This is a genomic window from Tenacibaculum aquimarinum (assembly GCF_022478115.1).
In the GTDB taxonomy this organism is placed as follows: domain Bacteria; phylum Bacteroidota; class Bacteroidia; order Flavobacteriales; family Flavobacteriaceae; genus Polaribacter; species Polaribacter aquimarinum_A.
The window spans coordinates 57,672-109,535 of the sequence record NZ_JAKGSC010000007.1; the positions used below are offsets into that span (position 1 = coordinate 57,672).

Consider the following 51,864-nt stretch of genomic DNA (forward strand, 5'->3'; position numbering starts at 1 on the left):
TGAAACTCCACCTGGTTCTCTAGTTTGTTTTCTAATTCTTCTTGAAGCTCTTGCAACTCCCTTTTCTCTTAAATACCAAGTTGTTTTATGAAGACCATTTTCTTTTGGAGTTTTAAACTTTAAAGTTCTGATTTTACGAGCTCCATCAAAAATTTCTAATTTTATAGAATCGAATTTGATAACATTTTTTGAATTCTCTTCTTTGTCTTTCGTCTTTTCTCTTTTCTCTAAACTCTTTTTAGGTTTATTAATGTAGTAAGAAATTTGAGCACCTCGTTTTCTGTTTTCACCTTGATACATTGCATCTGCACCAAATCTGCTTCCTGTAGGTTGTTGATTAGCCGCTTGATAAGCAGTTGGAGGAGCAAATAATGTTAGCTTTTGATTCGTAACATTGTTTTTTGCAATTTCACGTAAAGGTCTTATATCATCTAAAACCCATGCAGCTCTACCAAAAGTTCCAATTACTAAATCTTGTTCACGAGGATGAATAACTAAATCTTTTACGGGAACTGTAGGAAATCCGTTGGTCCATTTTGTCCATTTTTGTCCTGCGTTTATGGAAATATACAATCCATCGTCAGTTCCTAAGAACAATAAATTAGCGTTTTCTGGATCTTCGATAATACATTGCGTAAAACCTTCAACATCATTTTTATCAACAATTCGCTCCCAAGTTTGTCCATAGTTTTTAGTTCTATACGCATAAGGTTCGTAGTTAAAACGTCTATAATCATTGGCAACTAAAAGCGCTTCTCCTTTATTTTTATTGGAAGCTTTTATTTGCGTAATCCAAGAATTTTCTGGTAAGCCTCTTAAATTCTTAGCAACATTTGTCCAACTAGCACCACCATTTTTGGTTATATGAACTTGCCCGTCATCTGTAGCTGCCCACAACACATCTTTTTCTAAAGGAGTTGGTTCAATTACTAAAATTGTACAGTGATTTTCTGCGCCAGTTGCATCCATAGTTAAACCACCACTTTCGGCTTGTTTTAACTTTTCAGGATTGTTGGTAGATAAATCGGGAGAAATAACGTTCCAAGTTAATCCTTTATCTGTTGATTTATGGACAAATTGACTTCCGAAGTATAAGGTTGAATTATCAAAAGGATCAATATTTATGGCTGAATTCCAGTTGAAACGTAATTTTACATTTGGATCTTTATGCGTTGGTTTTACGCCGTAATTATTTCCTGTAATATGATCATATCTTGAAACAGAACCTTGTTGACTCATTGTCCAACCATAACGAGAATCATCTTTATCTGGAACAACATCAAAACCGTCTCCAAAACTAATTTCTTGCCAATAAGAATTTCTAATTCCTTGTGCTTTCCAAACATACGCTGGACCACGCCAAGAACCGTTGTCTTGCATTCCACCATAAACATTATATGGAAACTCATTATCAACATTTATATGATAAAATTGTGCAACAGGAATATTACCAATAAAACGCCAAGTTTTACCACCATCTTTGGTAATGTTTAAACCTCCGTCGTTTCCATCAATCATAAATTTTCCATTTGTTGGATGAATCCACCAAGCATGATGATCGGGATGAATTCCATTGTCTACACCATAAGCAGGCATTAATTGTTTGAATGATTTTCCGCCATCTTGAGACACATTTACGTATGTAAAAACGGTATATAATCTATTCTCATTTGTTGGATCTACATAAATTTCTGAATAATAAAATGGACGATTTCCAATACCAGGTTTATCGTTTATTTTTTTCCATTTAAATCCGCCATCTTCACTTTTGTATAATGCATTCTTTTTTGCTTCCACTAAAGCATAAATTACATCAGGATTATTGGGCGCAATTGCAACACCAATTCTTCCTAATTCTCCTTTTGGAAATCCTTCTTTGTCCGTTACTTTTTTCCAGTTTTCTCCTCCGTCATGTGTAATGTATAAACCACTTCCTTTTCCTCCAGAATTAAAAAACCAAGGATCGCGTTTGTGTTCCCACATGGCAACTATTAATTTATTAGGATTTGAAGGATCCATAATTAAATCGGCAGCACCTGTTTTTATATTGTTGAATAAAATTTGTTTCCAAGATTTTCCGCCATCATTAGTTTTGTAAACACCTCTTTCTTGGTGTTCTCCCCAAGGAGAACCAATTGCGCCAACATAAACGATATCTGGATTTGTTGGATGAATGATTACACGATGAATATGACGTGTTTTTTCCAAGCCCATAGATTTCCAGGTTTTACCAGCGTCCAAAGATTTGTAAATACCAAAACCACCATTTAAACTATTTCTTGGGTTTCCTTCTCCAGTTCCTGCCCAAATTACACTTGGGTTAGATTGTTGAATTGCAACTGCACCGATTGAAGCAGTTAATTCTTTTTCGAAAATTGGTTCCCATTTTATTCCGCCAGAAGTAGATTTCCAAATTCCACCAGAAGCGGTACCAACGTACATTATTTCTGGGTTAGATTCTACAACATCAATAGATGTAACACGACCCGACATTCCGCCAGGACCAATGTTTCTTGGTTTCATGTTTTTTACTAAATCCATTGAAAACTCTTGTGAAAAGAGTAGCGTAGTAGTGCATAAAAAAAGTAGCGTAAATAGTTTTTTCATTGTTTGTATTTTGTTGAATTAAGTTTGATGGCAACAAGATACAAAATAGAAAACGCTCCATATAAATTGAACGTTTTTTTAACAGAAAATCAGATTTATTTTTATGAATACTTCAAATGTTTGACGCTCGCTTCAAGTTCTATATCGGAGAATATTGAATAAGAGTTTAGTTTATTGAAGTAGGATTTTTGCTTGTAAATACGCCTGCGTTAGCGATTGAAGTGGCATCCTTTTTTGTTTTTTTACAAAAAAGATATAACGGAAAGCGCGACCTGAAAGGTAACGCCAAAAAAATATTATTCTTTCTTTTTAGGTTCTCTTTTTGCGTCTTTAAGTGCTTGCATTAACATCCATTCTATTTGTCCGTTTGTGGAACGAAACTCGTCTGCAGCCCATTTTTCAATAGCTTTTATCATGTCTTCATTTACTCGCAACGCGAAAGCTTTCTTCTTTGCCATTTTATTTTTTTACAAAGGTTACAACGGTTTTTATTAGTGTTGTTGATAATGGAAAATCTGCCGAATAATACGATTTTAAATTGTCTTGGTCTTTTTGAATGTCTTTTAAAACGTGATTCATGTTTTTAATTAGTACTAATTTAGAACTTGGATTTGCATTGTGCAAATTTTCGGCATCTTTTACAGGAACTTGCAAATCTTTTGTTCCGTTTAAAATTAATATTGGTAGTGTTATTTTTTTAATTTCGTCTGTTGGGTTTATACTAATCCAAGATCTTAAGAAAGGTAAATTTTGCTTGGAAAACATACCAGCTAACATTGGATTTACTTCTTTAATTGTACCAGTTTCCATCAATTCTTTTAAATGACTTTTTACAGATTGCCCCAAAACAGGATTTTGAGCAGATAATTGTCTTACTAATGTTTTATCGATAGTTTCTCCTGCACCAGCTAACGAAATGTATTTGTCTGTTTTTTCTGAGGCTAACATGGCAATTAATGAACCTTGACTGTGCCCAACTAAAATAATTTCTGAGAATCTGTTATCTTTTTTAAAGTGATTAATAACGGTTTTTGCGTCTAAAACAAAGTCGTTAAATAAGACGCCTTGTTTTAGGAAAACAATATTATTTTTATTGGCAGTTCTTTTATCGTAACTAAAAAAGGCAATTTTATTTGCATTTATACTATCTCTAAATTGTTTTATGTATTGTGGTGTATTTCCGTTTCTGTCAACACCGCCTGAACCGTGAATCCAAATTAATAATGGTGTTTTTTCTTCGGAAAAACTTAAAGTTCCTGGTAATTCTACACCTTCGTTTTTTATGAGAATTTCTTCACTTTTTACCTGTGCAAATGAAGTTGTAAATCCAATTAAAATTACTATTAAATATGTTATTAGTCGTATCATTATGCGATAATTTTATTTTGATATTTTTTTAAAACTAAATTTACTTGGTTTTCTTTTTGTGTACCAATTAATAATTTTTTACCATTTTTTAATTCCAGTTGAATACCAACATCTCCAGAAACATTTATTGCAGTGCCTTTAGATTTATTCCAAAAAGCGCCACCTTTTAATCCCCAACCGCCATATTCTGAAATAGGATCGTAGGTTCTAACATGAGCTTTTTCAATTTCTGACCAAGTTATTTTTCTCATTGAAAAATGAAACGGAAAAAATTGATAGTGAATTCCTTTTTCGTCAATTCTGGTTGTTAGTTTAAAGAAGAAAATAAAAGATACTGAAAGTAATATTCCGGCTATTGTAAACACAAACTCATTGGTTGTCATAGTTGAATTATCTTCCAAATATGTATTTATAATAATTGCCATTGGTACAATAATACTTACCGCTAATAATACAATTAGCCAAGTTTGAATAAAACGTTGTTCTTCTTTAAAAACGTTCATTTTATCTGTTTTTGTTTCTCTCCAAAACAATAGCATTCCAGTTTTGCGGCATTTCTTTTAAAACCCAACCTTCTCTTGCATATTGATTTAATAAGTCTTCAAATTTTTCAATCCTATTTCTCAAACCTAATTTTAAGGTAACTACTTTATATTCTTTCATAATTGAATTGATTTTTTTTAATGATTTAAAGTTCCTGTATTTAAAACAGGTGAAGCCTCTTTATCTCCACATAAAATAATTAGTAAGTTACTAACCATAGCAGCTTTTCGTTCTTCATCTAACTCAACAATTTGTTTTTTGTTTAGTTGTTCTAAAGCCATTTCTACCATATCTACAGCGCCTTGAACAATTTTATGACGTGCAGCAATAATTGCTGTAGCTTGTTGTCTTTTTAACATTGCAGAAGCTATTTCTTGTGCATACGCTAAATAACCTATTCTAGCTTCTAAAACCTCGATACCAGCAATAGAAAGACGTTCTTCTAACTCCTTTTCTAAAGCTTCTGAAACCTCGTTTACACTTGATCTAAGTGTAATATCTTCATCATGACCTTCATCTGCAAAATTATCATACGGATACATGCTTGCTAACTTTCTTACGGCCGCATCTGTTTGTACACGTACAAAGTTTTCGTAATTATCTACATCAAAAGCTGCTTTGTAAGTATCAGTAACACGCCAAACTAAAATTGTAGAAATCATAACCGGATTTCCTAATTTATCGTTTACTTTTAAACGCTCACTATCAAAATTACTTGCTCTTAAAGAAACAGTTTTCTTTTTATACAATGGATTTGCCCAATACAATCCGTTTTGTTTAATAGTTCCAACATATTTACCAAAAAGTAAAACAACTTTAGAGGTGTTTGGATTAACAAGAATAAATCCAAAAAGGCCAATAAAAGCTAGTAATGTTATAATTAAAAATATTGGTTGCTTTTGATTGAAAGTTATAAAAATACTTCCAAAAAATAATGCTAATGTTACTGCTAACATTAAATAACCGTTTGCGGGTTTAATAATTTTCTCTGATTCCATATGTGTAAAATTTAAAGTGATATTAAAATGATATCGTAAAGATATGATATAAATTTTGAGTTTTCCAAATTTTTGATGAAATTATTTTATATTTTAGCCGAATATTATTAATCCTTTGTTTATTATGAAATTCAAATTACTTTTATTAATACCTTTCTTTTTCTTTGGGAAATCAACAACAGAAGAAACTTTTTTCTGGGGACAAAACGGCCACAGAGCTACAGGTAAAATTGCTGAAAATCACCTTAAAAAAAGAGCTAAAAAGAAAATAGACAAGCTACTAAATGGACAAAGTTTGGCATTTGTTTCAACTTATGCAGATGAAATTAAGTCAGATAGAGCGTTTAGCAAGTATTATTCTTGGCACTATATTAATATGGATTTGCATGAAACGTACGCGACTACAGCAAAAAATCCGAAGGGAGATTTAGTTACAGGAATTAATGAATGTATTAAAATCTTAAAAGATAAAAATAGTACAGATGAAGATAAATCGTTCCATTTAAAAATGTTAGTTCATTTTGTGGGAGATTTACACCAACCATTACATATTGGACAAAGAGAAGATAAAGGAGGTAATACGGTACAGGTTCAATGGTTTGGTACAGGAACAAATTTACATGCAGTTTGGGATACAAAAATGATTGAAGAATGGAATATGAGTTATTTAGAATTAGCAGATAATGCTAAAGATTTATCTAAAAAACAAATTAAAGCCATTGAAGCTGGAACTCTAGTAGATTGGGTAGAAGAAGTTCATCAAATTACTAAGGAAGTGTATAATTCTGCTAAAGTAGGTGAGAACTTACGCTACAGATATTCTTACGATCATTTTGGTACTGTTAGAGATCAGTTGCAAAAAGGAGGAATACGTTTAGCAAAGATTTTAAATGAAATTTTCTGTTAAACTAATAAGAGTTAAACATTTACTAATGTTTAGTTAATTCTTTTTTACCAACTTCTTTTATTAGTAATTTTACTTTTATGAAGAATATTGTATACTTTTTAATTGCATCTTTTTTGTTTTTTGGTTGTAAAACAGAACAAAAACCTTCAAATAAAAGTGAAGTTAAGAAAGCTGTAATTGCATCTAATGTAAAAATTAAAAGCTATAATTATGATGGCTTAAAACCACTTTTACATATAAATGACGATAAAGTCTACGTCGTAAATTTTTGGGCAACTTGGTGTGCACCTTGTGTAAAAGAATTGCCTGCTTTTGAAAAAATAAAATCAGATTTTGCAACTAAAAACGTTGAGGTTTTATTAGTAAGTTTAGACTTTCCTAAGCAAGTAGATAAACGCCTAATTCCTTTTATTGAAAAAAATGAAATACAATCTAAAGTTGTATTATTAGATGATACTAATGAGCAACGTTGGATTTCTGAAATAGATAAAGATTGGTCTGGTTCTTTGCCTGCAACCTTAATTTATTCTAAAAATAAACGTAAGTTTTACGAGCAATCTTTCGACTATAAAACTTTAGAAAACGAAGTAAACACCTTTTTAAACTAATAATATGAAAACACTAAAAATTTTATCAGCAATACTTGTAATAGCAATTATTACTGCTTTTACCATAAATAATACTACATCGAAAGGATATAAAGTTGGTGATTATGCCGATGATTTTTCACTTAAAAATATTGATAATAAAATGGTTTCTATGGCAGATTATAAAGATGCCAAAGGTTTTATTGTAATATTTACTTGTAACCAATGTCCATATTCTAAAATGTACGAAAACAGAATTATTGCTTTAGATAATAAGTTTAAAAGTAAAGGATATCCGGTAATTGCTATAAATCCAAATGATCCTGCGGCATCTTTAGGAGATGATTTTGCAAGCATGCAACAAAGAGCAGAGATAAAAGGTTTTACATTTCCTTATTTATTTGATGAAGGACAAAAAGTTTATCCAAAATATGGAGCAACAAAAACACCACATGTGTATTTGTTGAATAAAGATTCAGAAGGCTTAAAAGTAGCTTACATTGGTACAATTGACAATAATGCTCGTAATGAAGAAAAGGTTTCTGTAAGTTATGTAGAAGATGCTGTAAATGCACTTTTAACTGGCGGAGAAATAAAAAACACCAATACAAAGGCAATAGGTTGCTCTATTAAAACGTTATAGGAAACATATTACCCCGATTCGGACAAACCCATAAATGAAGCTTTAGAGCAAATTTTATGGGTTTGTTTTATTTGTCCATAAAATCTTGATATGCTTTTTGAGAAATAGCTTTCCCTAAAGAATCTAATTTTTTAGCAGAAGATCCATTGTTAATTATGTCTTTTTTACTTGTAAAGTCATAAACAAAAACACCATTTTTATCAATTGTTCCAAAACCGTTATTAAAGATATAATGCGCGTACTGCTCATCAGCATTATTAAAAATATTTTTTCCCCAAATAAAATCTTTAGCTTCTTCGGGTTTATTCATTGTTTTTAATAATGAATAAGCAAAATCGGTTTGTGCCGAAATTGTAGAAATTACTGTGTCTTTTTTCTGTAAAGCGCCACCTAACCACAACATCGGAATTTTAAATTTCTTTGGAGAGTTAAAATAGCCTTCGTGTTTTGGCATCCAATGTCCATGATCAGACATAATAACTACCAAAGTGTTGTTCCACCAAGGTTGTTTTTTTGCAAAATCAACAAATTTTCCAATTGCTTCATCGGTGTAAGCATGCGAACTTCTAAACATGTTTTCCTTGGTGTCTTTACCAAATTTAAATTCCCCAGGAAATTCAAAAGGTTCGTGACTTGTAAGTGTTAATGCAATTTTAAAGAATGGCTTTTCTTGTACTTTTGATAAGTCTTTGGCTAAAGTGTCTAAAAAAACATGGTCGTAAGCGCCCCATTTAGAACTCCAATCTTTTTTGTCGAAATGACTTCCATCAACAAAATTAGTAACACCACTATTTCTAAAATAAGTATTCATGTTACCAAAGTTTAAATCGCCACCATAATAAAAACTAGTTTCGTAACCTAATTTCATCATCTTTGAAGTAAGCATTGGTAGTTTTCTAGCTTTACTTGGAATTTTTATAATACTTCTATTTGTTTGTGGATAATAACCACTTAGAATTGCAATAATCCCTTTATCTGTTCTATCTCCGTTACCGTAAAAGTTTGAAAATAAAATTCCTTCTTTAGAAAGTTTGTTTAAGTTTGAAGTAACATCGGGTTCACCGCCAATACTTTCAACAAATTTTCCTGTTAAGCTTTCCCAAATAATTAAAATGATGTTTGGCGAGTCTGTTTTTAATATTTTATCATTAAAAGAAGGTTCTAAAAGTGCATTTCTTCTTTTATTAATAATACTTGTTGCAAGTTCTTTGTCTAGTGTTTTATATGGGTTTTTACCTTTTGTTTTTTTTGAAAGTGAATATGAAAAATTCCAAACAGAGTTTACCGCTGCATGATTAGCAAACATGTTGTCCGAAAAGTAAACATTACTCTGATTTATTGGGATATCTTGTGTTCCACCACGAATAGGTAGTATTAATGCTGCAGTAATTAATAATAAAATAATTGCTTGTATAATTGTTCCTTTATCGAAATTTAAAACTTTTTTGTTGATTAGTTTATTGAATAAATAACAGAAAAAAAGCGATAAAACTAGCCAAAACAAACCTCCAAATACTATTTGACTTGTTGAGGTAGAAGCCCACATTAATTCTGGTGTTTCAATATAATTTAATAACGTAGCATCTATTCTTACTCCCCAAGATTGATAAAGTCCAATGTCAATTATCATCAATAATGAAACAATAAAAATTAATGGAAAAGTTATCGTTTTTATTAAAGTAGAAGCTAGCTTATTTGGGATAAAAGTTGAAAATATTATTAGTAGAAATGGCACTAAACTTACGTAAGCAGTAAAAGAAGCATCTAAACGTAATCCGTAAAAAGAAGCTTTTAAAGCATCAATAATTCCTGCTTCTGATGTTTTTTCAAAATAAAATAATAAGAAACAAGTTCTTGCTATGATAAAGTAAAACATCCATAGTAAAAAATACGATATGTTAAAGGAAAATCTTTTTTTCAAATTGTATAAAAATTAAATTATTCAGTAACTTTTAAACGTGCTTGTGCTGTAATAGAAATGTCAGAATAATTATTGTTTAAATATTTTAAATAACCAGTAATAGCAATCATTGCAGCATTATCGGTTGTGTACTCAAATTTTGGAATATAGGTTGTCCAACCCCAATGTTTTTGAGCTAACTCTAAACGTTTTCTAATTTCTGAATTTGCAGAAACTCCACCAGCAATTGCAATGTGTTTAATGTTGGTTTGTTTAACAGCATTTTTAATTTTATCCATCAATATTTCAACAATTGTATGTTGAATAGAAGCACAGATATCTTTAAGATTTTCGCTAATAAAATCTGGGTTTTCTTTTACTTTTTTCTGAATAAAATAAAGAATACCAGTTTTTAATCCGCTGAAACTAAAATCTAAATCGCCCACTTTTGGTTTGGTAAAAGGAAACGCTTTTGGGTTTCCTAATTGCGCATATTTATCAATTAATGGACCTCCAGGATAAGGCAATCCTAAAATTTTTGCAGATTTATCAAAAGCTTCTCCAACAGCATCATCAATAGTTTCACCTAAAATTTCCATTTCAAAATGATTGGTGATTTTAACAATCTGTGTATGTCCGCCACTTATTGTTAAACAAACAAAAGGAAACGGAGGAATTTTACAGTTTTCTTCTTCAATAAAATGCGCTAAAATATGTGCTTGCATGTGGTTTACATCCAATAAAGGTATGTTTAAACCCAGTGCTAAAGACTTTGCAAAAGAAGTTCCAACCAATAAAGAACCCATTAATCCAGGTCCGCGCGTAAATGCTATTGCTGTTAAATCTTTTTTATCAATTTGTGCTTGTTCAATTGCTTGTTGTACAACAGGAACAATGTTTTGCTGGTGAGCGCGTGAAGCTAATTCCGGTACAACACCGCCATATTTAGCGTGTATTTCTTGGTTAGCAACTACATTGCTTAAAACCTTTCCATTGCAAATTACTGAAGCACTTGTATCATCACAAGAACTTTCTATACCAAGTATGTAAATATTTTTTGTATCCAAGTTTTTTTAGATTGTTGAGCAAAAATATTCATAATACGTTAGATATTCGTTAAAATTGACTTTTCTTTGTAAAGATTGGCAAAATTTTTGCTGTTTCCTTATTACTTTTGTAGAAAATCTTTAAAAAATTGTATCATTAAAAAAGCTGGTAAAAAAATCATTAAATGGTTAGGGTATTTTTTACTCTTTTGGCTATTGGTAATGCTTGTTTTGTCTATTCCTGCGGTACAAACAAGATTAGCCAAATTTGCTACGGATAAAATTAATGAAGATTTTGGTACAAACATCGTTGTAAAAAAGCTCGATTTATCTTTCCTAGGTAGTGTTCAGTTAAAAAATGTTGAAATTAGAGATCATCATAAAGACACCTTAATCTTTGTAGACAAATTAAGTACTTCTATACTAAACGCAAAACGTATTTTAGATAACAAAGTAAATTTAGCAGATGTTTCTTTAAGTGGCGTTCACCTTTATATGAAAACGTATAAAGATGAAATTGATGATAGTATGACTGTTTTTTTAGATAGTTTTGACGATAATCAACCAAAAGACAGTACTTCTACACCATTTATTTTAAGAACAAATAATATATATGTAGACAATCTTACCTATAAATTAATTGATGAAAATAAGAATGTACCTGTACAGTTTTCGGCCACAAATGCTGGAGGTAATTTGCAAGATTTTTTCTTAGAAGGGCCTAATATTTCAACTAAAATTAGAGGTTTGTATTTAGTTGAAAACAGAGGTGTAAAAGTTACAAATTTAACTACTGATTTTACGTATACAACAAAGCAAATGAAGTTTGTAAATACAACTTTACAAACCGATAATGATTCTCATCTAAAAGCTGAAATTGAATTTAATTACGACAGAAAAGATTTTAGATATTTTACAGACAAAGTAAAAATTAAAGCAGATTTTGATAAAAGTAAACTGTCGGCAAAAGATTTACATAAGTTTTATGGAGAAATAAGAGGAAATGAAACACTCTTTTTTACAGGTAAAATAAATGGAACTATAAATAATTTTAGTGCAAATAATGTTAATTTATACTCTAATAGTGGTTTAAAAATTGTTGGAGATATGGCATTTGTAAATGCATTAAATTCTCAGCGAGGTTTTATTTTTGATGGAGATTTAGATAATGTTACTGCCAATTATCAGAAATTAAAAAATTTATTACCAAATGTATTGGGTAAAACGTTGCCTTCAGATTTTGAAAAATTAGGAACTTTTACTTTATCTGGTTTGGTAAGAGTTACGCCAGATCAAATGGATGCCACTCTTGCAGTAGAATCGGAAATTGGTAACATTAATTCAGACCTACAGCTTAGTAATATTGACAATATAGATAATGCTGCTTACAGTGGAGAAGTAGAGTTTAGAAATTTTGATGTTGGTATTTTTGCAAACGATTCAATTTTAGGAAAAATATCTTTAAAAGCAGATGTGCAAGGAGAAGGTTTTACAATTGAAAACATTAACACAACTATAATTGGTACAGTTTCTGAATTAGAATTCAATAATTACACTTACAAAAGTTTAGATGTAAATGGTCAGTTTCAAAACAAAAAATTTGATGGTATTTTAAATACAAATGATCAAAATTTAAAAATGAAATTTGAAGGTTTGGCAGACCTTTCTAAAGAAGTTTATGAGTTCGATTTTAAAGCTGCTATTGATAATCTAGATTTACAAAAAACGAACCTTTTTACAAGAGATAGTATTTCCGTTATAAAAGGAGAAATTGCTATTGATGTAGATGGAAATACGTTAGATGATATTATTGGAAAAGCTACTTTTAAAGACATGGTTTATACCAATCAGAAAAAGGATTACGCCTTTAAAGAATTTAATTTAACATCATCTATAAAAGATAGTATAAAGTCAATAAAAATAGACTCTAAAGATATTGTTGATGGTGAGTTAACAGGAAAATTTACTTTTGACCAATTATTGCCAATGGCGCAAAATGCTTTAGGTAGCGTTTACACAAATTATAATCCTTATCCTGTAAAACCTAATCAATTTATAGATTTCGATTTTAAGATTTACAATCAGATTGTAGATATATTTTTACCGCAAGTTTCTGTGGCAAAAAACACGCATATAAAAGGTAAAATTAAGTCGGACCAAAACTCGTTAAGGTTAACCTTTTCTTCACCCAAAATAGATGCTTATGATGTTGTGGTAGATAAATTGTTGCTAAGAATGGATAATAAAAATCCTTTATACAATACTCATTTAACAGCAGATAATATTAATACAAAATACTATAATGTTAATAAATTGAATTTATTAAATAGAACAGTAAATGATACGTTGTATTTCAAATCTATTTTTAACGGTGGGAAAGAAAATTCAGAGAAATTTAATCTCGATTTTTTCTATACAATTAATCAAAATAGAAAATCTGTAGTTGGTATTCAAAAATCTACATTTAATTATAAAGAATTCGATTGGGTTATAAATCCGCAAGACAATAAAAGCAACAAAGTAACTTTCGATATAAAGAATAATGAATTTACTTTCAGCCCTTTTTCTTTAATTTCTGATGAACAAAAAATCAATTTTGAAGGTGCTTTAAAAGGAGATAACTATAAAGATTTACAAGCCAATTTTACAAAAGTTAAACTAGCAAGTTTTTTACCTCCAATAGATAGTTTAGCTTTAAAAGGAGAATTGAGTGGAGTTTTAGATTTTACACAAAATAACGGTGTTTATAGTCCAAAAGGAAACTTAGCAATCAATAATTTTAGTATTAATGATTTTGAACAAGGAGATTTAGCTTTACAAGTTGAAGGAGAAAATTCTTTAGAAAAATATGCAGTTAATTTATCCTTAGAAAACGAAAACTCTAAAAGTATAGCCGCCACAGGAAAAATTGATTTTTCTAGTAAAAGACCAGAATTAGATTTAAATGTTTTCTTAAAAGAATATCAAATTGCAGCATTTAGTCCTTTAGGAGAAGAAGTTTTGTCTAAATTAAGAGGAAGTGTTTCTGGAGATTTTACCGCAAAAGGATTTTTAGGAAACCCAGATTTTAATGGAGTATTAAATTTTAAAGATGCTGGTTTAACATTTCCATATTTAAATGTAGATTTTGATTTAAAAGGAAATACAAGTGTGCGTTTAAAAGACCAGTCATTTATTTTGTCTAATATACTTTTAGAAGATACAAAACACAAAACACAGGGTACATTAAACGGAAGTATAACGCATCAAAATTTTAAACAATGGTTTTTAAACTTAGATATAGATACAGATAACTTATTAATTTTAGACACACAAGATAAAGAAGAAGTTCAATATTACGGAACAGGTTTTTTAGATGGCGATGCTAAAATTAGAGGTTTAACAAGCAATTTAACTATTGATGTTAATGGAAAGACAAATCCAGGAACCGTTTTTGTAATTCCGTTGAGTGATATTAAAACAATTGATAATTATAAATTGATTCACTTTAAATCTGAAGGAACAAATATTACCGAAGAGTTAAATGTAGATGATATAAAAGGTTTAAACCTAAATATTAATTTAGATGTAACAAAAGATGCTGTTGCACAAGTGGTTATTGATAAAGCATCTGGAAGTGATTTAAAAGGAAGCGGAACAGGTAATTTAGATATTAGAATTAACACTCGTGGTAAGTTTAACATGTTTGGAGATTTTGAAATAGATAATGGAGTCTATAATTTTAAATATGGTGGAATTATAAACAAACCATTTGTGGTTCAAAAAGGCGGTACAATTTCTTGGAATGGAAACCCTTATGAAGCAGAATTAGATTTAACAGCCGTGTTTAGAACAAAAGCAAATCCAGCAAACTTATTAGATAATGTATATTCTAATCGTAAAATTGATATTGATTTATACACAAAAATTACTGGAGGTTTGTTTAGTTCTCAACAAGAATTTGATATCAAAATACCAAGCGCAAACTCTACAATAGCTTCAGAATTAGAGTTTAAATTAAATGAAAACGATGTGGATACAAAGTTAAAACACTTTACTTTTCTATTGGCTTTTGGTACATTTTATAATGAAGAAAATATTGGAAATAGTGCTGCAAATGGTTTAACAGGTACAGCTTCTGAAGTAATTGGAAGTCTTTTGTCTAGTGTGTTAAACAGTAAAGATGGTAAATTTCAAGTAGGTTTAGGTTATACACAAGGAGATAGAAGTAATTTAAATGATATTAATATTGATGATCAGGTAGATGTGTCAGTTTCAACAAGATTAAGTGATAGAGTTATTGTAAACGGAAAAGTGGGTATTCCAGTTGGTGCAAATACGCAAACAAGTGTTGCAGGAGACGTTAATGTAGAAATTTTATTAAATGAAGAAGGCAACTTTAGAGGTAAAGCTTTTAATAGACAAAATGAAATTCAATATTCTGCACTAGAAGAAGAAGGTTATACGCAAGGTATTGGTTTGTCTTACCAAGTTAACTTTAATACGTTGTCTGAGTTGCTTCAAAAAATAGGATTAAAGAAGAAAGATACCATTAAAAAAGTGGTTAAAAAAGATTCTCTTTTAACGCCTCGTAAAAAGTTGATAAACTTTAAGTAAAAAAGAGAAAAAATAATTACTGAATTTTTTTCCAAATTTTAACAAGTATTCCCATACAAATTACGGTTAATAAACTTAAACCTAAGGCAAGTTGTGTTTTTCCGTAAATCCAATTTCCGGTAGCAAATAAAAAACTATAAACCCCAATTGTACCAACAATAAAGCCTAAAATTTTAATGCCAATATTTTTGAATTTATCTTCACCTTCAAAAATTAAAGTATTAAAATTTTCAAGAGTTTCTTTTTTAGTAGGTTTTGTTAAAAGTGTTACTAAAACCCAACCAATTGTTGTAATTACTACACCAATAATTAATTTCCAATAACCTGCTATTTCTATCATTGGAGTTTCCATTTTTCCGTTAATAAAAAAGAAAAGTGCAATTAAAAATGAGATTAACATAGCAGCAATTTCACTATATGGATTTATTCTACTCCAAAACCAACGCAAAATAAATAACAAACCAGTTCCAGCACCAATTTGTAATAATAAGTCAAATACATCTTTTGCAGATTGTAAGTAAAAAGAAAATAAAGCAGCACAAACCATTAGTAGAACTGTAGTCGTTTTACCAACAATAACTTTCTGTTTTTCGGTTGCTTTTTGGTTGATGAATCTTCCGTAGAAATCATTAACTATATAAGAGCTCCCCCAGTTAAGTTGTGTGGAAATTGTACTCATAAAGGCAGCAATTAAAGAGGTTAAAACAATACCTAATAATCCTGCAGGTAAATAGGTCATCATTGCTGCATACGCTACATCATGTCCTTGCATTTCTGCAGATAAATTTGGGAAAGTAGAGTTAATGCTTTCTAAATTAGGGAAAACAACTAGTGAAGCTAAACCAACAATAATCCAAGGCCAAGGACGCAAAGCATAATGAGCAAAATTGAAAAATAAGGTTGCCCAAGTTGCATTTTTTTCATCTTTAGCAGCTAACATTCTTTGTGCAATATAACCACCACCACCAGGTTCTGCGCCTGGATACCAAGTGCTCCACCATTGAACAGCAAATGGAATAATAAATAAAGTAATTAAAGCTTCTTTGTTAGAAAAATCGGGTAGCATTGCCAATTGTCCACTAACATTTTCGTGCGTTAATAATTGTGTTAATCCCCCAATTTCAGGTAAGTTTACAATGTAAATTGTTGCCCAAACTGAACCAATCATTGCAATTATAAATTGAACAAAATCAGTAATTAAAACACCTTTTAAACCTCCTAAAGATGAATAAATAACAACAATTATAGATGAGTATAATAGCATTTCGCCTTGTGAAATTCCTAATAAAATATTGGCAATTTTAGCTCCAGCCAAACAAACTCCAGCCATTGTAATAATATTAAAAATAACACCTAAATATATTGCTCTAAAGCCTCTTAAAAAACTAGCAACTTTACCAGAATACCTAATTTCATAAAACTCTAAATCTGTTGTAATACCTGATTTTCGCCATAATTTAGCATAAAAAAAGACAGTTAACATTCCTGTTAGTAACATTGCCCACCAAACCCAGTTACCTGAAACTCCATTTTTTCTAACCAACTCTGTAACTAATCCAGGAGTGTCTGCAGCAAAAGTTGTTGCAACCATTGAAACTCCTAATAACCACCAAGGCATATTTCTTCCAGATAAAAAGTATTCCGAAGTATTTTTACTTGCTGTTTTAGAAACCCAAAGTCCAATTATTAATGAGAAAAGAAAAAATCCACCGATTATACTATAATCCAGAGTTGTTAAATTCATGATGTTAATTTAGGGAGTTAAAAGTAGGTAATTATTTCTTTAAATCTTCGTTAAATTAGAAAACGATTTCGTAAATATTTAATTTAAAGTGATAAATATTAACTAATTTTGATACTCAAATAATATGGGAAAAATTAAAAAAATAGCAGTAATGACATCTGGTGGAGACTCACCAGGAATGAATGCAGCAATAAGGTCTGTAGTTAGAACTTGTGCTTATTATAGAGCTAATTGTGTTGGTATCTATAGAGGTTATGAAGGTTTAATTGATGGTGACTTTATAGAGTTAACTGCAAGGAGTGTTAATAATATTATTAACAAAGGAGGTACAATTTTAAAATCAGCTAGATCAAAAGAATTTAGAACCAAAGAAGGAAGAGCAAAAGCATACGAGCATCTAAAAGAACAAAATATAGATGCAATGGTTGTAATTGGTGGAGATGGATCTTTTACAGGAGCAGTTGTATTTAATGAAGAATATAAGTTTCCAATAATAGGAATTCCAGGAACTATTGATAATGATATTTTTGGAACAACACACACTTTAGGTTATGATACTGCTTTAAACACAGCAGTTGAAGCTATAGATAAAATTAGAGATACTGCCTCATCACACAATAGATTATTTTTTGTAGAAGTAATGGGAAGAGATGCTGGTTTTATAGCATTAAATGCTGGAGTTGGTGCAGGAGCAGAAGAAATTTTAATTCCTGAAGAAGATTTAGGATTAGATAGAATGTTAGAATCTCTTAAGAAAAGTAGAAGAGCAGGTAAGTCATCTAGTATTGTAGTTGTTGCAGAAGGAGATAAATCTGGAAGAAATGTTTACGATTTGGCTAAGTATGTAGAAGAAAATTTGCCAGAATATGAGGCAAGAGTTTCTGTATTAGGACACATGCAAAGAGGTGGTTCGCCTTCTTGTTTCGATAGAGTTCTTGCAAGTAGATTGGGAGTAAAAGCAGTAGAGTTATTAATAGATGGACAAACCAACTTAATGGTAGGTTTAAAAAATAATGAAGTTATATCAACAGAAATAAGTGAAGCCATTAAAGGCGGTCATACCATAAATATGGAACTATTAAGAGTTTCTGATATTATGACCACATAAATTTAAAAACAATTATAAAATGATAAAAGTAGGAATTAACGGATTTGGAAGAATAGGTAGATTAGCATTTAGATCTGCAGTTAAAAAAAGTAATGTACAAGTAGTTGCAATTAACGATTTGTTAGATGTGGATTATTTAGCTTACTTACTAAAATATGATTCTGTTCATGGACGTTTTGATGGAGAAGTAGAAGTTAAAGACGGTCAATTAATTGTTGATGGTCAGACTATTAGAGTTACTGCTGAAAGAAACCCAGAAAATTTAAAATGGGATGCCGTAGGAGCAGATTATGTAATTGAATCTACAGGATTTTTCTTATCAAAAGAAAAGGCAGGTTTACATATTAAAGGAGGAGCAAAGAAAGTTGTAATTTCTGCACCTTCACCAGATGCACCAATGTACGTAATGGGAGTTAATCAAGATTCAATGACAGCTGAAGAAACTATCATTTCTAACGCTTCTTGTACAACAAACTGTTTAGCACCAATTACAAAAGTAATTAATGATAATTTTGGTGTTGTCGAAGGATTAATGACAACAATACACGCTGCAACTTCTGGACAAGATGCTGTAGATAGCCCAAATAAAAACTGGAGAAGAGGACGTTCTGTTTTAGCTAACATTATACCAACTTCTACCGGAGCGGCTAAAGCAGTTGGAAAAGTGATTCCTGAATTAAACGGAAAACTAACAGGAATGGCAGTTAGAGTACCTACTCCAGACGTTTCTTTAGTAGATTTAACAGTAAGAACAGAAAAGGCTACAAGTTTAGCAGAAATTATTGAAAAGTTTGAAGAAGCTTCTAAAGGTTCTTTAAAAGGAGTTTTAGGTGTAACAAATGAGCAAGTTGTTTCTCAAGATTTTGTATCAGAAGTTAGAACTTCTGTTGTAGATGCTGATGCTTGTTTAGAGCTTAATGCTAACTTTTTTAAGATAATTTCTTGGTATGATAACGAGTTTGGTTATGCAAATAAAATTGTAGATATGTTAGTACACTGTGCTAAACTATAGTTACTTTTTTTTATTAGATATTTTTATCTCATTTAAGAATAATTTTTAACAGTTAATAGGCCTGGTAGTTTTTTAAACTATCAGGCTTTTTTTATAAAGAAGTTTTATATTTGTAAAGTGTAAATTTTAGTATCAAACACACAAAAGTAAAAGGTATTTAAGCTAAAAATAAAAGGAGAGTGATTAAGGTAGCAATAAATGGTTTTGGTAGAATAGGAAGACTAGCATTTCGATCAGCAGTACAAAGAAAAGATTTACAGGTAGTTGCAATTAATGATTTATTAGAAGTAGATTATTTAGCATACTTATTAAAATACGATTCTGTCCATGGTCGTTTTAACGGAACTGTAGAGGTTAAAGAAGGAAATTTGGTAGTAAACGGTAATACAATTAGAATTACCGCAGATAGAAATCCAGAGAATTTAAAATGGAATGAGGTAGATGTGGATTACGTAATTGAATCTACAGGTTTTTTTACAGCAAAAGAGAAAGCAGCGTTACACATTAAAGGTGGAGCAAAAAAAGTAATTATATCTGCACCTTCTGATGATGCAAAAATGTATGTTATGGGTGTTAATAATCACCAATTAACAAAGGAAGAAACTATTATTTCTAATGCATCTTGTACAACAAATTGTTTAGCGCCATTAGTTAAAGTAATTGAAGATAACTTTGGGTTAACTGAAGGTTTAATGACAACGGTTCACGCAGCAACATCAACACAAAATACTGTTGATGGTCCAAATAAGAAATGGCGCAGAGGTCGTTCTGTTGTTAATAATATTATTCCAACTTCTACCGGAGCAGCAAAAGCTGTAATTAAAGTAATGCCTAAAATGGAAGGAAGATTAACAGGTATGGCGGTAAGAGTACCTGTTGCTGATGTTTCTTTGGTAGATTTAACTTTTAAGACAGCTAAAGAAACATCAATGAAAGAAATTTTAGCAACATTTAAAAAAGCTTCAGAAAACGAATTTAAAGGAATTATAGGTTATACTGAAGATGAGGTGGTTTCACAAGATTTTGTTTCAGAAACAAGAACTTCGGTTATAGATGCTAATGCTTCTTTGGAGCTTAACGCTAATTTTTTCAAACTAATTTCTTGGTATGATAATGAATTTGGTTACGCAACTAAAATTGTTGATCTACTAGAATATTCAGCATCATTATAAAAAAATAAATATGGAAATTGCAATAATAGCACACGATGGAATGAAGGCAGAAATGGTTCAGTTTTTAAACGAGCATAAAGCTATTTTAGACCAAAAAAACATCAATTTAATTTCTACAGGAACTACTGGAACAAAAGCAGAAAAAGCAGGTTTTGTTGTTACAAAATTTTTGTCTGGACCGCTTGGAGGAGATGCTCAAATAGCAAGTAGAGTGGTTGAAGGAAAATGTAATATGGTGTTGTTCTTTAGAGATCCAAATGAAAAACATCCTCACGAACCAGATATTACCATGTTGTTGCGTTTGTGTGATGTACATGATGTTCCATTGGCAACTAATCCATCTACAGCAGAACTATTAATAAAAGCTTTATAAACAAAAAACCACACTTTTTAAAAGTGTGGTTTTTTGTTTATAGGAAAGCTGTTGAATTATTTAATAGCAATCATGCTAATTTCTACATTTACAAACTTTGGTAAATTTGCAACTTCTACCGTTTCTCTTGCAGGTGCATTTTCATCATTAAAAAAAGTACCATAAACTGTGTTCACTTTTGAAAAGTTATGCATGTCTGACACAAAAATTGAACTTTTAATAACGTTTTCAAAAGTCATATTTGCAGCTTCTAATACAGCTTTTAAATTATTCATAACTAGCGCTGTTTCGTGTTCAATAGAATCTAATTCTAACTCACTAGTTTTTGGGTTTATAGCTATTTGACCTGAAGTATAAAGCGTATTGCCTACTAAAATGGCTTGATTATATGGCCCAATTGGAGCAGGTGCTTTATTTGTTTTTATTATTGTTTTCATTGTTTGTTATTTTTAAAAGTTAAATAGTTCAAAAATTTTAATTCTTGTTTACTGTTTACTAAAAAAGTACTCTGTCACTTGGTTTATTTTTTTCCCATTTAAGATCACTTAATGCAGATGCTTTAACACCAATAAAGAAATTATAAGAAGAGTTAGGTCCAAATGGTGTCCAGTTAAAGTTAAAACGCCAGCTATCTAAATCTCGTGAAAAAGAAAGTCGAGTATAGGTGAAATCACTATTATCAATGTCGTAACCGGAAGAAAAGCCAACATTCCATTTTGGGGTTAATTCAAAATCACCACTAAACATAATAGAGTTGTTTGTTATTCCGCTAGTTAAACCATTGTTAGCGTAATTCATTGCATACACTAAGTTTAATGTCCATGGCACTTTAGCATTGTATAGCTTGGTTTCTTTTGTACTATTTTCATTGTTGTTCTGTCTGTTTCCTAAATCATTTGGAAATTGATTAGAGCCAGGTAAATTGTTTCCAAAAACATCAGGAGTGTCTTGCGCTCCGTTTCCTTTATTGTTTTGATTGTTGGAATTAGAAGCATTTTTACTTTCGTCTTTCTTTTCAAAGTCTTTGCTAGATAACGAATAATTAGCTGTTAAACCTAATTGAGACATTCTAAAAATATTGTCATTAAACTTATTAATACGTAGCCCTTCATCATTTACCTGATATGGGTCTAGTGTTGCATTTACATTTAATGCAAGTTTATCTTTAAAAAGACGTGTTCCTGCATTAGCAGTTACGGGACTCCAACGTAAACTATCAGCAGCAATATTGTAGCTTGTGCTAAAGTTTAAGTTGTTTAATAATGTTATTTTTTCATCTTCTTCATCACTGTCAGGATCTTTTGGAGCCATTTTAGCTTCTAAAACATTATTTAATTGAATACCAATAGAGTTAGAAACACCGCTTCCTGGAGTTCCGTATATTCCACCTTCAAAAGGAGAATAGGTTAAAAGATCTGTAGGGTCAATACTTTGTTGTACCTGTAAGTTATGTTTTTCAGCAAAATCCGGCCTATAACCCCAAGAAACAGAAGGTCTAAAAGTGTGTCTTATGGCTTTTAGTCTCCCTTTTTTAAAGTTAAATGTACCGTAAATATTTGTTGATAAAGAAACACCTACATTATAGTTGTTAAATCTATTAAAGCCGCTTATTGTGTCATTAACAATAGCGCCATTTTCGCCAGAAGTTGGATCAAAACGTTTATTTATTTTATCAAAATACCATGTTTCAGAATAGTTAATACTTGGCGATAAAGTAAAATATTTAAAAGCTTTTAAGTTTGTACTTGTTCCTGTTGCATGTTTTACTCCTGATTTAGCTTCGTTAAACATTTTTGGTGTAAGAAACTCATCGTCAGTTGTGTTAATTCTGTATTCACCTTGCATACTATACGTGAAACCCATTTTTTGAATAGGATTTTTCTGAATACCATCTTTTCCAGCAAAGGGATAAATTCTATCCATATTTACTTGTAAAGAAGGTAAAGTCATGGTAATAGATTCTGTATTTGTATTTTGAGAATGTGTTGCTGTAACATTCATGTTAAAAGGAGTTCCTACAAAATTTCTATAATAAGAAATGGAAGAACTTAACGTATTTGTTAAAAATTGAGAGTTGTTAAACTCGTTTTGAGATTGTCTATAATAAGTACTACTTCCTAAGTTTACTGAAGCAGAAAAACGTGCATTGGGGTTTGCTTTATTGTCTTGACTATGGCTCCATCTAATATTAAAGTTTGTAGCTTCGCTGTAATCACTTAGACCAAGAATACTTTGTTTTATATTTTCGAAACGAACACTAAAGTTTCCGCTAAACTTGTATCTTTTGTAGTATTGAGAGTCAGTTCTTAAACCCCAACTTCCGTTTGTGTATAAATCCCCAAGAACAGTAAGATCAAAATAATCACTCAAGGCAAAATAATAACCTCCGTTTTGTAAGAAAAAGCCTTGTGAATTACTTTCTCCCCAAGAAGGAATAATAAAACCAGAAGTTCTTTTGTCTGATAGTGGAAAGTAAGCAAAAGGCAGGTAAAACGGTGTAGGTACATCTGCTAAAACCAAATTACTCCCACCAACAATAATTTTTTTTCCAGGAATTAATTTAGCTTTATTTGTAGCAATATAATAATCTGGATTGTCTTTTTTTGAAGTAGTAAAACGTAAATTACGCATGTAAATAGTTGAATCATTTACTCGTTTTGTTTTTTCTCCATAAGTAATAATTTCTCCTTGAACAGTTTTTACTCCATAAACTAAGGCTTTTTTAGTTTTAAAGTTAAATAAAATTGAATCCTGTTCAGATTCTTGATCACCTTGCTTAAAAAATGGACGTTGTTTGTAGCCAGTACTATCTTTAATTCCAGTAGCGTAAACAGTATTGTTTTTATAATCTACAATAATAATACCTGCTTTTAAATCAATATCTGTATAAGTTACATGCGCTTCATTATACAGTGTAAGTGTTTTCTTTTTAGCGTCTTGAAAAGTGTAATCTTTTGCGTCATGTGTTATTAAACCTTCTATAACCCCTTTTGGTTTTATAGAGTCCGTAACAATGGTGTCTTTTTTTGTTAAGTTTAAACTGTCTTTTTTAAAACCAGGAACAGTATCTCTTTTAGAGTTTAAAAGAGTTTCCTCTTTTACAGCTTTAGCATTAATTTTTAAAGGCTTCTTTAAGTCTTGAGCATCAGTGTTTTTTGCTACAAAAAAGCAAAAAAATAAAAGTATGTACGTAAGATTTGTTCGCAATGCTATAAATACTATTTTTGTGGTTTAGTAAATGTATGGCTCAATTATTGAAGCACCAAATTTGAAAAGCCAAAATTAGTTAATTTTTATGGATGCTATTTCCATTAATCTAGAAAAAATAATATCATGAATAAAATTTTAGGAGTATTTATCGTTATTATTTCATTTTTATTGATTTCGCCTACGGCGGAAGCTCAAAAACAATATACAATTGTCTTAGATGCAGGTCATGGAGGAAAAGACCCTGGTAACCTTGGTAACGGTTATAAGGAAAAAGATATTGCTTTAAAAGTTACTTTAAAGGTTGGTGAAATGTTGTCTGATGAAAAAGATATAAAAGTAATATATACTAGAAAAACAGATGTTTATCCTAATTTATGGAAGAGAGGGGAAATTGCTAATAAAGCAAAGGCAGATTTGTTTGTTTCTATACATTGCGATTCGTATCAGCCAAGACCTGAAGCTCATGGAGCGGGTACTTTTGTTTTAGGATTAAGAGGTAATAAGAAGAATTTTGAGATTGCTAAAAGAGAAAATGCATTTATTGTTTCAGAAGAAAACTATAAAGACAGGTATGAAGGATTTGACCCAAATTCTTCAGAGTCTGTAATAGGTTTATCACTTTTACAGGAAGAAAACTTAGATAAGAGTTTGCAAGTTGCAAGTATTATTCAAACAGATTTTACACAAAAAGCCAAAAGAAAAGACAGAAAAGTAAAACAAGATAATTTTCAAGTTTTAAGAGAAACTGTTATGCCTAGTGTTTTAATTGAGTTGGGTTTTTTAACCAATAAAAAAGAAGGAGCTTTTCTGAATTCTAAAAAAGGTCAGATAAAAATGGCGACTTCTATTGCTAAATCGATAAAAGAATATATAAACCAACTTAAACTAAATACCGTTGTAACTGATGTTTTGGTTGAAAACACTTCAGATGTTGAATTTAAAATACAAATAGCATCAGGGAAAAATAAAATTGCTACAAAACCGTATAACTTTAAAGGTTTACAAAATGTAGAAAGAATTAAAATAGGTTCTTTTTACAAGTATTACTATGGAAACACATCTGATTATCAGCAAGTAAAAAAATCTTTATCAAAAGCAAAACAAAAGGGATATAAAGATGCTTTTGTAATTGCTCTTAAAAATGGCGAAAAAGTATCTGTACAAGATGCTATAAGTAACCAATAATTTAGACCTATTCTTCTTAATTCTAGCAAAATTATTAGTAATATTGCTATTAATAAAATGTAGATATGTCTAGAGAACTCAAAACAGGAATTGTTGCGGTTGTTATCATTGGTCTCTTAATTTGGGGATACAACTTCCTTAAGGGGCAAGATTTATTTAAAGGTGATTCTCGTCACTTTTTTGTAGAATATAACAGTATTCAAGGCCTTAATGAAGCTAGTTTGGTTACCATAAACGGTTTGCAAGTTGGTCGTGTTAGTAAAATAAAATTTAATGATAAGCCAGACAAAAGAGGAGGCCTTTTAGTTCGGTTTACTTTAGAAAACGATTTCGTATTTTCAAAACGAAGTATTGTAAGAATATATTCTCCAAGTCCTTTAGGGGGGTCTAATTTAGCTATTTTACCTAATTATGAAGGCGATAATGCAGTTTCTGGAGATACACTTAAAGGAGAAATTGAATCAAGTTTATTCACTTCAATCGGAGAAAGATTAGATCCAATTCAACAAAAATTAGATGAGGTTTTAGAGGGAGCAGATTCTTTATTAGTAGGCTTAAATCAAGTTTTAGATAAAAAATCTCGTAAAAGTTTAAACCGAAGTATTCTAGGTTTAGAATATACCGTTTCTGATGTAAGAAAAACATTAAAAGGCGTAAATACAATTTTAGAGGACAATCAAGACAATTTAGCAGCTACACTTACAAACGCAAAAACTATTACAGATAATTTTTCTCAAGTTTCAAAAGATTTAGCTCAAGCTAATTTAAGTAAAACTATTAAAGAGTTTGAAACAACATTGGCAAATGTAAACGGTTTGTTATCCAATATTGAAAATGGTAACGGTACTTTAGGAAAGCTAATGACAGATGATAAAATGTACAATAACCTTACCAACGCTTCAAAAGAGATGGAAGAGTTATTAAGAGAAATGAAGTTAAATCCTAAAAGATTTGTTCATTTTTCTCTCTTTGGAAAAAAGGCAAAACCTTATAACGAAGAAAATAATAAAGAAAATACTAGTAATAAATAGAACATAATATAATGCAGTACTTACCAAATTTACTTTTCGCAATAGTATTAATAATAGGCCTTGGTTTTTTTGTGATGAATGTTAAAAAACTCATCAGAAATATAAAGCTAGGTAAAGATGTTAATAGATCTGATAATCAATCAGCACGTTGGAAAAACATGGCTAAAATTGCTTTAGGGCAATATAAAATGGTGCGAAGACCGGTTTCTGGAATACTTCATGTTGTTGTTTATTTAGGTTTTATAATTATTAATATTGAAGTTTTAGAAATAATAATAGATGGTTTATTTGGGACGCATAGAGTCTTTTCTGGTGTTTTAGGTGACGGTTTATACGGGTTCTTAATTGGAACTTTCGAAATCTTAGCAGCTTTAGTTTTTGTTGCGGTTGTAGTGTTTTGGTGGAGAAGAAATATTGCTCAAATTAAAAGATTTTTCAATAAAGAAATGAAAGGTTGGCCAAAGAACGATGGAAATATTATTTTGTATTTCGAAATGGTTTTAATGTCATTATTCATTATTATGAATGCTACAGATGTTCCTTTTCAGGAAGCTGGAATAGGAAATCCAATTAGTCAATTTGTGGCTCCTTGGTTTTCTAACTTTTCTCCAGAAGCATTACATACAATAGAAAAAGGAGCTTGGTGGATTCACATAATCGGGATTTTAATTTTCTTAAATTACCTTTATTATTCAAAACACTTACATATATTACTAGCGTTTCCAAATACATTTTATGCAAAATTAAAGCCCAAAGGTCAATTAGATAATTTAGCATCAGTTACTTCTGAAGTAAAAATGATGATGGATCCAGATGCAGATCCCTACGCTGCACCAGCAGAAGGAGCAGAAGATGAAGTGCCTGAGAAATTTGGAGCTTCAGATGTAACCGATTTAAACTGGGTACAATTAATGAATGCTTATACGTGTACAGAATGTGGGCGTTGTACATCATCTTGTCCGGCAAACTTAACAGGTAAAGAATTGTCTCCTCGTAAAATTATGATGGATACAAGAGATCGTTTAGAAGAGGTTGGTAAAAATATCGATGCAAACGGAGGAACGTTTGTAGACGATGGAAAACAATTATTAAACGATTATATTTCTCCAGAGGAACTTTGGGCGTGTACAAGTTGTAATGCTTGTGTGCAAGAATGTCCAGTAAATATAGATCCATTATCAATAATTATGGATATGAGAAGATATTTAGTAATGGAAGAATCTGCTGCGCCTCAGGAATTGAATATGATGATGACCAATGTAGAAAATAACGGGGCGCCTTGGCAATACAGCCAAATGGATAGATTAAACTGGAAAGACGAAGAATAAAATAATTTTGAATTATTAGTTTTTAGTGTTCAGTAATTCAACTTAAAACTAAGAACTTAAAACTAAGAACTCAAAACTTAAAACTTACAAAGATGAACGTACCAACAATGGCAGAAATGATGGCTCAAGGAAAACAACCAGAAGTGTTGTTTTGGGTTGGAGCTGCAGGAAGTTATGATGATAGAGCTAAGAAAATAACACGTGCTTTCGTAAAAATTTTACAACAAGCTAATGTAGATTTTGCAGTTCTTGGAACCGAAGAAAGTTCTACAGGAGATGCTGCAAAAAGAGCCGGAAACGAATTTTTGTTTCAAATGCAAGCAATGATGAATATTGAAGTGCTAAACGGTTACGAAGTAAAAACAATTGTTACTTGCGATCCACATTCATTCAATACATTTAAAAATGAATATCCTTCTTTAGGTGGTAAATATGAAGTTTTTCATCATACACAATTCATAAAAAAACTAATTGACGAAGGTCGTTTAACGGTTGACGATACTAATTTAAAAGGAAAAAGATTAACCTATCACGATCCTTGTTATTTAGGACGCGCAAACGATGTTTATGAATCTCCACGTGATTTAATTCGTCGTTTAGGAGTTAATTTAACAGAAATGAAACGTAGTAAATCTACAGCGTTATGTTGTGGAGCAGGTGGAGCGCAAATGTTTAAAGAGCCAGAAAAAGGTGATAAAGATATTAATGTTTTACGTACAGAAGATGCGTTAGAAACTAAACCACAAATTATAGCAACAGGTTGTCCTTATTGTAATACTATGATGACAGATGGAGTTAAGTTTAAGGAAAAAGAAAGCCAAGTTAAAGTACAAGACATTGCAGAGTTAATTGCAGAAGCAAATAATTTATAAACACTTAAAAGATTATGAATAAAATTTTCACAATTATTGTTTCTTTATTTATTGCATTAAATTGCTATTCTCAAGATGAAAGTGTTGTAGATAAAGTTGCAAAAAAAACATGTGAGTATTTAGAAGGTTTAGATTTAGGTTCGCTTTCAGCTGATGAAAGGAATATGAAATTAGGTCTTTATATTTTTAAGATGTATGATGAATATAAAGCTGACTTTAACAAAGAGGGTATTTATTTAGATTTGACTAAAGGAGCGGATGAAGGAAGAAAGTTTGGTGTTAAAATAGGGACTAGGATGGCTAGTTTTTGCCCTGAAGCTTTAATGATGTTTGCTAATGAAGAAGGAGGGGAATCTGATGAAGAAAAATTCTCTGTAAAAGGGGAATTGATAGAATTATCTGGAATTGAAATTAGTAAACTTTCATTAAAAGATAATAAAGGTAAAACACAAAAATTTATTTGGATAAATAATTTTGAAGGCTCAGATAAATTGATAAATGAAGAATTTATTCAAGGTTTAAAAGTTAAACTTCATTATAGAAATGTTGAAATTTATTCTCCTAAACTAAAAGAATACATCGTAAAAAAACAAATTTCTAAAATTGAGTATTTAGATTAAATGCTAAAAAACTACATAAAAGCCGCACGTTTAAGAACTTTACCATTATCGGTTTCTGGAATTATAGTTGGAGCTTTTTTGGGATTAGAAGCTTTTTATAAAGATCCAAATGCTTATCGAGGCTGTTTTGGAAAATCAACAATTTTAGAAAGTGAAATCTTTTGGTTAGCAATCCTAACAACAATAGGTTTTCAAGTACTCTCAAACTTCGCAAATGATTACGGAGACGGAATAAAAGGAACCGACGATAATAGAGAAGGAGAACAAAGAATGGTTTCTTCTGGAGCAATAACTCCTAAGCAAATGAAAAGTGCAATGTTAGTAACTGCAGTTTTAAGTTTGTTTGTGGCGTTGTTGTTAATTTATGTTTCCTTCGGAAAAGAAAATTTTGGGTATTCAGTATTATTTTTAGGTATTGGAATTGCTTCAATAGTTGCCGCAATAAAATACACAGTTGGTAACTCTGCTTATGGTTATAGCGGATTTGGAGATGTTTTTGTATTCATTTTTTTCGGAATAGTAGCAACTGTAGGAACTTATTTCTTGTACACAAAACAATTAAATTTAGAGGTTTCTCTTCCTGCAATTTCAGTTGGGTTGTTATCAACAGCAGTATTAAACCTCAATAATATGCGCGATAGAATTAACGATGCAAAAGTTGGTAAAAACACATTAGTCGTTAAAATAGGAAGTCAGAAAGCAAAAATATATCATTACGTATTAATCGTTGGAGCATTAATTTCAGCAGTTACTTATACAGTTTTAAACTATAGCTCACCAGTACAATTCATATTTCTAATCGCATTTATTCCGTTGTTTTTAAATATGATAACAGTTGGTAAGAATATTATTCACTCAGAATTAGACGGCGAACTTAAAAAAGTAGCATTAAGCACATTTTTGTTTGCAATTTTATTCGGTTTAGGGCAAGTTTTGTAATTTTACAAATATCAAACACAAAAAATGAAAGTAATAAAAATAATTTTAGGAATAATTATAGCACTAACAGTAGTGTTTTTGGCAACAGGCTTGGTGGTAAAAGAAACCAAGTATACCGCAGAAATTGAGGTTAATAAACCAATTGAAGAGGTGTTTGCATTGTTTGATAATCCAGAAGCGTTAAAAGATTGGATGCCAGAAGTACAATCTATTAAACCGATAGAAGTTAGAGCCGGTAAAATTGGTAGTAGTTATAAAATGTTAATTGAAAGTCAAGGGCAAACCATGGAAATGACAGAGAAAATTATGTCTCATGTTCTTAATGAAAAAATGACATTTCAATTCGATTCTGATCAAATGATTAAAACAGACGACTTTAATTTTATAGCCAATGGTAATAAAACTAAAATCGTGCAACACTGCACTGTAGAGGCAAAAAGCTATATAATGTCTTGCATGTTTCCGTATTTTAAATCAGCTTTACAAACCCAAAGTGTTAGTTATATGAACCGTTTTAAAGAACTTGCAGAAAAGTAAAATTTGGGCGTTCGAGCGGGCTTTCGCTACTCGCTTTTTTAAGTTTTAAAACTTAAAAAGAGCTCAAACAAACCGCTCAATCCCTAACGCGGGCGTACTTGTTAACTAATTTCTAAGCCGCCATCTGTACTATGTGTCTATGTGGTAAAAAATAAAAGATGATAACAGCAACCTACAAAAAATACATTCTCAATTTTAAAAACCCAAGCGGAACATCACGCGGAATTTTAAGAACCAAAGAAACCTGGTTTATCATTTTAAAAAAAGATGGCAAAACAGGTGTTGGAGAAACAGGTCTTTTTAGAGGTTTAAGTATTGATGATATTCCAAATTACGAAGAAAAACTACAATGGATTTGCAAAAACATCAACAAGGGTTTAGAACTCCTATTGGCTGAAACGACTTACTTTCCATCAATTCAATTCGGATTAGAACAAGCCTTTTTATCTTTAGAAAGTAACAGTTCTTTCAATTTATTTCCATCAGAATTTACAAATGGAAAAGCAGCAATTCCAATAAATGGTTTAGTTTGGATGGGAGATAAAGCTTTTATGAAAACCCAAATAAAAGAAAAGCTAAAAACAGGTTTTACCTGCATAAAAATGAAAATAGGTGCAATTGATTTCAATACAGAAATTGAGTTGTTAAAATCCATTAGAAAAGAATTTTCAGCAAAAGAAATTGAATTACGCGTAGATGCAAACGGCGCTTTTAAACCAGCAGAAGCTTTAGGTAAATTACAGCAATTATCTGAGTTGGAGCTTCATTCAATAGAACAACCTATAAAACAAGGTCAATGGCAAGAAATGGCAAGTTTGTGTAGTAAAACGCCATTGCCAATTGCTTTAGATGAAGAGTTAATAGGTGTGTTTTCATCACAAGAAAAAGAAAAATGTATTAGCACAATTAAGCCACAATATATTATCTTGAAACCAAGTTTAGTTGGTGGTTTTGCCGGTAGTAAAGAATGGATTAATATAACTGAAAAACACAGTATTAATAATTGGATAACATCTGCTTTGGAAAGTAATGTAGGTTTAAATGCAATAGCACAATTTACTTATACTTTGCAAAACAAATTGCCACAAGGTTTAGGTACAGGAAGTTTATTTACTAATAATTTTGAAAGCCCGTTAGAAGTTAAAAGCGGAACCTTACAATATAATCCAACTAAAAACTGGAATTTTAATTTAGAGTAATAGTATTCTAAATTCTCAAAATGATTACCTTCAAAAGGTTTTAATAATAATAAACATGAATTTCATACAACAAGCATATAAAGGAGAAAATAGTTGGTTAACCTATGTTGGTACAATTTTATTGGTAATTTTTGGTTGGCAATTAATAGGTATTTTACCTTTATTAGCTGTGGCTGTAATGCATTCTGCGGATATGAATGAGTTTGGTAGAGCTGCAGAAAACAGTTTTATGGGCTTAGGAATTAACAGTTCTCTCTATTTGTTTTTATTGATTTTTACCTTTGCTATGGGTTTGTTATTTCTATTTATAGGTGTAAAATATGTGCATAAGCGCAGTTTTACTTCTTTGGTAACAAGTAGAAATAAAATAGATTGGAAACGTTTTTGGTTCGGATTTATCACTTGGGGAATTTTAGCGGGTTTAATGATTATTGTTGGTTTATTTATAACCCCAGAAAATTATACTTGGAATTTTAAAGCCGTACCTTTTTTGACATTACTAGCCGTCTCATTATTGTTTTTACCGTTTCAAACAAGTTTCGAAGAATTATTGTTTAGAGGTTATTTTATGCAAAGTTTAGGAATTTTGGTTAAGAACAGATGGTTTCCATTAATTTTCACTTCTGTAGTTTTTGGATTAATGCATGGAGCAAACCCGGAAATTGATAAGTTAGGTTATGTTGCTTTTGTTTTTTATATAGGAACAGGGCTTTTATACGGAATAACAACGTTAATGGACGAAGGAACAGAGTTAGCATTAGGTTTACATGCAGTAAATAATATTGTGGCAGCTTTTTTTGTAACTACAGATTGGACGGTTTTTCAAACTGATGCTTTATATATTGATACTTCTGAACCTTCGGTTGGTTGGGAAATGTTTTTTCCTGTTTTTGTTTTATATCCATTGTTGCTGTTTGTCTTTTCAAAAAAATATGGTTGGACAAATTGGAAAGAAAACTTATTTGGTAAAATAGAAAAGCCAAAAGAAAATTTACAAAACGAACAATATAGTTTAATTGAAGATACTTATTAATTTAATCTGTCATTCCTGAGAAAGCAGGAATTCTCTCAATGAATAAAAATAATTTTCATAAAAATTTTAAGTTAAACGGAAAGTCATTTACTTCAATAAATGAGTTGCTCTCTTTTGTAAGGATTAACGCATCAGCTTCATATTCATTTTTATTTAATTGGTTTTCTTCGGATGAAATTCAGGTGCAAACTTCAGGTTCTACAGGTAAACCGAAAGTAATTCAGTTAAAAAAAGAGTTTATGATAAACTCCGCTTTAGCAACGGGTAATTTCTTTCATTTACCAGAAAATACTACTGCTTTATTATGTTTGTCTCCGGATTATATTGCTGGAAAAATGATGTTGGTTAGAGCGCTAACTTTAGGTTGGCAATTGGATCTTGTAGCGCCAACTTCCAAAGTAAAAATTAATAAAGAATATGATTTTTCTGCAATGGTGTCAATACAGGTTGAGAATTCAATAGCAGAAATAAATAAAATTAAAAAATTAATTATTGGTGGAGGAGTTGTTTCAGAAGAATTGAAAAACAAGCTTCAGAAAATTAATACAGCATTTTTTGCAACTTACGGAATGACTGAAACCATTACGCATATTGCGGTAAAAAAATTAAATAATTTCAATAATGTCACTTCAGGCGCAGTGGAGAAGTCTTTCTATCAAACATTACCAAACGTAAATATATATATTGATTCAAGAAACTGCTTAGTAATTCAAGCTCCAAAAGTTTCAGGAGAACTTGTTGTAACAAACGATGTAGTTCAGTTAGTTTCAGAAACTCAATTTGAGTGGCTTGGTCGTTTTGATAATGTAATTAACTCTGGTGGAATAAAATTGCATCCAGAAAAAATAGAGGAGAAGCTTTCAGAAGTTATTAAGCAACGTTTTTTTGTAGCTGGAATTTCAGATTCAACTTTAGGTGAAAAATTAATTCTCGTTGTTGAAGGAGATAGTTCTAGTGTTATTTTGAGCAGAGTGAAGAATCTCTCTAAATATGAAACTCCTAAAGAGATTTATTTTGTAGAAACATTTGTAGAAACGGAAACAAAAAAAATCCAACGCGGTAAAACATTGGATTTAATTGAGTTTAACTAATAGTTTTATCTATTTATATCGTAGAAAATACCTTCGTCAAATAAACTTTGTATTTCATCTTTACCTAAACTATAGGTTTCGGTAGTGTAATTTTTGTCTTTATCAATATCAGAAATTCCACTTATTTTGTCGGTTTCATAATTATTTTGAATTACATAAATAGAGTCTTTACTTAGAGATTCTATTCTTAAAGTTGAGTAATATCCAGATTCCTTATTTTTAAATTCTATTACATCTCCTTTTGCTGGGTTTAAAATATAGTTCTCTACATCTTTATCATGTTCTTTAGCAGAATATATGGCAAATGCAATTAACAACGTAATAATAGCCAAGCCAGACCAATACCAGATTGGTGTTTTAGTATTTCGTTTTACATCTGTAGAGGCATTTCTTAACTTTTCATTCATTCCTTTAAAGTCATTGGTAACTTTGCAGTTTGTGCATTCGGAAAATACTTTTTTCCCCATTGGAAATACTGGAATCCAATATAGATATCCATATTTCCCGTAAACAGATATATTATGATTTGTAATCTCGTTACAATTATCACATTTTATACCACCTTTTCTTTCGCTATTTAGGTGCGATCCTTTTGTTCCGTAGAAAATCATAGAATTAGTTTTTTAGTTGGTTAAATATATAGGAAATGAATGAAAGCGAAAAATCCAACGTAGTAAAACATTGGATTTTATTTTTTTAAATAATCTTATGTAGTTTCTTGATTTATTCTCCTGAATAATGCTCTTGAAAATGAGAAATACTATCAAAAGGTAAAAACATGTATTTATGTTCTTTGTATCCTTCTTGAATTTTTACTTTCACGTAACCATCTTTAACTTCTTTAACTGTTCCGTTTACAGTTCTGTTATTTTTAGTATAAAAAGTGTAAACGTAATTGCTATAATTTATATTATTGATGACTTTTATTTTGTTGAATAAAATTGAGTTTGGATGATTGGTGCTCTTTAGCTTTAATTCTGTTTTTATGGGTTTGCCGATTGGTTTCAGTTCAACTTGACTTAAAACTGGAGAAATAGCAAATAGTACAATTGCGATAAATGTGTAAAAAGATTTTGATTTAAAATTGAAGTTTTTCATAATATCTAATTTTGATTGAGTTTAAAAATATAGATTTATTTATTAATATTAATAAAAACTTGGTTAAATGCTTTGAAAAACAGTGTTTTAACTGTTGTTTTTTAATTGTATTTCCCCTTTTGTAAAAAAAAATAACCCAACGAATTATTCGTTGGGTTATTTAGTATTTATTGTTGTAAAATTTTAGTTAGCCATAGAATGATATACATTTTGCACATCATCATCTTCTTCTAAGCGTTCTAAAAGCTTTTCTACATCTGCTTGTTGTTCTTCTGTAACTGTAGTTGTTGTGGTTGGAATTCTTTCAAACCCAGAAGATAAAATTTCAACTTCATTTTCTTCAAAGAAAGATTGTATTGCACCAAATTGTTCAAAAGGAGCATAGATAATTATACCTTCTTCGTCATCAAAAATTTCTTCAACCTCAAAGTCAATTAATTCTAGTTCTAATTCTTCCATATCAACAGTAATGTCTTCCTTTTTTACGGTGAAGTTACATGTGTGATCAAACATAAAAACTACAGAACCAGAGGTTCCTAAGTTTCCATCACATTTGTTAAATGCAGCTCTTACATTGGCAACGGTTCTATTGTTGTTGTCTGTTGCGGTTTCTAAAAGAATTGCAATTCCGTGTGGTGCATAACCTTCAAACAATACTTCTTTATAGTTTGCGGTATCTTTATCTGTTGCTTTTTTTATGGCGCGTTCTACATTGTCTTTTGGCATGTTTGCTGCTTTTGCATTTTGCATAACAGCTCTTAAGCGCGAGTTTGAGTCTGGGTTTGGTCCGCCTTCTTTAACGGCCATTACAATGTCTTTACCAATTCTAGTAAAAGTTTTTGCCATTGCAGACCAACGTTTCATTTTTCTTGCTTTCCTAAATTCGAATGCTCTTCCCATTTCTAAATATTATTTTAATTTTCTTCTAAATTCTAATTATTTTAAACCTGTAAAACTCCCATATTAAAAGGTTTTTCTATTGGAGCGTTATTAGCTGCTTCAATTCCCATAGAAATCCAATCTCTAGTTCTTAGCGGGTTTATAACACCATCTGTCCAAATTCTTGCTGCGGCATAATAAGGAGAAATCTGATTGTCATAACGAGATTTTATTTTGTCAAATAATTCTGCTTCTTTTTCAGGAGTAATTTCTTCGCCACGTTTTTTAAGCGAAGCAGTTTCAATTTGTAATAAAACTTTTGCAGCAGAATTACCACTCATTACAGCTAACTCAGCACTTGGCCAAGCTGCAATTAATCTTGGGTCATAAGCTTTACCGCACATTGCGTAATTTCCTGCTCCGTAAGAATTACCAATAACGATTGTGAATTTTGGTACCACAGAATTACTAACTGCATTTACCATTTTAGCACCATCTTTTATAATTCCACCATGTTCGGATTTACTTCCAACCATAAACCCTGTAACATCTTGTAAAAATACCAAAGGAATTTTTTTCTGATTACAATTAGCGATAAATCGTGTAGCTTTATCTGCAGAATCATTATAAATTACACCACCAAATTGCATTTCGCCTTTTTGGGTTTTTACTAATTTACGTTGATTAGCAACAATACCAACTGCCCAACCATCAATTCTGGCATAACCTGTTAAAATAGTTTTTCCGTAACCTTCTTTATATTGTTCAAATTCAGAATTATCAACCAAACGTTTGATAATTTCTAACATATCATATTGTGCGTTTCTTTCCTTTGGAAGAATTCCAAAAATTTCATCTTCATTTTCTTTTGGAGGAAAAGATTCCTTTTTGCTAAAACCAGCTTTGTCAGAATCACCAATTTTATCAATAATAAATTTAATTTTATCTAATGCGTCTTTATCGTCTTTTGCTTTATAATCCGTAACTCCAGAAATTTCACAATGTGTAGTTGCTCCACCTAAAGTTTCATTATCAATAGATTCTCCAATTGCGGCTTTTACTAAGTAGCTTCCGGCTAAAAATATACTTGCAGTTTTATCTACAATTAAAGCTTCATCACTCATAATTGGTAAATATGCTCCACCAGCAACACAACTTCCCATAACCGCAGAAATTTGAGTAATTCCCATGCTGCTCATTACTGCGTTATTTCTAAAAATGCGTCCAAAGTGTTCTTTATCTGGGAAAATTTCATCTTGCATTGGTAAATAAACACCTGCAGAGTCTACTAAATATATAATTGGTAATCTATTTTCTATAGATATTTCTTGAGCGCGTAAATTCTTTTTTCCTGTAATCGGAAACCAGGCACCTGCTTTAACAGTTGCGTCATTGGCAACAACAATGCATTGTCTTCCTTTAACGTAACCTATTTTTACAACAACACCTCCAGATGGGCATCCGCCATGTTCTGCATACATTCCTTCTCCAGCAAAAGCACCAATTTCTATAGATTTTTTATCATCATCTAATAAATATTCAACACGTTCACGCGCAGTCATTTTTCCTTTACTGTGGTGTTTATCAATACGTTTTTGGCCTCCGCCAAGTTTTACTTTGGCAAAGCGTTGTCGTAAATCTGATGCTAAAAGCCTATTGTGATCTTCGTTTTTGTTGAAGTTTAAATCCATAGAATAGTTTGTTTTCAGGTGCTAAAATAAGAAATTTTTAACTGTAAGAACTAATAATATTGGCTACTGTAACTGCAATTTTTTTATACTTTTCTTGTTTTTCCAATCTTGTAGGTTCAGCGGTTCTTTCTGAACAATTTTCTACAGCACAAGTTTCGCAAGTTACACCAACTAATTTCTTTTCAAAGGTGTCTTCTCTAAGGAAGTTTAGTTTCTTTTTAAGGTTTGCAGATAATAACATTCCAATGCTTACACTTCTGTTTATGTCTTCTTTAAAAGGATCTTTTGTTGCAGAGGACAACACTAAGTATTCATTCTTCTGATTCACATAAGAAGATATTTGTGCTCCAAATTCAGGTCTTGTTTTAGAAGATTTTTCTAAATCTTGTATAGTTTTTATTGATATCCAGCGTCTGCAATAATGTTCGTTATTTCTGTTTGCGTGAGGTGCTTGTTGTTGGGTAATGTGTAATTCTTTGTTAAGTCTAAATTCGGGTGAGTTTAATTTATGAGTAAAACGTAAGAAAAACAGATTTTTTATATTGTAATATTTTGGTAATATGTTTGTTAATCGTTGGTAGAAAGTTTCATGAGAACAGTTAAAATGTTTAATTATTTTATGCAATTCTAAAGGTTTCCATTCTTCTAAAGAAAAGAATGTAGTTAATTTTTCATTTAATGATTTCCTTGGAATAATTAAGGCGCCAGCAAAATAAGAGGCAATAAAATTATTTAATACTTGATCGAAGTTTTCAAATTTTATCCAAGGAAAAGTGAATAGTCTGTCGTTAATATTTAGGAAGTTGTAGGCTAATTCTTTTGCATAAATAAAAGTTTTTTGGGCTTCAGAAATAGTACTATCTATTAATAGTATTTTCTTTTGTGGAATAAATATATTTCTTAATTCCCCTAAATTTTCATGCTTTCTTAATTCTTCATCATTTATTGTATAGCCGTATTCTTCTGTTAAAATGTCTTCTAAATCAGTAGAAGTTATTCTTTTATTTAGGTTTAAATGATAAGATTCTGCAAATTTTTCTACATCATTTTCTATATCTTCAAAATAATTACTGTGTGCTTCTTGATAAGAACGGAGAGAAGCTAAAAAGAAACTTTCTCTGGTTAGGTTGTAGTTTTGAGCAATCTTAATTATTGTACTTATAAAGGCATTTACCTTTGCAGGAGCGTTGGCTACAATATCAATTAAGTTGTTCTCTTTTATGCCGAATAGGTCTAGTGGAATTTCCTTTAAAATTTTAGATTGTAAAATTTCTCCAATGGGAGCAAGGTTTTTATCTAGTTTTAGCGAAACTAAATTGTCATAAGGAACATCTAGTCTTTCGGAAAGAATTAAGATTTTATCCGTTTTAGGGTATTTTTTTCCTTTTTCAATTTCGTTTAAATACGATTTTGATAAACCAGATAATTTTGATAAACCAAACAGCGATAAATTTTTATCAGTTCTAATTTGTTTAAGTTTTAAGCCAAAAATTAGTCTAATATACTCGTCTTCTATAATCATAATTCAAATATAATACTTATTAGCGAATATATAAATTTTATCTTTTTTTTAAATTTAGCGAACGTTCGCTTGTGGCGTTCAAAAATATTTTATATCATTGTGGTGTAGAAATCAGTAAAACATAAAAAAATGGAACAAGCTACAGCATTAAAAGGGATTAAATTCGTAGGGTTTTCTCAAGAAGAGTATCAAAGTATTTTAACTTTAGAAGCGAATGTTTTTTTGGTTGAATTACATAACAAGTTTAATTCAAGAAGATTAGAGTTGTTAAAAGGAAGAGAAGTCTCGCAAGCTTTTTTTGATGCAGGAAATTTCCCTTCTTTTTTAGAGGAGACAAAAGAGGTTAGAGAATCTGATTGGGTTTGTGCTCCTTTACCTGAAGATTTGTTGGATAGAAGAGTAGAAATTACAGGTCCTGTTGATAGAAAAATGGTTATAAATGCATTGAATTCTGGTGCAAAAACTTTTATGGCAGATTTTGAGGACAGTAATTCTCCAAACATCGAAAATAATTTAGGAGGGCAAATTAATTTGCGAGATGCAATTAATAAGACTATTTCATTTTACAATGAGAAAAAAGATAAAACTTATTCTTTAAATGAAGATACAGCAACGTTATTGGTGCGTCCAAGAGGTTTGCATTTAAATGAAAAACATTTATTAATTGATGGTGAAGAAATGTCAGGTTCTTTAGTAGATTTTGGATTATTCTTTTTTCACAATATTAAAACATTACTAGAACAAGGTTCGGCAACCTACTTTTATCTGCCAAAATTAGAGCATTATTTAGAGGCTCGTTTTTGGAATGATGTTTTTGTGTTTGCGCAAGATTATTTATCAATTCCGCAGAAAACAATAAAAGCTACGGTTTTAGTAGAAACAATTACAGCGAGTTTTCAGTTAGATGAAATTATATATGAATTAAGAAATCATATGGCTGGTTTAAACTGTGGTCGTTGGGATTATATTTTTTCATACATCAAAAAGTTTAGAAATCATAAAGGATTTATGGTTCCAAATAGAGATCAAGTAACCATGAATTCGCCATTTATGAAAGCATATTCTTTATTGGTTATTCAAAAATGTCACAAGAGAAATGTACATGCAATGGGCGGAATGGCGGCTCAGATTCCAATTAAAAATGATGAAGAAGCAAACAATGCGGCTTTTGCAAAAGTATTTAATGATAAGGAGCAGGAAGTTAAAAATGGACATGACGGAACTTGGGTTGCACATCCAGGATTGGTAAAAGTAGCAATGGATGTTTTTAATAAAAATATGCCAACTAAAAATCAAATTCATATTAAAAGAAGTGATGTAAAAGTTTCTGAAAAAGATTTGGTTGAAATGCCAAAAGGAACAATTACTGAAGCTGGAATTAGAAAAAATATTAACGTTGGAATTCTGTATATAGAAAGTTGGTTGCGTGGAAATGGAGCAGCGGCTTTGTATAACTTAATGGAAGATGCAGCAACTGCAGAAATATCAAGAACACAAGTGTGGCTATGGTTGCAGAATCAAATTACAATAGATAGTGGAGAGACTTTTAATTTAAAGAATTATGAAAAAATCAAACATCAGGAGATTGAAAAAATTAAAAATTATGTTGGTCAGGATAGATTCGATAATGGTAAATTCAAAAAAGCAATACAGTTATTTGACGAGCTTGTTTTAACCGAGAAATTTGAAGAATTCTTAACGCTATCAGCATATAGACAGATTTAATATAAAAAAAGTGTCTCGCAACTACGGCAATAGATTGCGAGACGTAATTATCAAAATATAGAAACCTTAATAATCAAAGCAAAATTATGAAAAATTTAGCACAAACAAATTATAGTTCAGCATTAGAAACAGTAAGAAATTTAAAAGCAAAATATGGTAATTCTTGGAATGCAATAAATTCTGAAAGTGCTGCAAGAATGGCAACTCAAAATCGTTTTAAAACTGGTTTAGATATCGCTAAATATACAGCGGCTATCATGAGAAAAGACATGGCAGAATACGATGCAGATTCATCTAATTACACACAATCTTTAGGTTGCTGGCATGGTTTTGTGGCACAGCAAAAAATGATTGCAGTTAAAAAACATCATAAGACTACTAATAAAAGTTACTTGTATTTATCAGGTTGGATGGTTGCTGCATTGCGTTCTGAATTTGGACCATTACCAGATCAATCAATGCACGAGAAAACTGCTGTGCCTAGTTTAATTGCAGAAATTTATGACTTTTTACGTCAAGCAGATGCAATTGAATTAAACGATTTATTCCGAAGAAAAGAAAACGGAGAAGATGTACAAGATCAAATAGATAATTTTGAAACGCATATTGTGCCAATTATTGCAGATATCGATGCAGGTTTTGGTAATGAAGAAGCAACGTATTTGTTAACTAAAAAAATGATTGAAGCTGGTGCGTGTGCAATTCAGATTGAAAATCAGGTTTCAGATGCCAAACAATGTGGTCATCAAGATGGAAAAGTAACGGTTCCACATGAAGATTTTATCGCTAAGTTAAATGCAATTCGTTATGCGTTTTTAGAATTAGGTGTAGAAGATGGAGTTATTGTAGCAAGAACAGATTCGGAAGGAGCAGGATTAACTCAGAAATTACCAGTTAGTCAAGAGCCTGGAGATTTAGCTTCACAATATTTAGCTTTTGTTGAAGCAGAAGAGATTGCAATAGATGAAGCAAGAGAAGACGATGTTTTATTAAAAAGAGATGGCAAATTAGTACGTCCGGTAAGATTGCCAAACGGATTGTATAAATTTAAAGATGGCTCTAATATTGATAGAGTTGTTTTGGATTGTATTACAAGTTTACAAAACGGAGCTGATTTATTATGGATAGAAACGCCAACACCAAACGTAAAGCAAATTGCACATATGGTAAATAGAGTTAAAGAAGTAGTACCAAATGCTAAGTTGGTTTATAATAATTCGCCTTCTTTTAACTGGACGTTAAATTTCCGTAACCAAGCGTATGATGAAATGTTAGCAGATGGAGAAAATATGTCGGAATATGATAGAAATAACTTAATGGACGCAGAGTATGATGGTTCAGAATTATGTCATCTAGCGGATGAGAAAATTAAAACTTTTCAAATAGATGGCGCAAGAGAAGCTGGTATTTTTCATCACTTAATTACGTTACCAACGTATCATACAACTGCTTTGCATATGAACGATTTAACACAAGGATACTTTGGTGAAGAAGGAATGTTGGCCTATGTAAAAGGTGTGCAAAGACAAGAAATTAGAAAAGGAGTTTCTTGTGTAAAACACCAAAGAATGGCAGGTTCAGATTTAGGAGACGATCATAAAACATTCTTCGCAGGAGATAAGGCTTTAAAGGCTGGTGGAGAAAATAATACTTCTAATCAATTTGAAGTAAAAGAAAAACAAGTAGCATAAATTTTAATTCTATTTCGGTAGAATACAATTCCCGCTGTTGTTTTTTTTAGTTGTTTGTTTAAAACGATGCGGGAATTTTTTAAGATAAGTTTACATAAATTTAGCTGTTTGTAAATTTTATTTGAAGCGAAAACACCACTATTTTTAGTGGTGTTTTATTTTTTATCTAAATATTTGTAACAATTCTTATAAAAAATCTACATATATCTATAGAAATGTTGTTATAAATTAAATTTTTTAACGAAATTGCTTGTCTTAAAATTGTTCAATTAAAAAACACTACACAAATATGTCTGATGATTTTGATTTATTAGAAACTAACACAAACGAGAAAACTGAAAAAGTTGATGTAAACTGGGGGAAAGCAATCGATACGATGAAATCCAAACTGTCTCAAGAAGAAGACCCACAAAGACGTCAAAAAATACTGAATGCAACATTAGATGATGTTGTACATATGGCAGAAAAAGACAGAACAACACTTTTAGACGCTATTAAAGACTTAACAGATTACCAAGATGAAGTAGGAATCATTTTTGAGAAATTTTCATCTTTAAATCCTGAAGAACAAAAAATTATTGACGATGCTCAAAAAGCATTAGAAAGAGCAAGAATAGAATTAGAAGACGCAGAGAACAAGCCAGATACTTGGTGGAATAACCTTTGGGGACGAAAATCTAAAATTAAAAAAGAGCAAGCACAGTTTAAAGAAGCAGAAAAAGTACGTGCAGGAGCAGATAATAAAGCAAAAGCTAAGTTTCAGCAACGTATAGAAAGTGCAGATGTGCAAACTTTGTTAAGTGAGCTTTCTTATAAATCTCAAGCAGCGGTAACGCGTTTAAAAAACCGTGAGGTAGAAATTAAAGAAGTAGAAGAAAAGCTAAAAGATGCAATTGTAGAAGCTTCTAAAAATCATACAAAAGCCTTAGAGAAGAAAGCAGAAACAGAAACTAAATTAGAAGAGCAATATGCGTTGTTAAAACAAGCACGTCAAGCTTTAGAAGAAGTTTCAGACAAACAATCTGCAGAATATTCAGAAGCATTGTCTAAAGTTACAACTATTGAGCAAAAAGTAGAAGAATTAGAAGGTCTTAAAAATGCCTACACAACACTTGCTGCTTCTAAAGATAGTTTTGTACACAAACATAATTTAACCATTAAAGTATTAACATCTTTACGTTCAAACTTACAAACGCATAGAGCAAAATTAAAGTCAGATACAGACGAACGTCTTAAATATTACGACGGTTATGTTGTGGCGTTAAAAGCAAGAACAGATCAAGAATTTGCTGCAATTTTAGAACATTTAGGTGTAAAAACGGATGAGCATATTGGAGAAACTTTAGCATCTATGCATACAGCAAGTGCAAAAGCACGTCAAGAAATGATGGACAATATTCCAGTTCACGAGAAAGTTATGCAAGGTGTTTATAGCACGTACGCAGAGGCTTTACAAGAAATTAGAGCAAAAGATTCTAAGATTCAGGCAAACTTCGCAGAGCGTTATGGTATCGATATGAAAGAAATTTTCGAAGACTATTATAAAGCTGACGGAGAAGCACCTTCAGGAGATGGTGAACCAGCAAACGATCCAAAACCAGAAGCTAGCAACGACGATCTTTTGGGTTAAAATAAGTAGGGCGTTACCTTCTTTTGAGAAAAACAAAAGAAGGTCAGGCTTTACATTATATCTTTTTCTGAAAAAGAAAAAGGATGTCATTTCAATCCTTAACGCGAATGAATGTTCGTAATAATTAGAGAAAATAGTGTCTTAAAAATGATTACAACACCATTAGATTCTGCAACTTTAGATTCCAAAGAACAATATGTTTTCTATCATAAAATGGTAGATTTTGCGCTGAAAGAATTACTAGTTAATGTACAAAGACAAGATTTGTGCAATCAGCAAGAACTTACTTTTTTCAAACAATATTCAGACTTATTATTGTATTCAATTGAAGCAATGCGAGTAAAATATATGTATGATGAAGAGGATAATATGAAAGTAGATTTAACCGAATCTGGTTTTCCAAATTATCTTGAATTCAGGTATTTGTATAACGATTTAGAGCTTAAAAAAGAATTTTTATCAAAGCTAAACGATTCATATTCTATAAAAAATGAGTTCTTAGATACACTATTAAGAAAAAAAGAACCTATTAAAAGAAGTCGTTTGTTTCAAGCAGCTTCAATTGTGTATTATTCATCTGTAAATCAGCAATATATTTATAACAGATTTGTTCAAGGAAAAATTTTAAACTCACCAGAAAATAGTCATGGAGAATTAATGACAAGTTGGAGTTTTTATGATGTTTCACATAATAGACCCTTTATCTGTTTTATGTATTTCGATTATGAAGGTAAACGTGTAAATGATTATAAAGACAAAATTTATGAAGTCTTAAAAGAAAGTGCCGATAGAGAAATGTCTTTAGATACAATGGCATATAATATAGACAGAAAATTACCAGATATTCATCCAAAGCATATAAAAAGAATCGATTTAGGTCCGTTACACAACGTATTTGCAAAAGATGAAAACGAAATTACACACGCAATTCTAGAAGGAATTGCAAAGAAAGAAATACCATTAGAAAGTTATGCATTGTCTTTGAAAATTGATGAGGTTTTCTCTGGAGATACGTTTAAAGAAGGCGGATTTTTCTCAAAACAAACCATGCAAAAATGGAATGAAGTCGAGCAAAAAAAATACGTTTTTGCTCCACACAGAATTATACAATTATTGCACAATAAAACACCAGAAATATTGAATAAATTGGTAAAACAGCCAATACAAGTTTCTGATTTAAAAATTGATATTTAGAAAAAAACATGGAACACAACTCAACTTTTCCAATAAAGCAAAATGAACTCAATATGCTTCGTGATGAAGCGAGTGGATATTTAAAATCTGTTCAATGGGAGCAAGGAGCAAGAGCAAAGAATAAAGATAATAATGCCAAAGATGAATCAATTTTACTGTATTTGTCAAGAGCAAATAGCGGAAGTAGTGTAGAAATTACATCAGTTTCTAAAACAATATTAGCGTTAAAAAAGCGGTTATTGCCAGATTCTTTAGCAATTCCCATCAACTTGAACAAAACATTATATGCGGTTCAAGAAGGATTAACATTAGGAATTTGGATTAAAGATAGCTACAATGACGCTTCAGGTTTATCAAGTCTAGCGGAACGTAAATCGGCTTTAGATAATAACGGAAAACGTGAGTTTGAAAGCAAAATGCAAACTGCTACGGCGTTTCAATTATTTGCTACTTCGTATAAGGTTTTACACGATTTAAAACCGTTTTCTTCGGATGATTTATCTGTAATGAAACAAAAGTTTGCTGGTATTCCAGAGGTTTCTTTAATGTCTCCTTTAAAAGGAATTGCGTGTAGTTTGTTTTATTTCGATAAGTATTTATCGCACCCAGATATTATAAAATCAGACAAAGATGTAATTGATTTTACAGTTGTTTATTTTGAAGCTTTAATTGATGAAATTCAGTTACGTAAAAGTAGTTTAGAGTACACAGAAACTATTGTAGATAGAACATACAAATTAGAAAATAGCGAGTTTGCTGTTTCTGGTTGGGATAATGTTTTTCAAGGAACTGCAAAAAGTATTGAGTTTAATAAAATTCAGTTCGAGCAAATTGTAGGTAATAAAGACGCAAAACATTTTGGACGTAGATTAACAGAAAGAATGTTGAGTTACGATTTTGATGCAAAGAAAAATCCGTTTCAAGAATTAGGAGGATTTATGCCTGTTTTTATGGGTTACGGAATTCCAGGAACAGGAAAATCGATGTTAATTGCTGCAATTGCAACACGTTTAAAAGAACATTCAGATAATTTAGATATTCCGTTTTTGTTTCACCCAATGCCAGATACTTTAATTAGTACTTTTCAAGGTGGTTCAGCAGAAAAAATGGTAGAATGGATGAAGCCAATGCAAGATCCAACTAAATTAATTTTTGCACCAATTGATGATGCAGAAAACAATTTACAAGAAAGAACTGCACAAGGAGTTTCTGCAGGTGTAAAAGAAGTTATTGGAGTTTTCTTACGTTATACTGAAGGTGCTTATGCTGTAAATTATGGTAATTCTTCAATCGGATTATTTACCAATTTACCAGAAATGCTAGACAAAGCTGTAATTTCTAGAGTACAAGGAAGGTTTAAAATTGATGGAGCAAGAACTGAGCACGACTTTTTAGACCAAGATTATATTTGGTGGAAAAAGTTTGAAAAAACAATGCCAGCATTTGTAAATATGTTAGGGCCTTCAGACTATAAATATTTAGCAGATCAAGGTTTGACTAAAAATATGGGAGATATTTTAAATAGTATCGAAAAACCAACTGAAGAGCGTGTTTTAGAAGCTTATGACAGAGCTGAAAACGCTAATAAAGCAAATGAGCATATGTTCTTTGCAAGTTTGTATAAAGAAATTCAGAAAATATTTCCTTTTTTCTCTTCAAGAGATGTACGTAATATTCAAAGTGCAATTTCACTGCGTTTGACTGATTTCGATTTAGAACCAGATTGGTTCGAAAATCCAGAAACATATTTCAAAAAAGATTACGAAACAAAGTTTAACATGTTGCAAGAATTAATGAAAGGCAACATGAAAGGGTTAGATTTTTCTGAAATTAGAAGACAAGAAGTGGTACGTTATTTAGATAATGTAGCAACCATTGCAGATACAGATTTCAAGAGAAAAGTAGATGCAAGAGTAAATCAAATGAATATTGATTTAGAAGCTAGAGAACAGTTTGGAAAGTAAGAATTATTAAAGTTGTCATTCATGCCTTCGGAGAAATGACAAAAAAATATTAATGAAAGCTAATTTTGTAAAATATTATCTTCCAGTTTTTGGTGTTGCATTGGCAGCGATATTTCCAGTTATTCTTTTGAATTACAATTCAAATGAACTTTTGGATATGATAATTGGTTTGTCAACTGTTTTAATTTTTATAACATTATTAGTTGGAACATTAAATTATAAATTTGGAGATAAATTAAGGGAGAAAGTTCAAAAAAAATCTTTGAAAAAAGGTTTGTTTCAGCAATTTATTTATAATGGTTTTGATAAAAATGAAGTTTCTGTTTTTGGATATATAGATGATTATTCAGTAACTATATCAGATGAACAAGATTCTCAGCCAAGAAAATGGATAAAAATTGTGATTTTGTTTAATCCTAAACAAGAAAATCAATTTATTCCAAGATTTGTTTTTAATAAATTATATGAAAAAGGAAAAAGAAATTATTCTTGGAATTCTAACTGTTTAATTATTGAAAAGGTTTATGGTTTTAAAATGCCAAAATATATAAGTGTAAGAGGTATAATTAAAGAGGCTATTAGTCTTTTGAAAAATAATAATATTTCCCCAATAAAAGTAGAAGACTGGAATTTATCAATAGAAGAAAGTGTAAAGCATTATAATCAAACTATAAGTTTAAAAAAGTAAACTTGTCATTCCTGCGAAGGCAGGAATCCAAAGAAACATAAATATAGATTCCTGCCTTCGCAGGAATGACAGAAAGTAACAATGCAAAAATTAAAAGAAGCAAATTTATATAGAAGTGAATTAATTCCCATTAGTGGAAAATTAGTTGCGCGATACAACCAATGCTTGTTAAAATTAGGTTTTACAGAAACAAAATTAGCATCATTTACTATAGACGGAATTGGTTGGAGTCCAGAAATTGCTGAAGAAAAAAATAATCCAAGCTATTTAAATAATGGTGAAGCCAATCCGCATTGTATTCTAATTACACCCTTGCAAAAAGGATTGCCAGTTTACAATCCGTTTCATTCTTATGATAGAGATTTAATGAAGCTAGTGTTTCAGAAACATGGAGATAAAATTAATAATATTACAAGAGATTCTGCAATTTGTGTAGATTTTGATCAAAATATCGATGTTTTTTACGATCCATTAGATGTTTTACGATATAAAGATGTTACTGTTAAGTTTCTTTTAATCAATGATTTAGATAAGGCAAAGAAAGAACAGTTAGCTTTGGTTGAATTGTTTCATAAAGACAATAATTTTATAGACGAAACCATTCATCAGCAGTTATTAGCATCAGCAAAAAAATATGGAGATTTAAGAGAAAGAGACCTGAATTTAGAACCCGTTAGTTTTACTACAGATTCTTTTTATACTAAGGCTTTTGGAGGTATTTATGTGTTAAGAGATTTTATATTACCAATGTTGGTTTTTGAAAGTGAAGCAACGTATAAAGAAGCTATACAAGATACAATACACGATGTTTTAATGTATCATATCTCGCATCCAGAATTAATGGAGAAACTTCGAAATCATTCTATTGCAGAGTTTGATTTAGATGAGAAAATGACGTTGAAACGTTACGAACGCATTAAAAAATATGTGCTGTCTGAATTAGTTAAAGACCCAAAACACCCAATAAAAGATATTTTAGATGATAAAATGTTGTTTAAAGGATATTTGAATAAGTTAGAAATGAATGCTCGTAAAAAAGTAATGGGAGTAGAGCGTTACCTTGAAAAAGTACAAGTAAATAAAGACTATAAAATTGAAGATATTGTTGATAGTGAAGTGTATTTTGCATTACATAATCCGCATTCATCATTAAAACCAAATCATCAAGATTTAATTTGGAAACTCTTAGTTAACGTAGCTCCAAAAGATATTTTATTCTTGTATTGGTATGATAAAGAAGAGTTTTACAAGCAATACAAAACTTGGGACGATTCTATGAAAGAATGGGTAATTAATACCATAAAAACTAATTTCTAAAAATTATAACTAACTTTATAGAGTTAGATAAAAACAAAAATTATGACACTAGAACTCATTGTATTTATAGCAGCAATTTTATTTGGAGCATTGTTGTATTGGAGAGAATCTCAAGGAAATGGAATCTATCGTTTTTTTAATAAAATGATGAATTCGAAAGAATTACAAATGAAAATCGAAGACAAAAAAGGATTTTTATATCAGCAATCATTATTGTTGCGATTGGTTTTTATAACCGCTTTATTCTTAATAGGAATTGTAATTACTAAGTTTTTAATTCCTCTTGATTTAGCAACATTATCATTATTTGCTTCTATGATTTTCGGAACATTATTAGGAACGTATTTAGCAGGTTTTATCTTTAAATCTAGCGAAGTAATTGATGAAAAATCAGATTCTTTAGAAGATTTAGTAAGTGATACTATAGAAAAAGGAAAAGACTTTATAGAAGATTTAAAAGCCGATAAAACTGAAGTTAACGAAGATGTAACTTCAAGCACAATTGAGAAGAAAGAAGAGCCAAAAGCACAAGAAAAAAGTGCAAGAGAAAGATTAAAAGATAAAGGATTGTTATAAAATTAAATTATGATAAAAAGATATTGGAAAAAAGGAGCTAAGCAAAAAACAATAGTATTAATTCTTGTTTTTATTTTATTGCTTACAGCATTCATCTTAAGAGACGATTTTCAACCAGCATTATTATTTCTTAGAAAATACATTTTTATAATTCTGTTAAGTTTTGTAGTATTTTTCTTCGGCTTAAGAAGTTTTAGAAAATCTGCAAGTACAGGAAAAAGAATTGGGATCTTACTTGGTTTAACGCTGTTTTTCGGAGCTTTATATGTTGCGGGTTGGCATTTTAAACTATACGATTATATGAAAACATATAATGTATACAATAATTTAAACAGAATAGAAATTGTTGAACTTCCACTAACTCAAAATGAGCGAATTCAACCATTAAGAAACATATTTTCTATGGCAAACGAATCGGTAGGGGAAACCAAAGACGTTTCTTTACCCCACTTGGTTCGTATAGATTCTGTTAATAAATGGACAATGGCAATTCAGCCAACCGAGAAATATGCTTGGCAAGGAATGCGAGACAATACAGAAGAAGTTTTTTCAGTTTCTAGTACAACTCCTTTTCCGCGTTTTTCTTCAGAAAATCGTATTCCAGTAACATTTTCAATAGGAGAATCTTTACGATTTAGTAGAAATACCTACAATGCTGTTGTGCAACGTTTCAATATTTTTCAACTATTTGACATGGAACCAAGCGATACATTTTACATGAAAAATGATGCAGGAAAATGGGTGCAAGTAGTTAGTTTAATAAAATGGAAAGGTTTCTTTTTTCCTTATCCAACTTTTGGCGGCGTTATGGTTGTAGATAGTGGAGAACATGAGTATTTTGAACGTCTTTTAATGGGAGTAGGAACTTACATTTCTCCTGAGGAAATGAAAAATCACCCATATTTAACAAAGCAAAATACTTTAGCAGAAAAAGTATCTCGTTTACAAGCAGAATCTTTAAAATTTATTGGAGGTTTTTCAGATCCTTTACCGTGGAATATGGAAACAGCAGTAAAAATTCCTGATTTACCAAAAGACCAAAATCAGCAACCTTATGTAACCGATTTTAATTTTTCAGACACACAAACAGGTGCATATTCTGGTTTATATCATTGGTTTGGTTTAGAGCCAGTAGGATATGAGCGTACAAGTTTAACCTACAGTGTTTTTATTCCTGCAGATGGTACAGATAAGCTGTATTATTACGATCACGCTTCCAAAAAACAAGGTTATGCAGGTGTTTCTGCAATGCCTTTAAAAGTTGTAGAATCTCGTAAAGAATACGATTGGAGTGCAAATTCTCCGGTTGAGTTTAGACCGTATATAAAAAATATTGCAGGACGTAAAAGAATGTTTTTCTTAGGTACCGTTTCTGCTATTAGTAAAACAAATGCGCAGCAATTTGATGGCTCTGCAACACCAGATTTAGCGCTTGTAGATAGCGAATATAGAGATGTAGTTTGGATAGATGCAAAACACCCAAGTAAGTGGGATGTTTCTGTATACGAGCAATTGGCAGAAGCTTGGAAAGAAAGTGAAACCACAAACAATTATTTCAAAAATAATCCATCTATGGTCTATAATTTAGATCAACAAATTGCAAAAATAGATTCGTTAAAAATGAACACTGTTCAGCAAGACAAAAACATCGAAATAGAAAAATTACAAAAGAAGATAGATTCTTTAAAAGGTAATTAAAACTATTTGGGCGTTACCCAATAAAAAAGGAGTTATACTAAAATGTATAACTCCTTTTTTATTACGTCAGGCTTTCCGCACTCGCTTTTTTTTCATGCTTCAAAAAAGAGCTCAAACAATTGCTACAATCCTTAACGCGATTACTTGCTATTTTATCTTCTAATTAATGAGAAATGTCCAGATCTAGTTCTTACAATTCCATTAGTGTCAACTAAGGTTGCTTTAAACCAATAATCGTTAGATGGCATTGGTTTGTCTTTATAAAATCCGTTCCAACCTTGTGAGCTAAAACTAAATTCATTAATTACCTTACCTTGTCTATTGTAAATAATAACACTGTTTTCAGGATAAAAAGTTGTGTTTACACCTTTAATAATCCAGGTATCTTTAACACCATCGTTATTAGGAGTAAAGAATTTTGGAAATTCTACAACAGCAACTGTATGTGTAGTAACTCCACATCCGTTTTTATCACGAATATGAATTGTATAAATACCACCATTTAGCCCATCAAAAAATGCTTCATCTTGATAATTTACAAT

44 protein-coding genes (1 of these 44 cut by a window edge) are annotated in these 51,864 nt (G+C 30.8%); 27 read left to right on the forward strand and 17 right to left on the reverse strand.

Translation table 11 applies throughout. The annotated features are described in order from the left end of the window. From L1S33_RS11850 to L1S33_RS11875, 6 genes are all read right to left on the reverse strand, one after another. A protein-coding gene (locus tag L1S33_RS11850) for a VPS10 domain-containing protein (RefSeq protein ID WP_240562478.1) crosses the window boundary here: on the reverse strand, window positions 1-2,607 show its 5' portion. The gene continues 582 nt to the left of window position 1, outside the view; 2,607 of the gene's 3,189 nt are visible here — the first part of the coding sequence; the start codon lies at window positions 2,605-2,607; the stop codon falls past the left edge of the window. Window positions 2,608-2,903: 296 nt separating this feature from the next. Further along, window positions 2,904-3,065 (reverse strand): Arc family DNA binding domain-containing protein, encoded by a 162-nt coding sequence (locus L1S33_RS11855; protein WP_240551872.1) that lies wholly within the window; start codon window positions 3,063-3,065, stop codon window positions 2,904-2,906. A gap of 1 nt (window position 3,066) precedes the next feature. Then, window positions 3,067-3,975, reverse strand: coding sequence for an alpha/beta hydrolase (locus L1S33_RS11860; RefSeq protein ID WP_240562479.1), 909 nt, complete (start codon window positions 3,973-3,975; stop codon window positions 3,067-3,069). Beyond that, a complete protein-coding gene (locus tag L1S33_RS11865) occupies window positions 3,975-4,478 on the reverse strand; it encodes a hypothetical protein (protein ID WP_240562480.1) in 504 nt (167 codons plus the stop codon). Before L1S33_RS11865 ends, L1S33_RS11860 begins: the two co-directional genes overlap by 1 nt. Window position 4,479: 1 nt before the next feature. Beyond that, window positions 4,480-4,638: a DUF4177 domain-containing protein gene (locus tag L1S33_RS11870; protein WP_240551875.1), complete on the reverse strand. Its 159-nt coding sequence runs from the start codon at window positions 4,636-4,638 to the stop codon at window positions 4,480-4,482. A gap of 17 nt (window positions 4,639-4,655) precedes the next feature. After that, window positions 4,656-5,516: an SPFH domain-containing protein gene (locus tag L1S33_RS11875; RefSeq protein WP_240562481.1), complete on the reverse strand. Its 861-nt coding sequence runs from the start codon at window positions 5,514-5,516 to the stop codon at window positions 4,656-4,658. Window positions 5,517-5,640: 124 nt separating this feature from the next. Here L1S33_RS11875 and L1S33_RS11880 point away from each other — a divergent pair, with 124 nt between their 5' ends. The 3 genes from L1S33_RS11880 (at window position 5,641) to L1S33_RS11890 (ending at window position 7,653) form a co-directional block, all read left to right on the forward strand. Next, the gene (locus L1S33_RS11880; RefSeq protein WP_240562482.1) at window positions 5,641-6,423 is read left to right on the forward strand and encodes a S1/P1 nuclease; all 783 of its coding nucleotides are present in this window, start codon (window positions 5,641-5,643) and stop codon (window positions 6,421-6,423) included. Between the two features lie 77 nt (window positions 6,424-6,500). Continuing rightward, window positions 6,501-7,031, forward strand: coding sequence for a TlpA disulfide reductase family protein (locus tag L1S33_RS11885; protein WP_240562483.1), 531 nt, complete (start codon window positions 6,501-6,503; stop codon window positions 7,029-7,031). A 4-nt stretch (window positions 7,032-7,035) separates the two neighbouring features. Beyond that, window positions 7,036-7,653 (forward strand): thioredoxin family protein, encoded by a 618-nt coding sequence (locus L1S33_RS11890; protein WP_240562484.1) that lies wholly within the window; start codon window positions 7,036-7,038, stop codon window positions 7,651-7,653. 67 nt (window positions 7,654-7,720) lie between these two features. On the opposite strand, the gene L1S33_RS11895 is transcribed toward L1S33_RS11890, so the two are convergent. Both L1S33_RS11895 and tsaD read right to left on the reverse strand, forming a co-directional pair. Continuing rightward, window positions 7,721-9,529 carry an LTA synthase family protein gene (locus L1S33_RS11895; RefSeq protein WP_240562485.1) on the reverse strand — a complete coding sequence of 603 codons (1,809 nt, stop codon included), beginning with the start codon at window positions 9,527-9,529 and terminating at the stop codon, window positions 7,721-7,723. A gap of 62 nt (window positions 9,530-9,591) precedes the next feature. Continuing rightward, window positions 9,592-10,620, reverse strand: a complete 1,029-nt coding sequence (tsaD, locus tag L1S33_RS11900; RefSeq protein ID WP_240562486.1) for a tRNA (adenosine(37)-N6)-threonylcarbamoyltransferase complex transferase subunit TsaD — start codon at window positions 10,618-10,620, stop codon at window positions 9,592-9,594. A 201-nt stretch (window positions 10,621-10,821) separates the two neighbouring features. On the opposite strand from tsaD, the gene L1S33_RS11905 reads away from it, so the two are divergent. Beyond that, entirely contained in the window at window positions 10,822-15,195 is a 4,374-nt protein-coding gene (locus tag L1S33_RS11905; RefSeq protein ID WP_240562487.1) for a translocation/assembly module TamB domain-containing protein, read from the forward strand. Window positions 15,196-15,211: 16 nt separating this feature from the next. Here L1S33_RS11905 and L1S33_RS11910 read toward each other — a convergent pair whose 3' ends face one another. Then, complete coding sequence (locus L1S33_RS11910; RefSeq protein WP_240562488.1) at window positions 15,212-16,939, reverse strand: sodium:solute symporter family protein; 1,728 nt, start codon at window positions 16,937-16,939, stop codon at window positions 15,212-15,214. Between the two features lie 124 nt (window positions 16,940-17,063). Here L1S33_RS11910 and pfkA point away from each other — a divergent pair, with 124 nt between their 5' ends. The 4 genes from pfkA to L1S33_RS11930 all read left to right on the forward strand — a co-directional run bounded on the left by pfkA (window position 17,064) and on the right by L1S33_RS11930 (window position 20,604). Further along, window positions 17,064-18,047: a 6-phosphofructokinase gene (pfkA, locus tag L1S33_RS11915; protein WP_240562489.1), complete on the forward strand. Its 984-nt coding sequence runs from the start codon at window positions 17,064-17,066 to the stop codon at window positions 18,045-18,047. A gap of 19 nt (window positions 18,048-18,066) precedes the next feature. Then, a complete protein-coding gene (gene gap / locus L1S33_RS11920; protein WP_240562490.1) occupies window positions 18,067-19,059 on the forward strand; it encodes a type I glyceraldehyde-3-phosphate dehydrogenase in 993 nt (330 codons plus the stop codon). A 179-nt stretch (window positions 19,060-19,238) separates the two neighbouring features. Beyond that, window positions 19,239-20,231 carry a type I glyceraldehyde-3-phosphate dehydrogenase gene (gene gap, locus L1S33_RS11925; protein WP_240562491.1) on the forward strand — a complete coding sequence of 331 codons (993 nt, stop codon included), beginning with the start codon at window positions 19,239-19,241 and terminating at the stop codon, window positions 20,229-20,231. Window positions 20,232-20,241: 10 nt separating this feature from the next. Further along, window positions 20,242-20,604, forward strand: coding sequence for a methylglyoxal synthase (locus tag L1S33_RS11930; RefSeq protein WP_240551887.1), 363 nt, complete (start codon window positions 20,242-20,244; stop codon window positions 20,602-20,604). A 56-nt stretch (window positions 20,605-20,660) separates the two neighbouring features. Here the strand turns inward: L1S33_RS11930 and L1S33_RS11935 are convergent, their stop codons facing one another. Continuing rightward, window positions 20,661-21,041, reverse strand: coding sequence for a Rid family detoxifying hydrolase (locus L1S33_RS11935; RefSeq protein ID WP_240562492.1), 381 nt, complete (start codon window positions 21,039-21,041; stop codon window positions 20,661-20,663). 58 nt (window positions 21,042-21,099) lie between these two features. Continuing rightward, window positions 21,100-23,811, reverse strand: coding sequence for a putative LPS assembly protein LptD (locus L1S33_RS11940; protein WP_240562493.1), 2,712 nt, complete (start codon window positions 23,809-23,811; stop codon window positions 21,100-21,102). A gap of 126 nt (window positions 23,812-23,937) precedes the next feature. Here L1S33_RS11940 and L1S33_RS11945 point away from each other — a divergent pair, with 126 nt between their 5' ends. From L1S33_RS11945 to L1S33_RS11990, 10 genes are all read left to right on the forward strand, one after another. After that, a complete protein-coding gene (locus L1S33_RS11945) occupies window positions 23,938-24,999 on the forward strand; it encodes an N-acetylmuramoyl-L-alanine amidase family protein (RefSeq protein WP_240562494.1) in 1,062 nt (353 codons plus the stop codon). A 65-nt stretch (window positions 25,000-25,064) separates the two neighbouring features. Further along, window positions 25,065-26,030: an MlaD family protein gene (locus L1S33_RS11950; protein ID WP_240562495.1), complete on the forward strand. Its 966-nt coding sequence runs from the start codon at window positions 25,065-25,067 to the stop codon at window positions 26,028-26,030. A gap of 11 nt (window positions 26,031-26,041) precedes the next feature. After that, on the forward strand, window positions 26,042-27,358 hold the full coding sequence (locus L1S33_RS11955) for a (Fe-S)-binding protein (RefSeq protein WP_240562496.1): 1,317 nt from the start codon (window positions 26,042-26,044) through the stop codon (window positions 27,356-27,358). Between the two features lie 92 nt (window positions 27,359-27,450). Further along, window positions 27,451-28,230 (forward strand): (Fe-S)-binding protein, encoded by a 780-nt coding sequence (locus tag L1S33_RS11960; RefSeq protein ID WP_240562497.1) that lies wholly within the window; start codon window positions 27,451-27,453, stop codon window positions 28,228-28,230. 14 nt (window positions 28,231-28,244) lie between these two features. Further along, on the forward strand, window positions 28,245-28,850 hold the full coding sequence (locus L1S33_RS11965; RefSeq protein ID WP_240562498.1) for a hypothetical protein: 606 nt from the start codon (window positions 28,245-28,247) through the stop codon (window positions 28,848-28,850). Continuing rightward, entirely contained in the window at window positions 28,851-29,789 is a 939-nt protein-coding gene (gene menA / locus L1S33_RS11970) for a 1,4-dihydroxy-2-naphthoate octaprenyltransferase (RefSeq protein WP_240562499.1), read from the forward strand. Window positions 29,790-29,813: 24 nt separating this feature from the next. Continuing rightward, entirely contained in the window at window positions 29,814-30,326 is a 513-nt protein-coding gene (locus tag L1S33_RS11975; protein WP_240551895.1) for an SRPBCC family protein, read from the forward strand. A gap of 158 nt (window positions 30,327-30,484) precedes the next feature. Beyond that, on the forward strand, window positions 30,485-31,525 hold the full coding sequence (locus L1S33_RS11980; RefSeq protein ID WP_240562500.1) for an o-succinylbenzoate synthase: 1,041 nt from the start codon (window positions 30,485-30,487) through the stop codon (window positions 31,523-31,525). A gap of 55 nt (window positions 31,526-31,580) precedes the next feature. Further along, complete coding sequence (locus tag L1S33_RS11985) at window positions 31,581-32,558, forward strand: CPBP family intramembrane glutamic endopeptidase (protein WP_240562501.1); 978 nt, start codon at window positions 31,581-31,583, stop codon at window positions 32,556-32,558. A 38-nt stretch (window positions 32,559-32,596) separates the two neighbouring features. Beyond that, window positions 32,597-33,649, forward strand: a complete 1,053-nt coding sequence (locus L1S33_RS11990) for an AMP-binding protein (RefSeq protein ID WP_240562502.1) — start codon at window positions 32,597-32,599, stop codon at window positions 33,647-33,649. A gap of 5 nt (window positions 33,650-33,654) precedes the next feature. On the opposite strand, the gene L1S33_RS11995 is transcribed toward L1S33_RS11990, so the two are convergent. The 5 genes from L1S33_RS11995 to L1S33_RS12015 all read right to left on the reverse strand — a co-directional run bounded on the left by L1S33_RS11995 (window position 33,655) and on the right by L1S33_RS12015 (window position 38,839). Continuing rightward, the gene (locus tag L1S33_RS11995; protein ID WP_240562503.1) at window positions 33,655-34,260 is read right to left on the reverse strand and encodes a hypothetical protein; all 606 of its coding nucleotides are present in this window, start codon (window positions 34,258-34,260) and stop codon (window positions 33,655-33,657) included. A 112-nt stretch (window positions 34,261-34,372) separates the two neighbouring features. Continuing rightward, window positions 34,373-34,747 carry a hypothetical protein gene (locus tag L1S33_RS12000; protein WP_240562504.1) on the reverse strand — a complete coding sequence of 125 codons (375 nt, stop codon included), beginning with the start codon at window positions 34,745-34,747 and terminating at the stop codon, window positions 34,373-34,375. Between the two features lie 183 nt (window positions 34,748-34,930). After that, window positions 34,931-35,647 carry a YebC/PmpR family DNA-binding transcriptional regulator gene (locus L1S33_RS12005; protein WP_240551902.1) on the reverse strand — a complete coding sequence of 239 codons (717 nt, stop codon included), beginning with the start codon at window positions 35,645-35,647 and terminating at the stop codon, window positions 34,931-34,933. A gap of 41 nt (window positions 35,648-35,688) precedes the next feature. After that, a complete protein-coding gene (locus L1S33_RS12010) occupies window positions 35,689-37,317 on the reverse strand; it encodes an acyl-CoA carboxylase subunit beta (protein ID WP_240562505.1) in 1,629 nt (542 codons plus the stop codon). Between the two features lie 37 nt (window positions 37,318-37,354). Next, window positions 37,355-38,839, reverse strand: coding sequence for a helix-turn-helix domain-containing protein (locus L1S33_RS12015; RefSeq protein ID WP_240562506.1), 1,485 nt, complete (start codon window positions 38,837-38,839; stop codon window positions 37,355-37,357). Between the two features lie 129 nt (window positions 38,840-38,968). Between L1S33_RS12015 and aceB the strand changes: the two genes are divergently transcribed. The 9 genes from aceB to L1S33_RS12060 all read left to right on the forward strand — a co-directional run bounded on the left by aceB (window position 38,969) and on the right by L1S33_RS12060 (window position 51,322). After that, window positions 38,969-40,564, forward strand: a complete 1,596-nt coding sequence (aceB, locus tag L1S33_RS12020) for a malate synthase A (RefSeq protein ID WP_240562507.1) — start codon at window positions 38,969-38,971, stop codon at window positions 40,562-40,564. A gap of 86 nt (window positions 40,565-40,650) precedes the next feature. After that, a complete protein-coding gene (locus L1S33_RS12025; RefSeq protein ID WP_240562508.1) occupies window positions 40,651-42,255 on the forward strand; it encodes an isocitrate lyase in 1,605 nt (534 codons plus the stop codon). Between the two features lie 289 nt (window positions 42,256-42,544). Then, window positions 42,545-43,885, forward strand: a complete 1,341-nt coding sequence (locus L1S33_RS12030) for a coiled-coil domain-containing protein (RefSeq protein ID WP_240551907.1) — start codon at window positions 42,545-42,547, stop codon at window positions 43,883-43,885. A gap of 111 nt (window positions 43,886-43,996) precedes the next feature. Further along, window positions 43,997-45,079, forward strand: a complete 1,083-nt coding sequence (locus L1S33_RS12035) for a hypothetical protein (protein ID WP_240551908.1) — start codon at window positions 43,997-43,999, stop codon at window positions 45,077-45,079. 8 nt (window positions 45,080-45,087) lie between these two features. Next, window positions 45,088-47,043: an AAA family ATPase gene (locus L1S33_RS12040; RefSeq protein ID WP_240562509.1), complete on the forward strand. Its 1,956-nt coding sequence runs from the start codon at window positions 45,088-45,090 to the stop codon at window positions 47,041-47,043. A gap of 52 nt (window positions 47,044-47,095) precedes the next feature. Next, complete coding sequence (locus L1S33_RS12045) at window positions 47,096-47,731, forward strand: hypothetical protein (protein WP_240562510.1); 636 nt, start codon at window positions 47,096-47,098, stop codon at window positions 47,729-47,731. Window positions 47,732-47,812: 81 nt separating this feature from the next. Then, window positions 47,813-49,048, forward strand: coding sequence for a DUF6638 family protein (locus L1S33_RS12050; RefSeq protein ID WP_240562511.1), 1,236 nt, complete (start codon window positions 47,813-47,815; stop codon window positions 49,046-49,048). A gap of 42 nt (window positions 49,049-49,090) precedes the next feature. Further along, entirely contained in the window at window positions 49,091-49,624 is a 534-nt protein-coding gene (locus L1S33_RS12055) for a hypothetical protein (RefSeq protein WP_240562512.1), read from the forward strand. A 9-nt stretch (window positions 49,625-49,633) separates the two neighbouring features. Then, window positions 49,634-51,322, forward strand: a complete 1,689-nt coding sequence (locus L1S33_RS12060; RefSeq protein ID WP_240562513.1) for a hypothetical protein — start codon at window positions 49,634-49,636, stop codon at window positions 51,320-51,322. Window positions 51,323-51,474: 152 nt separating this feature from the next. On the opposite strand, the gene L1S33_RS12065 is transcribed toward L1S33_RS12060, so the two are convergent. Beyond that, the coding region (locus tag L1S33_RS12065; RefSeq protein ID WP_240562514.1) for a T9SS type B sorting domain-containing protein at window positions 51,475-51,864 on the reverse strand (390 nt) is incomplete at its 5' end.

What these genes read in the sequence shown, in the direction of transcription:
- aceB (WP_240562507.1), top strand. Translation starts at nt 38,969, where the DNA reads ATGGAACAAGCTACAGCATTAAAAGGGATTAAATTCGTAGGGTTTTCT.
- L1S33_RS11945 (WP_240562494.1), top strand. Translation starts at nt 23,938, where the DNA reads ATGAATAAAATTTTAGGAGTATTTATCGTTATTATTTCATTTTTATTG.
- L1S33_RS11960 (WP_240562497.1), top strand. Translation starts at nt 27,451, where the DNA reads ATGAACGTACCAACAATGGCAGAAATGATGGCTCAAGGAAAACAACCA.
- L1S33_RS12060 (WP_240562513.1), top strand. Translation starts at nt 49,634, where the DNA reads ATGATAAAAAGATATTGGAAAAAAGGAGCTAAGCAAAAAACAATAGTA.
- L1S33_RS11980 (WP_240562500.1), top strand. Translation starts at nt 30,485, where the DNA reads ATGATAACAGCAACCTACAAAAAATACATTCTCAATTTTAAAAACCCA.
- L1S33_RS11950 (WP_240562495.1), top strand. Translation starts at nt 25,065, where the DNA reads ATGTCTAGAGAACTCAAAACAGGAATTGTTGCGGTTGTTATCATTGGT.
- L1S33_RS11975 (WP_240551895.1), top strand. Translation starts at nt 29,814, where the DNA reads ATGAAAGTAATAAAAATAATTTTAGGAATAATTATAGCACTAACAGTA.
- L1S33_RS12010 (WP_240562505.1), bottom strand. Translation starts at nt 37,317, where the DNA reads ATGGATTTAAACTTCAACAAAAACGAAGATCACAATAGGCTTTTAGCA.
- L1S33_RS12050 (WP_240562511.1), top strand. Translation starts at nt 47,813, where the DNA reads ATGCAAAAATTAAAAGAAGCAAATTTATATAGAAGTGAATTAATTCCC.
- L1S33_RS12005 (WP_240551902.1), bottom strand. Translation starts at nt 35,647, where the DNA reads ATGGGAAGAGCATTCGAATTTAGGAAAGCAAGAAAAATGAAACGTTGG.
- L1S33_RS12015 (WP_240562506.1), bottom strand. Translation starts at nt 38,839, where the DNA reads ATGATTATAGAAGACGAGTATATTAGACTAATTTTTGGCTTAAAACTT.
- L1S33_RS11855 (WP_240551872.1), bottom strand. Translation starts at nt 3,065, where the DNA reads ATGGCAAAGAAGAAAGCTTTCGCGTTGCGAGTAAATGAAGACATGATA.
- L1S33_RS11875 (WP_240562481.1), bottom strand. Translation starts at nt 5,516, where the DNA reads ATGGAATCAGAGAAAATTATTAAACCCGCAAACGGTTATTTAATGTTA.
- gap (WP_240562490.1), top strand. Translation starts at nt 18,067, where the DNA reads ATGATAAAAGTAGGAATTAACGGATTTGGAAGAATAGGTAGATTAGCA.
- L1S33_RS11895 (WP_240562485.1), bottom strand. Translation starts at nt 9,529, where the DNA reads ATGTTTTACTTTATCATAGCAAGAACTTGTTTCTTATTATTTTATTTT.
- L1S33_RS11990 (WP_240562502.1), top strand. Translation starts at nt 32,597, where the DNA reads ATGAATAAAAATAATTTTCATAAAAATTTTAAGTTAAACGGAAAGTCA.
- L1S33_RS11930 (WP_240551887.1), top strand. Translation starts at nt 20,242, where the DNA reads ATGGAAATTGCAATAATAGCACACGATGGAATGAAGGCAGAAATGGTT.
- L1S33_RS11870 (WP_240551875.1), bottom strand. Translation starts at nt 4,638, where the DNA reads ATGAAAGAATATAAAGTAGTTACCTTAAAATTAGGTTTGAGAAATAGG.
- L1S33_RS12030 (WP_240551907.1), top strand. Translation starts at nt 42,545, where the DNA reads ATGTCTGATGATTTTGATTTATTAGAAACTAACACAAACGAGAAAACT.
- L1S33_RS12040 (WP_240562509.1), top strand. Translation starts at nt 45,088, where the DNA reads ATGGAACACAACTCAACTTTTCCAATAAAGCAAAATGAACTCAATATG.
- L1S33_RS11905 (WP_240562487.1), top strand. Translation starts at nt 10,822, where the DNA reads ATGCTTGTTTTGTCTATTCCTGCGGTACAAACAAGATTAGCCAAATTT.
- L1S33_RS11890 (WP_240562484.1), top strand. Translation starts at nt 7,036, where the DNA reads ATGAAAACACTAAAAATTTTATCAGCAATACTTGTAATAGCAATTATT.
- L1S33_RS11885 (WP_240562483.1), top strand. Translation starts at nt 6,501, where the DNA reads ATGAAGAATATTGTATACTTTTTAATTGCATCTTTTTTGTTTTTTGGT.
- L1S33_RS11935 (WP_240562492.1), bottom strand. Translation starts at nt 21,041, where the DNA reads ATGAAAACAATAATAAAAACAAATAAAGCACCTGCTCCAATTGGGCCA.
- L1S33_RS11995 (WP_240562503.1), bottom strand. Translation starts at nt 34,260, where the DNA reads ATGATTTTCTACGGAACAAAAGGATCGCACCTAAATAGCGAAAGAAAA.
- L1S33_RS12000 (WP_240562504.1), bottom strand. Translation starts at nt 34,747, where the DNA reads ATGAAAAACTTCAATTTTAAATCAAAATCTTTTTACACATTTATCGCA.
- L1S33_RS11865 (WP_240562480.1), bottom strand. Translation starts at nt 4,478, where the DNA reads ATGAACGTTTTTAAAGAAGAACAACGTTTTATTCAAACTTGGCTAATT.
- L1S33_RS11910 (WP_240562488.1), bottom strand. Translation starts at nt 16,939, where the DNA reads ATGAATTTAACAACTCTGGATTATAGTATAATCGGTGGATTTTTTCTT.
- L1S33_RS11985 (WP_240562501.1), top strand. Translation starts at nt 31,581, where the DNA reads ATGAATTTCATACAACAAGCATATAAAGGAGAAAATAGTTGGTTAACC.
- menA (WP_240562499.1), top strand. Translation starts at nt 28,851, where the DNA reads ATGCTAAAAAACTACATAAAAGCCGCACGTTTAAGAACTTTACCATTA.
- L1S33_RS12055 (WP_240562512.1), top strand. Translation starts at nt 49,091, where the DNA reads ATGACACTAGAACTCATTGTATTTATAGCAGCAATTTTATTTGGAGCA.
- L1S33_RS11955 (WP_240562496.1), top strand. Translation starts at nt 26,042, where the DNA reads ATGCAGTACTTACCAAATTTACTTTTCGCAATAGTATTAATAATAGGC.
- L1S33_RS12035 (WP_240551908.1), top strand. Translation starts at nt 43,997, where the DNA reads ATGTTCGTAATAATTAGAGAAAATAGTGTCTTAAAAATGATTACAACA.
- L1S33_RS11965 (WP_240562498.1), top strand. Translation starts at nt 28,245, where the DNA reads ATGAATAAAATTTTCACAATTATTGTTTCTTTATTTATTGCATTAAAT.
- L1S33_RS12025 (WP_240562508.1), top strand. Translation starts at nt 40,651, where the DNA reads ATGAAAAATTTAGCACAAACAAATTATAGTTCAGCATTAGAAACAGTA.
- L1S33_RS12045 (WP_240562510.1), top strand. Translation starts at nt 47,096, where the DNA reads ATGAAAGCTAATTTTGTAAAATATTATCTTCCAGTTTTTGGTGTTGCA.
- L1S33_RS11880 (WP_240562482.1), top strand. Translation starts at nt 5,641, where the DNA reads ATGAAATTCAAATTACTTTTATTAATACCTTTCTTTTTCTTTGGGAAA.
- pfkA (WP_240562489.1), top strand. Translation starts at nt 17,064, where the DNA reads ATGGGAAAAATTAAAAAAATAGCAGTAATGACATCTGGTGGAGACTCA.
- L1S33_RS11860 (WP_240562479.1), bottom strand. Translation starts at nt 3,975, where the DNA reads ATGATACGACTAATAACATATTTAATAGTAATTTTAATTGGATTTACA.